This is a genomic window from Crocosphaera sp., from assembly GCF_030064895.1.
GTDB lineage: Bacteria > Cyanobacteriota > Cyanobacteriia > Cyanobacteriales > Microcystaceae > Crocosphaera.
The window spans coordinates 1-57,671 of sequence record NZ_JASJEB010000011.1; the positions used below are offsets into that span (position 1 = coordinate 1).

Sequence of the window (57,671 nt, forward strand, 5' to 3'; positions counted from 1 at the left end):
GTCACTCAAACCAAGTTTAATGAAACTTTTAGTAATCCTTGGCGACGTATCTCTTTAAGTTTAATTAGTGTTCTTCTAGGCTTTTTTGTCGGTCAGGCTGTTTCTATTACCGCAGGACAAGAAGCTTATTGGGATATTACTGTAGGTATTTTCCTGTTAATTTTCACCGAAGGAATTAGCAGAATTACCTATAGTAGAAATAAAAAAGAAGGGCGATCACTCAGTCTCGATATTCTCAATCTTTTTAAAATTGGGGTAACTTATAGTTTATATATTGAAGCCCTGAAATTGGGATCGTAAAATATAAGCTGTTAAGCATCTAAATTACTATAGTAGACTGACCAAACATTGAACATCTTTCATTTTGGTTTCAAGACTCTCCCTTTAGGGAGAAAGAAGTTTGGGAGAGGTTTCAACCCTACTTCCAAACGAATGATAAATGATAAATGTTAAATGATAAATGAAATGACAACTGATAACTGATTGCTATAGCATGGAATCTCTTAAGTTACTAGAAAAAATCAATCAATTTTCTGCTTTATCTTCCTCTGATATAAACACTCTATTAGAGGAAGACTTAGAAGATAAATATTTCTGTAATATATTTAATATAAATTCAGAAAATGGCAGAAAAAAAATAAATAATCGTCTTGATTTATGGAAAAAAAGTTATCCTTCGGTTGAGCAATACTGTCAAAAAATAGGCTTTAATACTCTTGACATAATGTTATTTCTGTGGAAACTATGGCTACCATTAGCTATTCAATTAAGTCAAGAAAAAAGTCAACAAAAAACACCGTTAATACAAGGAATTTCAGGAGGACAAGGAACAGGAAAAACAACTTTATCAAAAGTTCTTTGTTTAATTTTAAAACAATTAGGATATACAACTATTACCATTTCTATTGACGACTTCTACAAAACCTATAGTGAACGTCAAAAATTACAAGAAATTGATCCTCGTTTGATTTGGCGTGGACCTCCAGTAACCCATGATCTAGAATTAGCAATTAATATTTTAAACCAATTAAAAGACCCTAATTATTTGTCACCTATTTATCTTCCTCGTTTTGATAAATCATTATGGAATGGTCAAGGGGATAGAAAAGAATCAGAAATGATTAATAATAAACCTGATATTGTTCTATTTGAAGGCTGGTTTTTGGGAGTTCAACCCATCAATGAAACTAAATTTAATGACGCACCATTACCCATTAAGACAGAAGAAGATAGACAGTTTGCTAAAGATATTAATGAGAAGTTAAAAGCTTATTTACCCTTATGGGAAAAATTAGATCGCCTCATTATTCTCTACCCTAAAGATTATCGTTTTAGTAAACAATGGCGCAAAGAAGCAGAACAAAAAATGATCTTATCAGGTAAAACAGGGATGAATGAGCAAGAAATAGAAGAGTTTGTTAACTATTTTTGGAAAGCTTTACATCCTGAACTATTTATAACACCTTTAGCCCAAAATAAAAGTTTTGTTGATTTAGTTATTACCATTGATGATAACCACCGTCCTCAACAATTAGATAACTATTTAAAGAGATGAACCATTAAACCATTTCTCTAAATCATCTGTTGATTGAAAATCTAATAAAGCTTCTCCTAAATTTTCTAATTGTTCGATAGAAAGACTTTGAATTTTTTGGCACAATTGGGGAGAGACTTCGCCGATACGTCGTTTTAAAAGACGCAAGATTAAATTAGCTTCTCCTTGTTGTCTTCCTTCAGCATTAATTTCTTGGTAAATAACTGATTCTTTCATGATGTCATTCCTCAATAATCTACGTATGATGTCTTTATTTAATACTAATCCAGCTAAAATAGCAGTTGAAGCAGCAAGATTACTTTTTTCTGTTTTGTTACTTATTTTTTCAATTTCTTGGCTAATTTGTCTAAGTAAATTTTCCCTATTTTCTACTTGAGTAAGGATAGCAAAGGGAAATAGTCCAGGAAATTGTAATAAGCTTTCAGAAGGGGTTTCCCAAAGGCGAATTATATTAAATTCATGTCTTGTCTTACCTCGTTGATAATAATTTTGTCTGACTAAAAATGACTGAGTTGGCCTCAGATAAATTATCACTTGATGAATGTCTTTTTCTTGATAGCGTCGATAGAGTCTGACCGCATAATCTAACATTCGGTAAGGAAGATCATCTTTTGGATCAGTTTGGAACTCAATATGTAATACAATGTTCTCTGACTCTAAAAAGATTAAACTATCCGCCCTTATTGGTTCCAAGGATAACTCTGATGGCTTAATTTCCGTTAATTCCATTGGTTTTCCTAATAACCAAGTGGCTAAGTCTTTAGAATAATTAATTGCAATAAATTTGCAAGTTGAATCATACATAAATCTTAACACCATCACTTTTAAATTAAATTGTATGCAAAAACCCTCAGTCATTGGCCTTGATCTCGGTGGAACTGCCATTAAACTAGGACAGTTTCTCGCAGATGGTACCTGCATCAACTCCTTAATCGTTGCTACTCCCCAACCAGCAACCCCCGAAGCTGTGGTAAAAAGGATGGTGGAAGCGATCGCTCAACTTAACCCCACTGAAAACTGTCTTGCTTTAGGAATAGGAACCCCAGGACCGGCTGATAAAAGTGGTAGAATCGCCAAGGTAGCCATTAACTTGTCTGGATGGCAGGATGTCTCCCTAGCAGACTGGTTAGAAGCGCAAACAGGACTACCCACAACCATCGCTAATGATGCGAACTGTGCCGGTTTAGGGGAAGCTTGGTTAGGTGCAGGGAAAGACTATCAGAACCTGATTATGTTGACCTTGGGAACAGGGGTTGGTGGTGCCATTATCCTCAATGGTCATCTATTTACCGGTCATTTTGGGGCAGCAGGAGAATTAGGGTTAATTACCTTGAATTTTGATGGCCCTATGTGTAACAGTGGAAATAATGGCTCTCTAGAACAGTATGGTTCCATCCAAGCTATCCGCCGCATGACGGGAAAAGAACCAGCAGAATTAGGAAAATTAGCGGAAAAAGGCCATAAACAAAGCCTGGAATTTTGGAAAAGTTACGGTTGTTTATTGGGTGCCGGTTTAGCTAGTTTGATCTATGTTTTGACCCCAGAAGCGATCGTTATTGGGGGAGGTATTAGCGGTAGTACAAAGTTTTTCTTTCCAGCTACTATAGAAGAAATAGAAAGACGAGTTTTGCCTAGTTCTCGCGAAAATTTACAGCTATTAACGGCAAAATTAGGTAATCAAGCAGGAATGGTGGGTGCAGCTAAACTAGCTTGGGAATTACTAGAAAAGTAAAAATTCTGATGTATTGTTTTATTCTTGATTATTAACATTATTTTGTTAGTGAAAAATAATAGTTAACTTACTCAATCTAAGATAATATGTTAGGGTACTGACAACATTATAAGAAAAAAATAAATGCAACTGACATTAGACATACCAGATGAACTATAGGAACAATTGAGTTATTATTTAGAACAACATCCTCAAGAAAATGCGTCTAGTGTTGTCCAAGTTGCTCTAAAAGATAAATTACGTCCTCGTAATGGAACAAGATTGTTAAAATGTTAAATTTTTCTTCTCAATTAAATTAAGATGACTAAGAAATCTCAAAATAAGACCTTTTATTCTGATACACTACTATACCTATTACTATTCTTATTGATTTCTCTCCCTTTAATATACTCATTTTCAATTGAAAAACACTTATCAGCTGACGGTGTCTATTATTTAACAAGTATTCTCGATCAAGAAGATTTTACTTATATCAGTTGGTCACGTCAGTTTTCAAATTACATTACTCAATGGCCTTTAGTATTAGCTGTCAAAACGGGATTAAAGAATATTCCATTGCTGACACAGGTTTATGCCACTGGTCTTTATTTCCCTTACATTGTTTCATACTTACTTTGTATTTATGCAGTTCGTAAAGAAAATAGCTTTCCTTTAGTATTCCCCCTAGTCAGCATCATAGGAATAAATTTATCTGCTGACTATATTTTGATTGGTGAACACCATGTTATGGTTCTCCTGTCATGGCCTATTCTCTTACTCTTACTTCGGAAAGAACCGTTAAATTGGTTGGATGGGTGGCTTCTTTGGATCTTATTGGCCGTCTTTTCTCGTACTTATGAAACCTCAATAATTCCAGCAGTAATCTTCTCAGCTATTTCAGTTGTGAAGTTATATAAAGCTCGTCAAAACAAAAAGCAAGTAATCATATACAGTATATCCTTGTTTTTAAGTTTTTTAACTTTACCAATTAGTTTATATTTTATTCTTAACCCCGTATCTGAATCCAATAAATCAGGCTTTGTTTCAGGTATTTTGAGGATTAGACTATATAAAGCGGCTTTGGTAAGCGCAAGCTTTGCTTTTTTCTCGACTATTGGATTAATCTACCGCAAAAATTCTCTTATCTTAGTCTCATTGTTTCCTATGACCCTCTACGTTTATCTTCTGTTGTTCAGGACTCGCGGTCTTACAGCGGGGGAATCATTTGGCAGTAGAACATTATCTTTAACACTACTACCTTTACTGCTTATATGTACAATAGTTTCCTGCTATTATAATATCAAGTCGAATAAGACTAGCACTCGTATTCTTGTTCTATTTGTATTGCTTATGGCCATAGGAAACTTCCGCTTTGCAGGTAATTGGAAAGACTTTCGCCAGCAAGTTATAGATATAGTTAATACAAACAAAGGGTATATTCCAATCGAAGAAACAATTGTCAAGCAGAGCTACGAAAGCTGGGTATGGAATAATTCTAGCCTTGGTGTTGTTTGGTCATATCCTTGTGTGAGAAGTATTTTATTAAATATGCCTAATATAGGATGGGAACCATTTGATCCTCATAAAGAACTGATTTTGAAGAATTACGTTAGTTATGATGTTTTTTTTAGTGGTGTAGACGACAATATAACAACTTGTAATTAGATAATATAGCAGTCGCCAAAGCTATTAGGACATTTTTCTGTTCCCTGTTCCCTGTTCCCTGTTCCCTTAAAATATAATTTATGTGTCCTAACTAGCCTGTCTATTGCTATATTAACCCCGATGCAGTGAACTATAGAATATCTCCCCATTGGGTAACTGTATAACTTTTACCTGATAAAAAATATAGCTTACCGAAACCCAAGCATATGAAATGTGCGATCTCGATCTAGCAACCGTTATAGAAGGATTACTGGATCAACCCACCCCCATGATCTGGCATCAAGACACGGATATCAGCGATATTGATGTTATGGTTATCCCTGGAGGGTTTAGTTACGGTGACTATCTTCGCTGTGGTGTGATCGCTCGTTTTTCCCCTGTGATGCGATCGTTATTGGGGGAGGTATTAGCAGTAGTACAAAGTTTTTCTTTCCAGCTACTCTAGAAGAAATAGAAAGACGAGTTTTGCCTAGTTCTCGCCAAAACTTACAGCTATTAACGGCAAAATTAGGTAATCAAGCAGGAATGGTGGGTGCAGCTAAACTAGCTTGGGAATTACTAGAAAAGTAAAAATTCTCTTAATTCAAAAATATACCGTTAACGTTACCACGAAATCTCACCATCTCTTTACTGGTATTAAAGTGAACAGCAACTTGAGAGACATTCATCTGTTTCTGCTTTGCCCAAAGTAAACCCCGTTTAGGAATTTGTAAACATCCCCCCAAAAAAACGGCTTCATCTTCATCTTGTTGTCGACGTTGAGGAAGTCCAGTTTTAGGATCGTAACCAACCATTTTATGTTTTAAAATTATATGGGCAAATTCGTGCATTAAATTAGACTGTTTGCGTACTGGTGTATGACGGGAATTATGAACAATCCAAACTGGTTTTGTCCTAATAATTCCTGCCGACCAATTATCGCTATTACATAATATTTTGACTTGTTCTGGTTCTGTGTTGGGTACTGTTTCCGCAGTAAAAATTGTTGCTTGAAAATGTTTGGACAAAACTTCTGCTGGTAATCTTTCATAAGCTTTAAAGCTTAGAAGATTTCGCTTTTCACTGGCGATCGCTTCTAATCTTTGTCTATTTTCAGTAGTTAAACTTTCAATTAATCCCATTACTACTTTTACTATGATTAAGTTACAAACATCAAAGGTTTTAATTTAGCACAAATTTCATTGATAACTGAAACAGGTGCTTGCTCGATAAATTTTATGTTTCTGGCTCTCCAATCTACACTTCTCAAATGATGAATTAAAACCACTCCTCCTATTTTTGTTTCTGTTGTCAAAGGCACTTCAAAACTAAAACCTTTTACTTTACTGGTAATAGGACAGACAAAAACTAGAGAAGATAAACCATTAAATTCTTTTGGAGAAATGACGATCGCTGGTCTATGGCCCGATTGTTCCCTTCCCGTACGAGGATCAAAATCTAACCAAACAATATCACCGCGACTAGGAATATAAAGATTTTTTTCACTACCAGATTTCTTCACCTACAACTTCTCCCCAATCATATTCACCTGCAAAGTCTTCACTACTTGCTCCTGCCAATAATTCTTCTAAAGTATACTCTGGTTTAGAAAACAGAGGGTTTTCATTTTTGTCACTGTTAACCTCTTGCTTTTGAGATAGGTCTGGATATGCTGCTTTAACTAAAGATGCTAAAGCATTGGCGATCGCAGGATCAAGGTTTTTATCGGCGCGCAATTGAATTGCGATCGCTTCAGGAGTGTCTAAATCTTGTTCCTCCTCAGTATTTTGAATTAATTCCGCCGGAGAAACTTCCAGCCATTCACATAATGCTAAAAAAGTCTCCATATCTGGAGTTTTACCCTTCTCTATCCGTGAAATAGTAGAAGGACTAACATTACCAATGTCTTTAGCTGTCTCCCTTAGTCCGCGAGTTCCCCGCTTGCTACGCACCAAATTTGCTAACTTCTCTGCGTTCAAATGACTTTTCATGGTTCTGTTTCACTGAAAAATATTTTGTTTCATTGTTGACACAAAAAGAAAAGTTGTGTACGATATATGAAACGATTGTATCGTATATGAGAAAAAAAGCAAGCGTAACTTCAAGGCAAAAGCGAGTGTATAAAAATGATGTCCAGCAGTAAATTCGATTATTTATTAATTGGTGTAAAGGAATATTTACATTCCAAGAAAAAATATCCCTATCCCGATCTGCTACATCAGGGAATGAATAATTTGTCTCTGGAAATAACAAAAACTGTTTCTTTTCCTAAGACAATGCGAGGTTTTTTGAAATTACTAGAAGAACCAGTAAAAGATTATCTTCCTACTAATTGGATTCCCTCAGAATTTGATCGAGATTTTGGTTTATTAGATATGGGTAGTTTTAGTGAAGAAGCCAATGATTATTTGATGGAAATACTATTAACAAAAGATGGGATTTTGCAATCTTTTAGTACGATATTTAAGCAGTTAGAAATTGATAATCAAAAATTTATTCGTATATTAAACAGATTACGAAAAGCTTACACAGAAGATGAGCCTGAAAAAGCACAAGAAGTATATGTAAAAGTTCGTCGGTTTGTGATTGAAAATCAATACGCTACTATTGAAGATATTCGTAAAACTTTTCGACGTATTGAATATGTTTCTATTGAAGAGATAGGAGAATTATACGAAGACTGCGAAGAAAATCGAGACTATTGGTATTGCGATCGCTGTGGTATTTTGACAGAGAAAAATGGGCAATTAAAAGGATTAAAACCTAGATTGTGTGGTAATCATCATCAAGACCTAAACTATGTCCATAAAGTAACATCGAAAAACGGTTTAGTAAGAATAAAAGAAGGAATTCGCCAGCGAGTTTGCTTTCCTGGTATGCCGGAACTTAATTTGTATTCTGCTTTAGAAAAACTCAAAACAGAACATTCAGAATATTTAAAAGATATTCGGTTGTATCCAGGTTTAGATCGCTACGATATTCAGTTGCGTTTCACTGACGAAACAGTATGGGCAATTGATTTCAAAGATGTTCGTAATCCTTATAAGTTGGCAAAGGATCTGAATGGTTTATATGGCGAAGGAAATTTGCGGTATGACCAAAGTTTTTATGTAATTAGCGATCGCTGTGTAGATATTTATCCTGAATATACCAAAATTGTCAAAGAAGAAGCCAAAAAATTACCTAAACAAACTCAGGTAGTTAGTGACCAATTTTTTCAAGAACAAGTCATGGAAAAAATTACTCAATTACAAAAAGGAGGTAACGTTTAAATGACTGTTAAAACTAGAGATTCTAATACTCTGTTTGAACCTCCTGCTAGTTTTAGGAATCGAATTCAAGACTTAAAAGATCAAATTCCTGAATTAAAAGATAAGCCAGCAGAAAGAAGATTGCTTTTGCAAGTCGAATTAGGCTTTGCTTTGATGGAATATTTAGAACTCGATGACGAACCTGTTACGGTAGTTTGGGCAATTCTTAGTGGAATGTTTATTAAACATCCCAGGTTAGAAAATTTGAGTCAAGAAAAGAGAAGAGCGATCGCTAATTGTAGACAAATTGTACCTTTTTCTTCTCGTTTCAATTGGTTAAATGCCCTACGAGATTATATTCTTCATGTTCCCAAAAGTTGGCGCAACTATGACTTTGATATTCAAGATTTAGACAATCAAATTATCGATGCTTCAAGGAATATACAACAGAGAACAAATAGAAATATTTGTGAAAATTGTTTGAGTGCAGAATTAAAGTATAGAACAAGAGAATATAAATATGTATCAGAAAACGAACAATATATGTTTTTTCCATACAGTCAAAATGAAAAGATCCCATTAAAAATTAAATTTGAAGAAGATGATATTACTGGGTCAAATAATTCATCTTGGTTTGATGGAGTACAACCTAGAACTCCTGTTACTATCAATTTAGAAAATTTAAGAGATGAAGCAATTTTATTAGATGAAAGAGAAGAAGTTTTAGTACAACAATATGATAATGACGAATCTAAAATAAGTAGAGGAAATTGGGTAAAACGTTTTAAGCGACTTAACTATCACAAAGTTTTACAAGATAACGTTATTGAACAACAACCAGCCCAAACTTTGACCGTAGAAGACTTGACTCATGTTGCAGGGATGGTTGCATCGGGAAAGTCTACTTTATCTTTATTGTTAGCTAGTCATGTAATTAGAAATTTGAGCGATCGCCGTATAACGATAGTTGTAGGAGATACTCAGTCAGCGATTAAAATAGCCAATCAAATTAATTGGTGGTTTAACGATGATCCAGAAAATGACGAACCTGTAGCCGTTCCAGTTTTGGGTAGAAGTCAGCGACACAAACACTTGCAAGGATTTACTGATTCTGATGATTATCGATCGCATCTAACAAGAGAACAACCTCATTGGGGGGAACGTTGGTTAAGTACCGTGTGTCCTTTACAAGCTAAGATATCAAATAGCGATCGCCAAAATATTTTAAAAGGAAAACCCCTCAAACCAGGAACAGAACCCTGTCAGGGATTGAAAAGCATTGACGAGGATGATAAAAATATTTATTCATGTCCTTTCTTCTATAGTTGTCCATCACAACAAACTTATAGAGATATGCCTCAAGCGCGAGTTTGGATTACTACTCCTGGAGGAATGGCCTATGGAGGAATGCCAACTCATTGCGAAGTACGGCCAATTAAAATGGGCGAATTGGTTTATGAACAATCGGATATTGTAGTATTTGACGAAGCAGATACTATTATTGAATGGTTTGATAAAGTTTATGCAGAACAAGTTACCCTAACAGATGGCAGTAGAAACGGTGTTTTTGATCATATTGGAGTTAAAACTGAACAATCAACACGAGGTCAAGCTTTGCGATCGCCTTTAACATCTAGATGGAGTAAAGTGCAAAGAGATGCTCAAACAGCTATCAATATGACGCTTACGTTACTGGGTGAAGATTTAGGACAGAAGATTTTACAAGACTGGGTACAACAAGGTTATTTTACTCCTCACGTTCTTTTTTATAAGTTAGCGCGTCGTTTGGCAGGTTTGGAAGAGTACAACACCTATGAAAAATCAGAACACCAGTTAACAGAGGATGAAGGCAGAATCAGGCCAATGATGGAAATTGTAGATGATTTTCTTAAAGAAGATCCTTTACTAAGGCGCAGTAGTGATAATCTCGCCACTAGAAGACTATTAGAAATCGTGAAAGACATTAATAATAAAGGGGAAAGTCCTACTGATGAAGAGATCAAACAAGATTGTCGTAACTGGATAACAACTTTTTTTCCTAACACGCAAAGCAACTTAGATCGCCTGAAAAGTGAGTTAAAGAGTCTTAGAAACCAACCAAACTCAGAACAACTATATCCCTATCTCACGAAGGAAGAAGAGATCGATACCATTGAACACCTTGCTTATCGCTTGCAGTTTACCCTTACTATTACCCTGTTAGATCGCCATACTAAAATTGTTTTCTATGAATGGCAAAATAGACCAAACAATATTCGTGAACCGTCACCCCATCGCAGGATGCCGAGAGGAATGCTTAATATATTGCCCTTACCAGTGACAGGAAGACAATTCGGCACATATTATTCTAGTAAAGGGAGTGATACTCTTAGTTTGTTTGCTTATTCTAATATTGGGCGAGATTATGTACTCAATTTTCATCGCTTACTAACGGATTATGATGGTTTAAAAGGTCCCAATGTTCTCGCACTGTCAGGAACGTCTTATTTACCAGATTCTACTACTTTTCATGTTGGTGATCCTCAAGGTGTATTAATGCCGGAAGAAAAAGCACAACAAGCGATCTCTCAAAGCAAATTTGAATTTTTACCCCAGTTTAACGATAAAAACAAGCCAATTCGTGTTTCTGGGAACTTGAGTAATAAAGTAAAAGCTTCTGCCAAACTAAAACAGGTTGCTAAATCTTTAGTTGTTCAAAGCGGTAGCTATCAAATTATCACGGAATTACAAACCTTAAAACAATTAGGTGAAGATGAACCGGAACTTTGGGCAGATCGCGATCGCATTTTGATTTTAGTTAATTCTTATGAACAGTCTAAATGGGTAGCCGATGAGTTACGAACTTACTCACCCTATCCCCACGATGAGATAAAGAACCTGGAAAGGGATAATCTCGAACCAGACAAAAAGGGTAAAACTAACCCAGGAGAACTGAAAAGAGCAGATATCGAATCTTTTGCTAATACTGGAGGTAAGATACTGGTTGCCCCCACAAATTCCATCGGACGGGGTTTCAATATCCTCAACAATAAAGGTAAAGCAGCTTTTGGTGCCGTTTATTTCTTCACTCGTCCCTATCCTCATCCCAACGATACAGCAGCGATCGCACAGGAGTTAAATCGACGCGCTTACCAATGGTTAGAAAAAGAAGATTTTATTGCCTGGGAACAAGGAGACGGAATTGCCCAAAGTGCCGAAATATTGAGGAAAACGGCCAATAGTTACTGGCGATCTGTAGAACACCGTTCTTATTATCGAACTTTACGAGATAACCCAGATTTATGTGCTTTTCCTCGTTATGATTTAGCAGCGACAACATTAGGTCGAATTATTCAGGCTGTAGGGCGTTTAATTCGCGGTGGTGTACCCTTTAACGGCTATTTTGTTGATTCTGCTTGGGCAGATAATAGTGCGAAAAAACTAGCTGCTAAAAGAACAGGTGAGGATGTCAGTCAAATTAATGATGACAGCGAAGAAAGTAGCTTGCTGGTAGCAACAATATTAAGAGTTTGTGACTATGCTTGGGAAGATGATTCTGTTGGGAATGCTTTATATATACCCCTTGCTGATGCTTTAGAAAATATTGAAAATGTTTTCTTTTAAAAATATTCCTAAGGTGGGCAATGCCCACCCTACCATTCAACAAACACCACCCTACAGTTCAATTTTATTTAGAGAAATATTATGGCCAAAAAAAACAATTCTAATGTCGCTTTACCTGCCCGTATGAACTTAGCAGAAAACGCATTTACGGATTTAAAAATTGCTGTATTAATGTTTCCGTTTTCCAAGGAAGTTCAGGATTTTTGTAACGATATTCAGAAAGTATTACGTAATAATAAAAAAGTTTATGCACCGTATCGTCAATTAAATAATGGTTTACTTACTTGTAGTTCAACTCTAACTTATGGTTTTGAATATTTAGAAACCATTAATTCTGTTCCTAAATATCGGGCGTTAGCAGTTGGTAAAGCGGAAGAAATTTCAAATAAACTTCCAAAAGAAGAAAAAATACAGGATCTCATTTACACTTGGGCTATAACCTGGACACAGCAATATACAAATAATACAAAAGGTAATAAAGACGAGATTAAAACAGCGTGTGATCGCTTTTTAGATGCTATAGATAATATTCCTGAAGATTGGCAATGGGAATATATCGAACCAGAAAAATTAATTGAAGATATTAATTCAAATAACGGTTTAGGATATCAAGCTATTCCTAGTTTACTCGCCACTTTATTACACGAACAGATAATTACGATAAAGTTAAAAGATAGAGAACAAAAAATTACCTGGCGAAAAGTACAAGGTGGTGGTTCGAGTAAAACAGGATTACATTTAGTTAGTCAATCTTTCAAAGCAAACTATATAGACGACAGCGAAAAAGAAAAAGAAGGTTATTTTGCTTATCGTCTAGATTTTCATGTACAAACTCAAGCAGGGAGATTTAATAATACAGATCATTTAAAACCTTGGATATTTTTACACCTAAGTTGTCAAAGATATGCTCACGAACCTTTAGTAAATGCTAATCATGGACGAGATATTTCTATTTTAATGGCTGTAAAAAATGCACGTATAGATAACTATCCTGTTGATTCAACTTTAGTTAAATTAACTGTTCAAAATAATGACAAGAAACTGTGGCAAAAACAACTACCAGATTTATTGGCAGAATTTAAAGCGCGTCCCCTAATCGAACCACAGGATATATTAAATAATCCTGCTGAATATGGCAATTTAGATAATGTAGAAAATTGGAATAAAGACGAATATTATATAATTCATACTGAAGGATATAAATACAAAGAAAAAGAACAAAAAGGTAGGGGACACGGACATAATATTGATACAGGTTTTAGTTTAAAAGAACGGGCAGATATTACCAGTAAAGTTTTGGAAATTTTAGACGGTGTATTAATTCCAGATAAACCAATGGAATGTGATGATATTAAAGCACCAACTGGTCAAAAAATGCCTTTAGCAATGCGTGATTATGATTTTATAAGTAAGGATTTATATTTTTCACCTGACAAGCGCAAAAAATTAGGGGTAGAAGAAGTTGTCAAACAGAAACAAGAGGATTTAGAAAAGAGAAAAACTATTATCAATAATAGTTTTCTTCGTTCATTAAACAATAAACCAATATATCTATTTATAATTTATCAAGAAGAACATAATAAAATATTAGTTCGTCAACAGTTACGAGAATCATTATTATTAGAAGAAACGGATGAATTTCCAGAATACTTAATTATAGAAGATGTTTTAATAGACGATGAAACTCTTTTAGAGAGAATACCTGTAAATGGATTACCTTCTGTTAATAAAGATTTTGATGAAGAAATTAAAAAAGGACATAATAAAAAACGGAAATTATGGCAAAAATTTCTTCAAAAAAATATCTTATCGTTAGTAAATTATAAAAATAATGCTAATATTTTTGCTATCATAGAAATTGGAAAAACTCAAGTTAAAGGAATACATCCCAAACAAAATATTCGTGGTTCAGTTAGAGAAGCTTGTGTATTAGAAAATATCAATTCTCAAATGTTACAAACAATTAAACCGACTAAGAAAGATAATACAGTTTATAGTCCAGAAAATAGAGGCAAAACATTAAACGCAGTTTTAGATATAACCTTACGCCAAACAGGTACTTTATATGGTTTACCTTCAGAAATTTATCAAGCAGCAAAAATACCAGAAAATATTGTTTCAAAATTAGATATAATTGCTTTTTGTCGAATAAAGAGAAATAATTATATTGATAAGACTCCTTTTCAATATGCGATCGCAGTACGTCTCAGCGCAGCAGGAACAGTAGATGTTGTACTTCCTAACCATAAAAAATGGATTCCTTATTCTAAAGCAGGAATAGAAATAGGGGAATTATTTTATAAAGCTAGAAAAAAAGATTATAAGAGTATAGAAAAATTACAAATGAAAGGTGGAGATTTAGTAAAATTTGTCGCTGATACTTTAGTTAACTATTTAGAAAATCCTACTATTACTTTAATTGAAGCAGATGTTTGGCGTAACGAACGTAGTAAATACAACAGCAATAATCAAGCTTGGTTTCAATTAAAAAATGAATATTTATTAGAACAGCGAGATATTTTGAATTTTAGCGATGTTTCTGGTCATAATCTTAAATATAAAAGAGATGATGAAAGATTAAATAATTTATTGGGTGTTATTCGTCTTCGTAGTGGTAACGAAACACCTCAATATGTTACTAATAGACAGGGATGGGATGAAGATTCTGAAACTAAAGACTTCACTCAATTAAGTGGTTTTATAGACAAAACTATTCCAGAATTATTACATTATTTTTCCATCGGTAGAATACCAGAAACTCAAAAGAAAAAACAAAATACACCCACTGCGAGAAATATGAGTAAAATAGAAAATGAAGGTGTTACTTATGCAGCTAATATTGCTTACAAACATCAGAAAATGCTCGAGATGCTACCCTTTTTTATTCGCCATGATTTACAAATAGAAGAAAACATTACATCACTTTGTCGAGTCGTTCACTATTTAAGAACTTCCCCCGCATTTACCAAAGGTAATATCAGTCATCCGTATCCCATGCACATAGGAAACAAATTAATCGAAGATATGTTATGTATTCTGGGTTTTGATGATTAATTGAAATTAGAGATCAACCCTAAAAAATATGCTCTAATCACCCTCAATTATAGATTATTATAAAAAATATAGCTTAATCACTGACTGCCAATGTCTCAAGAATACCATTGTCGCATATATGTCACCCTCAGACCGTCGGTTTTAGATCCGGCTGGTGTTGCAGTACAATCAGGACTACATCAGCTAGGATACGAAGGTGTGGAAAAAGTAAGAATAGGGAAGTACATTGAGCTTACCATGACCGCAGAAGATCAAACCCAGGCCGAAACCCAAGCCGATGAAATGTGCGATCGCCTTCTGGCCAACCCTGTGATCGAAAATTATTGTTATGAAATCACTGCATTAGAAACCAGTGGGAGTCATTCATGAAGTTTGGAGTTATTGTTTTTCCTGGATCAAACTGCGATCGCGATCTAGCAACCGTTACAGAAGGATTACTGGATCAACCCACGCGCATGATCTGGCATCAAGACACGGATATCAGCGATATTGATGTTATGGTCATCCCTGGAGGGTTTAGTTACGGTGACTATCTCCGTTGTGGTGCGATCGCTCGTTTTTCCCCTGTGATGCGATCGCTTATCGAACACGCTAACCAAGGTAAATTAGTATTAGGTATATGTAACGGGTTTCAAGTATTGACGGAAGTGGGTTTATTACCAGGGGCCCTTATACGCAACCGAGATTTACATTTTATCTGCGATCGCATTCCTGTTAGGGTAGAAAATAATCAATTACCTTGGACAAAAAAATATACCCCTCAACAAGTCATTACACTCCCGGTTGCCCACGGAGAAGGACGTTATTATGGGGATGAAGAGACAATCAAAGGGTTAGAAGATAACCAACAAATTATTTTTCGCTACTGCAACCTATCGGGAGAAATAAGCGAGGATACCAACCCCAATGGTTCCCTTTCTAATATCGCAGGAATCAGCAATAAACAGGGCAATGTCTTGGGAATGATGCCTCACCCAGAAAGGGCTTCTGATCCCCTTACAAGGGCGACAGAAGGGCGGATCTTATTTGAAGGATTACTTGCGAGTTGAGTTCGGAGTTAGGAGTTCGGAGTTCGGAGTTCGACTTTTTTCCATGAGATAAATTTCCTTATATCGAACTCAGGTTTGTAAGTTGATCAAGTAGTAAGTAGTGTGGGCAATGCCCACCCTACTGAAAATTATGGGTTAATGTTAGGGGAAGGAATTTCTACTTGAGAAATACGAGTATTAACCACCGACGATTGCAAAATAGGGGTACTGGTGACAGAATTGTTAGCTAAAGTAAACAGAGGATTAGATAAAATACCTGCTAGAGTAGTAGCAATAACCGATAACACTAAGCCCACTTGTAAAGGACGCATTCCCTCTAAACTCCACTGAATCTCGGGATAGTTTTTCACAGCATCAGACATCTCATGGGGTTCTTTTACTACCATCATTTTCACCACACGTATGTAATAGTAAATAGAAACCACACTGGCCACTAACGCCAGTATCACTAGGCCATAAAGTCCAGCTTGCCAACCGGCCCAGAACAGATAAATCTTACCAAAAAATCCGGCCAGAGGAGGAATACCCCCTAAAGATAGTAGACAAAGACTTAACCCTAAAGTTAAGAGAGGATCTTTTTGATAAAGTCCTGCATATTCACTAATTTGATCCGTTCCTGTGCGTAGGGAGAACAAAATCACTCCACTAAAAGCCCCTAAATTCATGAACAGATACACCAATAAGTAAAACACCATGCTAGAGTATCCTGCATCGGTTCCGGCGGTTAAACCGATCATCACAAACCCTGCTTGGCCAATGGAAGAATAAGCTAACATCCGTTTCATGCTAGTTTGGGTCAAGGCTACCACATTCCCCAAAACCATACTGAGAATAGCTAAAGCAGTAAAAATTAAATGCCATTGATCCACAATGGAAGCAAAAGCAGTTACCAGTAAGCGAATAGCTAAGGCAAACCCGGCCGCTTTCGAGCCAACGGAGAGAAAGGCAACTACCGGAGTTGGGGAACCCTCATAGACATCGGGAGTCCATTGGTGAAAAGGAACAGCAGAAATTTTAAAGGCAATACCTGCAATAACAAATACTAAAGCGATGGCCAGTCCCAATGAAGAACTACTATCACTGAGGGAAATTTTTTCTGAGATGGCATTAAGGGTAGTTTCTCCCCCGGATAAGCCGTATAGTAAAGAACTACCGTAGAGGAAAATAGCTGAACTCGAAGCTCCGATCAACAGATATTTTAAGGCAGCTTCGTTAGAACGGGGATCACGCTTCATGTATCCTGTCATCAGATAAGAAGAGATACTCAACATCTCCAAAGAGATGAAAATCATCACCAACTCATTGGCCCCAGAGAGGAACATTCCTCCCAAAGTAGCCGTTAACATGATGGCGATGAATTCCGCCAAGGATGTTCCCGTCTGTTCTACGTAGCGAATAGACATGAGAATGGTGACAACAGTTGATAAGGCGATAATCCCACGAAAAACAATGCTTAAATTATCCCCATCAAACGCCCCGAGAAATCCCAAGGTATCAGGGCTATCCCAAGCCCGATAAAGGGCAAATACAGCGGTCAATAAACCTGCGATCGCGCCGTAGGGTAGCCACATTCTGGCATTACGACCCCCAATGAGATCGCCAATGAGAACCAGCATCAAGGTAATGATAACAATTCCTTCTGGTAGAATTGTCACCGCATTTAGTTGACTGGCAATGTTACTAGAAAAGTCCATAGGTTAGTTAATAACAAAGTTTTGGCAAGACACCATTAGATTAACAAAAATGTTGCAAGAAGTCCTATAATCCTAGGTTGGGGATCAATTTTTTAAGAACTAATCTTGATTTACATTAGATACTTGGCCTACGGAGGTTGGGAGAGCGTTTTTTTCAGCTTGTTCTGCCAAGACTTCTGCTTTGGCTTCGGCGATAATATCTCCCATAACTTCCCCTGCTTCTGCTAAAGTTCCCTTAGTTTTTTGGTAAAGAATGACCCCTGTTTTTACTGTTGCTTTGGCCACAGGTTTGAGTAAGGGGATCACAATAGGGGTTAATACTAAAGCTCCTATTCCGATAGCAAGGGTACGATTAGGATTTTCTTGATAAGCTTTTTTTAAGGTTTCTAACATCGATTTTTCCTCATGGATGGAGTATTTGAGTTTCTGTTTATTATTATATGGTTAAGACCTATAGTAATTGAGATGCTTAACAGCTTATCTAACTCCGAACTCCTAAAACTAGAAAACTGTTTACCTCACAAGTATGGGAACTACTAAAATTACTTCCTTTTGATCAGAAAAAACACGCTTTTGTGAGGACGAAAAGCGCGAAGAATTAACTAAACTATAAATGCTTTTTAAGCAGTATGTTACTAAGAAAAACTTCTCTGCTTATTAGGGAAACTACCACGGCCTGAGTTCTCGCGAGGTTTTGCTTTATTGACTCTCATCTGCCGTCCCATCCAGTCAGCCCCGTCTAGAACTTCGATCGCAGCCTCCTCTTGCTCATCGCTCTCCATTTCCACAAAACCAAAACCTCTGGGTCTTCCTGTTTCGCGATCTGTGGGTAAGGAAACCCGTTTAACTGTACCATATTCGCCGAAAACTTCTGTTAAATCATCTGAGGTTACATCATACGATATGTTGCCTACATAAATTGTCATGGGATATCTCCAAAATAGATTAGAAGGTTAGGAGAGAATCAACTAAAATTTCGGAAGTACACCAGGCGATATAGACAGGAACGAACCAATTACTAATCATAACCAATGCTGAAACCGAACTCGAAAAACTCTCAATCATTATATACCCTAACATAGCCTGGTCAGCTTGGGCAGTGTAAACCCCTATATTTTGTTACAAAATGAAATATTAATATTAAGTTAAGGATTTTTTTGTCCCATTAGAAAAGAACAACTCGATAATTTTTGCTGTTCGGGGGGATGGCTAATTAAATAATCTTTTAACCAGTGACATCCTTGCTCTAATAGTAAACTTAAGCGGGCAAATTCTGATTCTAAGGGCCACATTTTTACTGTGCCATCTCTGGCTACTGTCAGGATAGTTTGATTATCGGGGCTAAATTTTACACTTTCCAGGGATTCTTGATGACCTTTCATCTTTGTATGTAGCTTTCCTTGTTGATCCCATAATCTTACTGTTCCATCTTGAGAGGCTGTGATAAAATACTCTCCATTGGAACTAAAACTCACACGAGAAATGGGGAATAAATCGCTTTCTAAGGTCTTGATTAATTCTCCTTTTGTATCCCACAATTTGATTGTGCTATCTTCGGATACAGTTGCTAAATAGTGGTTATTTGGGCTAAAACTTAACCAGTTAACTGCTTTTTGATGTCCAGATAATGATTTTTGTAAGTTGCCTTTTAAGTCCCATGTTTTTACTGTTCTATCGGCGGATGCTGTGGCTATTTTTGCATCGTTTTCATTAAAAATAATATGGTTAATGGTATCTTCATGAGCTTGAAATTTTTTAATTAATTGGTATGGCTGTTTTTGTAGATCCCATAATTCCACTTCTCCTGAGCGATTGGCTAAGGCTAGGGTTTGGCTATCAGAACTAAAATCAAGGCTATAAATTCGTACATTATTGTCCCTTAATTTTCCTACTAAATTTCCTTGCAAATCCCATATTTTTACCACCCCATTATTAGCAGTTGTTGCTATTATTTGACCATTAGGAGAGATACGAATGGCATTAATTCCACTCCCATGTGCCTCAAATTTAGCTAGTTTGTTTCCCTGTAAATTCCAAACATAAACTTGACCGATTTCATTGGCGAGTGCTAATAATTTACCATCCTTAGAAAAGTCGGCACTGGTAACATACGTATCTAAGGTATTAAAGCCATTATTAAGGGTTGCTTTGATAGCCCATAATTTAACTTTTCCATCACTTGAAGCAGTGGCTAATTCTGTGCTTTGATTATTCAAAGCTACATCATAAATAGGATCTTGATGTCCTTTTAAAACTGTTATTTCTTGTCCCTGGTTACTCCAGAGTTTAGCGGTTCCATCACTAGAACCACTGGCTATCCAGTTGCCATCTTGACTAAAGACAACACTATTGACTAATTGTTGATGACCATTCAAATTTAAGCTCAAATTTCCTTGTTTATCCCAAATTTTAATGCTTCCATCTCTAGCCCCTGCTGCAATACGTTGACTATCGGGGCTAAAACTAATACTGAACAAAGGTGTTGCTTTTTCTTGTAAAGTTTTCCTTAAATTTCCTTGATTATCCCATAATTTTGCGGTTCCATCCCGTGAGGCCGTAGCAATGTGTTGACCATCGGGACTAAAAGCAACGTCATCCACCGATTTTGTATGACCTTTCAACACTATCAGAGTATTTCCTTGTTTATCCCAAATTCTAGCCGTATTATCCCGTGAGGTGGTGGCGAGACTTTGACCATCGGGACTAAAGGTAACGCTATAAACGGAGGCATCATGACCTTTAAGCAGGGCTAGTTGTTTTCCTTGTAAGTTCCAGATTCTAGCTGTGTTATCCTGTGCAGCAGTGGCTAGAGTTTGGCTATCGGGACTAAAGGCTACCCCATAAATATTGCCTTCATGGCCGGTTAAAACAGCTTTTTGTTGTCCTTGTTGGTTCCATAAACGAACGGTCCCATCACTGGAAGCTGTGGCTATCCATTGACCATCGGGACTAAAGGTAACACTATTGACGGCATCTTGATGGCCAATTAATTTATTTTTTTCTTGGATACGATTAAGAATTTGTTCTAGGGCAGAAATGGGGCTAGTTGCAGGATAATCTTCTAAGAGTCTTTCATCTTTGACAATATTTTTTAATTGTTGATTAGCTTCTATTGCTGATATTAATCCATCTAATTGTTGAAATTCAAATTGTCGCCAAGCACTCTCACCCATTTGTTCCAATTGAGTTCCTATTTGGGCTTCTTTTTGTTTCTGAAATGCTATTCTAGCTTGGGTAAAGGCAATGGTTGCACCTACTAGAGACACACCTAAAATTGCTATTCCTAGGCGAATCATTCGTTGAGCTTTTTGGTTAGCTCTGGTCAAAATATCATTGGCTTGTTGTTGAGCTTTGAGATTAATTTCTGCTTGCCGTTTATCTAAGTTTTGACTCTCGGTTAAAAATCTATAATCAAGATCACTCAAACTTTTATCCACTGCCCAACTTAGAGCATCTTTGAGTGCTTTTCCCCTTAATAAGCGAGAATCATCTTCATAGTGAGAATTCATCCAACCTGTTAACATTTCAGAATAAGGTCTAATTTTTTCTAATTCCTTTTTAACCCATTCTTGATTAAAAACAGATTGATATATTTTATTATAAGCTACTAATTTACCATCTTTTTTAACTACTAAACCAGATAGTCTTAATTCTGTTTGTTCGGGACTTTCATCACTTTTCAAAAACCCTCTTTGCAAAATTTGTTGATACATTCCCAATAGTCTTCCTGCTTTTCTTTCCTGCCTAAAAATTCGCTCTCTAATGGTTTTTAGGTGAACAGGTTCGTCATGGGATTCCCAATTTTCAATAATAAATTCTCTGACAAGTTTATTGACCCATTCTTTTTCTTGACCAGGACCAATAATCTTAGTTTGAGTTAATAGTAAATCACAAACTTTTTGGGTTAAAAAAGGTTGGCCTCCTGTCCAGTCTAAAATTGTCTTAAGAACCTCTTGGGGATTGTTCGTAATAGGCATTAAACCCCGGGCTAAGGGTTCCATTTCTTCTGGAGTAAAACCAGTTAATTCAATGGGAAAACCGATATTAAAAGGGGTTTGGGTTTTATCTTTAATTAAATCTGTTGGGGTGGCAACTCCAAATAAAGAAAATACTAATCTGTCAAATTTTGGGTTTTCTGCTCTTTGATTATAAAAGAAACGAATTACGGAAAAAAAATCATCTAGAGAAAAATTTAAACTAAGAATCTTATCAATTTCATCGATAAAAATATAAACCTTTTCTCCCCGACAATGAACCAGTAAAACCTCTTCTAAAAATTCACTAAATTTTTGAATTCCTGATAATTCTTCTCGTTCTCTCAGCCAAACTTTTAAGTTAACTTTGCCAATTAAATTAAAGCCTAAAAATAACTGTGTTATAATCCCGCTATACCATTGTTTTTGACTAATATCACTGCCTAAACTGGTAATATCCACAGAAGCACAACTCATTCCTTGTGCTTGTAGTTGGTGCATTGCACGCACTCTTAAACTTGATTTTCCCATTTGACGACAGTTAAAAACATAACAAAATTTACCTGCTGTTAACGCCTTTAATAGAGTTTTATCTGCTTGTCTTTCTACATAAGTGGGATGGTCAAAACCTAGACTTCCACCCACTTTATAGCTATAGGATTTTTCAATATTGGCAGTCATTATTAATAATAATTAGTTGTCCGGTGTGAGAATTTTAAAAAATAGCTAATCTCTAATCCTAGTATAAGATATAAAAGTTTAGACTTCCTAGACAAATAAGAAAGTTCCTTTATAATAAGTTTAGTAAAATTTTTACAGGTGGTGTGATTCTTCTATGACAATAACAAAAGTGTCTTCGGTTTCTCAAAAACAATTTTTGCGTCCTCGTCTCTGGTTTGATAAAATCATGGCTTTGATAGTCTTAGCCAACTATACATTAGTAATTTTTGATTTAAGTTACGTTCCTTTACGAGATTTTTTAGTACAGGAGAGAATTACTTGGTCTATAAAAATTGGTACATTTGAAAGACAAATTAACCTATTACCTATACCTCCTCGTTTGTCAAACTTCATTACTCAGTATGATATTATCAAAGGGATTGAGCCTTATCGAGATACTGCTCAATATTTACGAAGAGTAGAAGATTTGAATGAAGCAGTTAATCAACTTATCAGTCAACAAGCATTTGCAGATTCTGACTTAATAGAAACTGAAAAGTTACAACAGAATATTGAGACAATATTAGCTGATATTAGGCAAAGAAGTGTGGCAATGGTGGAACAAAATCCTTTTCAAATAGCCAATAAAACAGGGACATTAGAACGCATTAAAAATAAGATGCGAAGACACGTTTTTGATAACGAAGAAAGTTCTGCCAAAGAGTCTTTTAGGAAGTTTTGGAGTGCTGAAAATTTTCAACAAAATGGTTGGCGAAACGAGCTTAATTTTTTCGACCAAGAGATTGCTCCTTTAATTGCAACCAATTATTTTCGTCCTGTGGGAGAAAGTGGTGAACCTTTTGATAATTTTGGCTTAATTGATACCCCTTTCTTTATACTATTTTTAATGGAATTTTTAGCAAGAACATGGTTCATTAGTCGTCGTCATACAGGGGTTAGTTGGTTCGATGCTACCTTATGGCGTTGGTACGATATTTTCTTGCTTATCCCTATCTTTCGTTTCCTGAGAATTATTCCTTTAACTATTCGTTTAGACGAAGCAAACTTAATTGATTTTAAAGCAATTAAAAAACAAGCTAGTCAAGGATTTGTAGCTGGAATTGCTCAAGATATTACAGAAGTTGTTATCATTCAAGTTGTAGATCAAGTTCAAGGAACTATTAATAATGGAACCATTCGTGAAGTTCTAATTCAACAAAATACCACTCAATATATTGACATTAATGATGTCAACGAGACCTCGGAATTAGTGAAACTTATGGCCAACTTAATCATTAATAAAGTTCTTCCTGAAATTCGTCCCGAGGCCGAGCAATTTTTACGCTATAATGTGGAGAAAGCTTTAATTCAAACCCCTGCCTATCGAGGTTTAGAAAACCTGCCAGGGATTAAAACGATGCAAAGCCAACTAACAGAAAGATTAGTGTCTCAACTCTATCAAGGTTTATCCGTTGGACTGCAAGGACTATTAATAGAAGATGCAGAATTCGATCGACTATTAGAAAAGTTAGTCGAGAAGTTTAGTACATCTTTAGGCGACGAATTACAAGCAGAACAGAGTATCGAGCAAATCGAATCTTTACTCAATGATTTATTAGAAGAAATCAAAATTAACTATATTCAAAATCTCTCCCAAGAAAACATTGAGAATATTCTAGAACAAACTCGCTCTCTTCGCCAACAAACACCAGTGACTCGCTATAAATAATTGAAGTTTAATGTAACTGGTAATAACCCAGTAATCCTAAAGCAAACCCACCTAAACATATAAGGATTAATAGCAACATCACTAACCACTGAGCATACCCTAGTTTTTGTAACTCCAATTTAGCTAAAATAGCAGCAGAAAGTAACAAAAGAATGCGGGAAAAATATCCAATCCAACGAATCATGACAACCGCAACAAAAGACCATAATAAAACTGCGACAATAGCTTTAGTATCTGATTTAAAGCTACTACCAAAAACAATAGTTATAATAGCAACAGGAGCAGCCAAACTAGCGGTTATTAGTAAGACCACTCCTGCTGCTAGAACATGAAGTAGCAAGAAGATGGCATCTTCTCTTAAAACCCATCCCCAAGCTTCTCCTTGATTCGTGAACCAATGACTCCAGGTGATAGCAGAACTCCCTACATACCAACCAAAAGTACCATAAGTCACGATAACAATGGCTAAACACAAGAAGGGAAAACTAATCAACTTTCCCATCCCGTCTTTGTTATCAAGATAGCGTTCAGGTGAAAAACCCATAAATAGACTTACCGTGTCTCTTTACTGCTATTCTATTCTAGACATTTAAGAGCGAAGTCTTCCGTATAATTCGGTCATCTTATACAAATGTTCTGTTAATTTGGGGGTCAACATTTCCTGACGATATCGCCACTCCCAGTTACCAGCAGCTAAACCTGGGGTATTCATACGACAATCACTTTCTGAACCTAAAATATCCTGTAAGGGGAACACTGCTTGATTCGCTACTGAACCCATAGCGCAAGCAACTAAACCCCAATGTATCCCTTGAGGAGAAATACCCCCTAAATAATCTGTCACCTTAGTCCGTTGTTCAAAATTTCGGGCAGAAAACCAGCCCAGGGTTGTATCATTGTCATGGGTTCCTGTATAAACCACACAATTGCGATTGTAATAATTGTAGGGTAAGAAAGGATTAGACTGATCCGAGTCAAAAGCGAACTGTAATATCTTCATCCCTGGAAACTGATACTTGTCCCGCAAAGCTTCTACTTCGGGGGTTATTACCCCTAAATCTTCAGCAACCACGGGTAAGGTTCCTAATGTGTCCTTGAGACGAGCAAAAAGGGCATCTCCAGGGGCTTGTAACCATTGGCCATTGATTGCAGTCTTTTCTCCTTTCGGAACCGCCCAGTAGCCTTCAAAACCTCGGAAATGGTCAACCCTGACCACGTCATAATATTCTAAAGTACCTTTAAACCTTTCAATCCACCAACTAAAACCAGTTTCTTGAAGTTTTTGCCAATTATAAACGGGATTACCCCATAATTGACCGGTCTCGCTGAAATAATCCGGGGGAACCCCTGCCATTAAGTTTACTTCTAAGGTTTCTGGGTCAACACAGAAAATATCAGCATGGGACCAAACATCTGCGCCATCGTAGGCTACATAGATGGGAATATCGCCAAAAATGCCAATATTTCTGTCGTTAGCGTATTGTTTTACCCGTTTCCACTCACGCACAAACTCAAACTGGAGAAACTTATGATAGAAAATTGCCTCTGCATACTTAGCGCGATAAGCGTCTAAAGCGTGGTTTTCCCTTGTAGCAATGTCTCGATCCCATTCAGACCATGCTTTTTCGGGGTTATCGTCATGGATAGCCATGAATAAGGCATAATCATCTAACCAGTAGGTATTAGCATGACAAAATTGCTCAAATTGTCCTCTTAGTTCGTGAAAATTGCCATTTTTAAAGGTATCACTCGCTTTTTTGAGTAAAGGAAACTTATGCTTAATGACTAAATCATAATCGACTCGATCGTCCGGAAGAGTTGGATAAGTATCTAAGTCAGCTTGATTCAGTAACCCATCTCCACAGAGAATATCAGGACTAATTAATAGAGGGTTGCCGGCAAAAGCAGAATAGGATAGGTAAGGAGAATTGCCAAATCCTGTTGGTCCCAAGGGTAATACTTGCCATAAATTTTGCCCACTAGCTGCTAAAAAGTCAATGAAGCGGTAGGAACTTTCACCTAAGTCACCAATACCAAAGCGACTGGGTAAAGAGGTTGGGTGCAACAAAATCCCACTAGCTCTTTGATAAAATGTCATGAATATTTATGCCTTACGTGAGGTGTAACGATACTCTGCACACTGTATTATAGGGCATTGTTGAATGCTGAATAGTTGGGGGGTTGAGCCTTTGTAATACTTCTTAATAGAGAAAATTAGTTAAGGAACAGATTTTGCATGACATTGATGACATCGGCCAAAAAATTCTAATGTATGGTAGTAGACTTGGAAGTTATAAGTCTTCTCTAATCGCTCTTCTAAATTTTGGATAGGACACTCATTGATCGCGAAAGATTGACCACAACTAACACAATTTATGTAGTGTTGATCGTGAGAAACTAAACTGTAAAGTGCCTCTCCACTGCTTAAAGTTCTTGATTTCACAATTCCTTGAGCTTTTAAGGCTTCCAAGCCACGGTAAACTGTTGCTAGTCCTAAAGGGTGATCTCTATTTTTGAGTTCTATATATAAGTCCTGGGCAGAAATAGCATCATTTAATGACTTTAGTACCCGAATAATTTTTGTTTGGGAACGAGTATATTGAGCTTTCATGATATTTTAACAGACATTTTATTTTTTGTTTTAGATATCGTGATATGCCTATTTTAGCATAAAAGATAAAATGCCCAAAAATACCTCTTAATTCACTTAAAATCAAGGAGTAATTTCATTGTTTCTGTTTCTTTTTCTAAAGAGCAGTTTAGTCTATTTTTGTTATTGGTTTTTCTGCTTCTAATTTGGGAATTAAATAAAGATTTTGTAATAATACTCCTGCCCCAGCAACCCAAGGAGGCAAAATTAATGCTCCTAAAATTCCTAATAGTTGAACCCCACTTAAAACAGCTAATAATTGATACAAGGGAGGGACATTAACGGAGGAACCAACTAATAAAGGATCAAGGACATAAGTTTCTACATTTTGGATAATTAAAAATAATAAAAGTACCCAAAGAAATAACCATCCTCCTTGAGCAACCGCTACAATTAAAGCAGGAATAGAACCTAAAACGGGACCAAAGAAAGGGATTAAATTAGTAATTCCAGCAATGGTTCCCAAACCCAAAGCGAACTCACCAATTCCTAAAAATTTTAAGCCCAAACTAACTGCTAAACCGAGAATAAAAGAAACTAATAATCTTCCTTGAATATATCCACCCATTCTTTGACTAACTGGTATTACCTGCGCTTTTAATTTCTCATTCCAAGGGGTAGGAAATAAACTGACAATACCATTAATTAATTTTTGGGAACCTGATAACATATAACCCGATAAGAGGATTGCTAAAAACACATTTAAAATTCCTCCGACAATACCCCGCGTTAGATCACTAACCCCGATTAATAATTTTTGACTTGATTTGAATGTCCAAGATACAACAGATTGTAAATTAAATTGTTGATTAATAAATTCTAGTATTTCTGGTTCTGTAAACCCTTTATTTGTCATGAACAATTCAATTTGTTTGTTTAATGTTTCTATGTATCCTGGTAGTTTTTCTAATAAAAGTTGAAGCTGTGCAATTATAGTTGGACCCAATAATAAGCCTATTCCTGTTAATAATAATATCAACATTAAATAAACAGAAATAACAGAAAACCAGCGAGGAGTTCCAACATTTTCAACACTTTTCACTAAAGGACTTAAGGTAGATGCAATGACAATAGCAATCATCAAAATAATAATTAATCCTTTTAGTTGCCACAATAATAATAATAAAAATGCAGCACTACCAATGATTAATAAATTAGATAAAGAGAGGGCTATTTTTTGTTTAGTAATCATAATTTAAAATAGTAATAGGTTGTAAAGTTTCAGCAGTAGTAAACTTAAAAATACGAGAATAAAAATAAAATTCGCTATCTAAAGCATACTTGATATTATCGGCTTGCCGAAACCCGTGTTGTTCCCCTTCAAAGGGAACATACGCCACTGGAATTCCTTTTTTTGTAAGAGATTCTAACATCATTTCTGCTTGATTTGGAGGCACTACTTTATCCTCTAATCCTTGGAAAAATATTACAGGACAATTTAATTTATTTGTAAAATTAATGGGCGATCGCTGTTCATAAATTTCTTTTTCTTCGGGGTATTTACCTATTAACCTATCTAGGTAACGAGATTCAAATTTATGGGTATCTTTAGCCAATGATTCTAAATCACTCACCCCATAATAACTGGCTCCTGCTTTAAAAGTATCATCAAAAGTTAAGGCTGCTAAAGTAGTATAACCGCCGGCACTTCCCCCCGAAATAGCCAAGCGATCGCCGTCTACTTTACCTTGATTAACTAAATATTTTGCTCCATTAATACAATCATTTACATCAACAACACCCCAATTTTTATCTAACCGTTGACGATAAGCTTTTCCGAACCCTATACTTCCCCCATAGTTAACATCAAGATAACCAAATCCTCGACTTGTCCAATATTGAATTTTCAAACTGAAACTAGGGTTTGCTGCTGCTGTGGGACCGCCATGACTTTTTACTAATAAAGGCGGTAATTCTCCATCAGGAAAACTATAATCTTTATTCTGGGGAGGATAATACCAAGCATAAGCATTTAATCCATTTTCTGTGGGAAATTCAATCAATTCTGGTTCAGAAAAATAACCATAATCAAGATCAATATTGCTAGAAGTCTTTAATATTTTAGTTTGACTTAAATTCAAATCCAAATAAATAACAGATGTAGGGTCTATTGTCGATGAACCAATGAATACAACCTTATTTCCATGACTATGAAGAGAAGCAATATTACTATAAGGAAGTTCTAAAATACTCAGTTGTCTATCAGGAATATTTAAAGTTCCTAAATACCAACGTCCATCCTGAGTATAAGTACAGATAATTTCCTCTTCCGATATAAACGTATAAGTGGATAATCCAAACACCCAATGAGGATAAGAAAATTCAGCAGTTAAAGGAAAAATAGGGACGTTATTAACCTGATTTTTGTAACAATAAAGATTAGACCAGCCAGATTTATCACTGACATAATATAATTGACAATCTGGCGACCACTTAGGTTCATTAATAGACTCATCTATGTCCCCTGCAATCCATTTTATATCCTTTAATGAGCCATCACTTTCTATATTACCTAACCATAATTTTGTTCCATCCCAAGGCATATTAGGATGATTCCAACTAATCCAAGCAAGTTGTTTGCCATCTGGACTTAAACGGGGAGAGGAATAAAAATCATCCCCTTCTATTAGTGTATTTATTTCTCCAGTAGTGAGATCAATAGCAACAATTTTATTTTCACATTCCCTATCAATAAAACTATGATCTTCACAGACACTAATTAAGCGATTATGAGCATTATCTAATATAAAATCAGCGTAACGAAATTGATTATCAGGGGTTAAAGGTTTAGCTTCTTCATTAGGTAACTTTTGATAGAGACGTTGATCTTGAAAATTAACAAAATAAACAACCCCATTACTCACTAAAAAAGAACCACCGCCATATTCATGGACACGAGTACGAACATTAAAAGGTTGGGTCGTAATCTCTGTAATTTGACCATCAGAACTATATTTAACCAAAACATTTCGTCCCTTTTCTTGGGGTCTTCCTTCTAACCAATAAACATCATTATTATCGAAAAAAACACCGCCTAATCCAATACTTTTGGCAACAATTAAATCAGAAGTGATCGGCGATTTCCAAGAACCAAACGGAGCTATTGTAGGTGATGACATAATAAGAGTTTCAAGGATTTAAAATTTACAATACTTGTAAGTATTTAGCAGTCAGTATTCATCTTTCAGCTAGTACATGAAAATGCTAAGCATTCGTTTAATTCTCTAAATTCCTTCCAATACTTTACCTTATTTTAAGCTAAATTAAGTTTAGGGAACGTCAAACCCATAACAAGGGTCAATTATAACGATAATTAAGCAGAAAAGCATGGGAGTAGTGGCAATGGCTAAAATACGGGTAGGATTATTATTCGGTGGAAGATCAGGAGAACACGAGGTTTCCATCAATTCGGCACAAGCTATTGCTCAAGCGTTGCAAACAGGAGATAATAGCAATAAATACGATATTATACCCGTATATATCCAAAAAAATGGTGTTTGGATCGCAGGAGACACAGCAAATCAAGTTCTAGAAAGCAAAACCCCTCTCCCTCCAGAAGACACAAACCCCTCTCAATTATGGCAGTTTCCCTCGCAACTTCAAGATGTAGAGGTCTGGTTTCCCGTTTTACACGGTCCCAATGGAGAAGATGGCACCATTCAAGGGTTATTAACCTTAATGCAGGTTCCTTTCGTGGGCAGTGGAGTGTTAGGATCAGCCGTGGGTATGGATAAAATTGCTATGAAAATGGCCTTTGCTCAAGCTGGACTGCCTCAAGTTAAATATCAGGCCGTTGAGCGATCGCAAATTTGGTCTAACCCCTGTATTTTTCCTAAACTCTGTGACGATATCGAAGCAGCGTTGGGCTATCCTTGCTTTGTTAAACCAGCTAATCTGGGGTCATCGGTGGGTATTGCTAAAGTGCGATCGCATTCCGAGTTAGAAGCAGCTTTAGATAGTGCAGCAAGTTACGATCGACGCATTGTTATCGAAGCAGGAGTTAACGCCAGAGAGTTAGAATGTGCTGTGTTAGGGAATGATAACCCCAAAGCTTCTGTGGTGGGAGAAATTACTTTTGATAGTGATTTTTATGACTACGAAACTAAGTATACAGAAGGTCGTTCTCAGGTACATATTCCTGCTAATTTACCAGAAAAAATTGTTGCTCAAATCCAAGAAATGGCCGTCCAAGCGTTTAAAACTGTTGACGCTGCTGGTTTAAGTAGAGTGGACTTTTTCTATGTACAAGAAACCGAAGCCATTTATATCAATGAAATCAATACTTTGCCAGGATTTACTAAATTTAGTATGTATCCTCAACTATGGCAAGCAACAGGTATCAGTTTTGAAGAATTAGTTGATCAATTACTACAATTAGCCTTAGAAAAATAATTAATATTGGTTCTAATCTTCCCACACTCCCCATACTCCCCATAATCCCCATAATCCCCATTTCATTAATTTTTCCAGCTTAACCGAGTAGTTATTAAGTTATGACTTCATTCACCCTGCCCAAGTTTTTAATAGCCATCCGACAACAACTCCTAAGCCACCAAAGCGAATAATTTGCCAAAATACTTCACCTAATAATCCCTGACGAATTCCCTGCCAGAATAGAGTATTGAGGTCTTGATCGCTTAATAAAGTAGTTTCTAGATCAATGATTAACTCTTGCAATTTTTCATTTATCTTCTCTACTTCTGCGGTATCTTCTGGAGAAACAGTGTTTAATCTTTCTTCTAAGTCTAATTTTTGCTTTTGTGACTGTTGAACCTGTTTATGACGTTCTTTGAGTTTGAGCAGCGATCGCTCCACTTCCATCAAAGTTGTTTCAAATTCTTCGTCAGGGTTTGGGGACTGATTCGATTCCATAGAAAGACAGTTATTCGGTAAACTTAAGGTAGAGCAGTGTTTAAATTGCTCTCTTATTATTTTAAACTTAACCATGTCTTCTATGTCTCAAGTTTCTCAAAGCGAGTCACTACAATCCGCTTCTTCCCTAGAATTAGCTCAAACTATAGCGCAACAGTTAAGTATTACCCCCAAAGATTGGCACCGTCTTAAAGGCGATCGCCAAGCACAAGCGAAACAACAACTGGCCACAGCTTTAGTATTTTTACTCAACAATGAACCTGATGAGGCTTTAGCCCACATTAATCAGGCCGCTGGATGGTTAGATCGTTCCGTTTCTCCCCTTCCTTGTCCTGGCCATGGACCCAAAAGTTAGTCGAGAATTCAAGTAGGGTGGGCAAGTTAGAAACTTATAGCAGTTCCCATACTTGTGATCTACTGAGTTTTCTAGTTTTAGGAGTTAGGAGTTCGGAGTTCGGAAGCGCGATATTAAGTGTACATATTGAGTCCAACAAACGCTATATCTGGACTACTTAATATGTAGAAAATTTTGCCCACCTTCCCAAACTGGTTTTTAATACTCCTTGATAAAACAGTCTTTCAGGGAGAATGTAAGCAGAAATGTTTAATATTGAAGCAAAATTTTGAAATATGTTCTGATAAAGGGTATGATCCAGATGGATTAACAACTTGTACAAACTAAGGTGAACAAATGAAAAAGCTCATTTCTTCTCCATTAAATTTTAGCCAGTGATTCTATCAAGTTCACTGGTTTCGTTTTTTCTTATAATATTTCTGCATAAGCTTTAATTAAATTAAAAAACCTCAATAAAGCTGTTCATTTCCAAAGGAATATCAGGATCAATATCAAACCATACTGTTGCGCCACAGTTTTTCTGGTGTTCTGGATCATAAATCAGGCGGCCAACCCCTGGAATTTTCACCTCATTACACAAGAAACTATGTCCCCCCATTTTCACGGTAATAACAGGGTGATCGGTCTTATTCATGTTATTCGACCTGATTATCGTCTGATTAACATGAATAAAGGTGTTGATTGTTTGTTTTTGTACTCGCCAGCGACCTTTTGGCCCTTTATTTTTACGGCTTATTTTCGGCATTCCATTAGAAGATACAGGGATTTGCCAGCGACCATTTTTTTTATAGGCTCCTTCAATACGACCGTCCATAGCTAGTTTTCGGACACGCTGAATGGATAAGTGAAGTCGACAAGCAGCTTTAGTTGTTCCAATATAAGTTATTGTCATTTTACTATTGCGCAACAGTTAAAATCATTATATAGCAGTTCCCATACTTGTGAGGTACACAGTTTTCTAGTTTTAGGAGTTCGGAGTTCGGAGTTCGGAGTTATATATGAGGTGTACCTCATGACTGTGGGAAATGCTATATATCACCACGAGTGACGAATAGATTGACACTCCACACCTTAAAAGTGCGTGGATTCTTAAGAGACAAAAATCATGATTAGGGTTAGCCAAAAACCCCCTAGACACTCGCTCAAAACTGAGTCTGTGCTTACTTTTAAGCAAAATATTGGCACTTCCGTTAATATCGCTAGAAACTAAATGTTTATCTTTTGTTCGATACAAACCCCGTTTAATTCTTTTGCCAGAAAACTTATGTTTACCGGGGTTATCGGCATTGTAAACTTAGAGGGAGTGGGAAGGCCCTAAATGCCGGACTAAACATGACCGTGACATTAACGCATCTCAAAATACTTTAGCCGCAAAGTAAACCTTAACAATCATGGGAACTAAAATGATAAATTTCTACAAAGAAATTAAAAGAATACTACTATTGAGTATTATGTCTTTGTTAACCATATCAATGGTTAATTGTTTTTCAAATTCGGCCTTAGCCGATAATTTATCCATTCAAGATCGTCGGGGATTTTGGCTAGAAGAGTCAATAATTGCGTGGAATAATGACAATGCTGCAACCTATGAACTCTTGTATGATCCTGATAGTAATCTAACCATTCCTAATCGTTCGGGGTCAGGAATTTCTCTAAACAGAGAGGGCAGATTATCGGGGAACAATTACCCAAAATTTCCTAATTTGGATAACTATTTAGCCTTGCGTATTCCTAACGATCAATTATCACAAGTCAAAGACATCCTCAAAAGTCAAATAGCCATCGCAGCTTATGATAATTCGGGAAACTTAATCGATAGTACAGGTCTACAAATCCAAGGGGTTCTCGATGACTTATACGCCTATTCTGGGGAACTTGGGGTCATTTATAACGATGGCATACCAGAATTGAAAGTATGGGCCCCCACAGCGCGATCAGTTATTCTCCATCGCTTTAATGATAGTAACTCGGCCACCACTTCCGAAGACACTGCCATGAACTTTGATGAGAATACCGGTGTTTGGAGTCTGACAGGCGATCGCAGTTGGGATAAACAATATTATCTTTACGAAATAGCAGTTTATACTCCCAATACTAACCGCATCGAAACCAATTTAGTCACCGATCCCTACTCCATTAGCTTGTCCCAAAACAGTCAACGTAGTCAAATTTTAGATATCTACAACGATCCTACCCTCAAACCGGATGGTTGGGATAGCTTTAGCAAACCTGCCTTTACCGTACCCGAAGATATGGCTATTTATGAAGTTCATGTCAGGGACTTTAGCAGAGACGATCAAACCGTAGTCCCCAAGGATCGGGGAAAATTTACCGCTTTCACCTACGATGGACGTAATGGCAACGCCCCTTTATCAAAAGGAATGGAACATATTATTAACCTTGGCCAATCAGGGTTAACCCATATTCATCTCCTACCGGCCTTTGATATTGGTTCGGTGAATGAAGATCCGAGTCAAGTTCAAGATCCTGACTATAAAGAACTCAACCAATATAGTGCCAACTCCGATCAACAACAAGGGAAGGTTGTCCAAACCCAGAACCAAGATAGCTTTAACTGGGGTTACGATCCCTATCATTATGGGGTTCCCGAAGGCAGTTACGCCACCAATGCTGATGATACCACTCGCATTATAGAATTCCGCAAAATGGTACAAACCCTCAACGAAAATGGGTTACGGGTGGTGATGGATGTGGTGTATAACCATACTTTTGCCAGTGGGTTAGATCAGACTTCTGTTTTTGATAAAGTGGTTCCTGGTTATTACTATCGCTACGATAATAATGGGAATTTACGCAATTCTAGCTGTTGTTCCGATACGGCCGCTGAATTTTCCATGATGGACAAATTAATGGAAGATACCCTAGTTACCTGGGCCAAAGCTTACAAAGTTGACGGGTTTCGCTTTGATTTAATGAACCTTCATCCCGTGGAAACCATGACTGCGATCAACGATCGCATTCATAAATTAACCCTAGATGATGATGGAATTAACGGTCAAGATATTTATTTATATGGGGAAGGTTGGGATTTTGGTTCGGCCAAAGAAAAAGGAATCCATTACGCTGCTCAATTTAACATGGCAGGAACTGGAATAGGAACCTTTAACGACAGAATTCGTGATTCTCTTCATGGTGGATATGACCAAGATCCCCTACAAATTCGTCATCAAGGGTTTATTAATGGTCTATCCTACGATTGGAATGGCTATGAATATAACAACCGTTATCAAGGAGATTTACGCTATTTCATGGACCGTTTAAGAATTACCTTAGCTGGTAGTTTACAGGATTACGAAATTATTGATCAAAATAATGATCGGGTCAAAGGACGAGATTTAAACGGAACCGGATACACAAAAGATCCTCAAGAAAGTATCAATTATGTCTCGAAACACGATAATGAAACCCTCTATGATTTGAATGTTTTTAAACTCCCCTTTGGAGAAAGAGGTGTTCCTTTCACCAGTATGGATGAAAGAGTGCGAGCGCAAAATATGGCCTTAGATGTAATTGGGTTTGCCCAAGGAATTCCCTTTTTCCAGATGGCCAGTGATATGTTACGCTCTAAGTCATTAGATCGGGATAGTTTTAATTCGGGAGACTGGTTCAACCGAGTGGATTTTAATTATCAAAACAATAATTTTGGCGTAGGTTTACCCATTGAACAAAATAATGGAATTCGTTGGAATATTATGAGACCATTGTTAGGCAATAATGATCTTCAACCTGGTTTTGATGATATTAACAAAAGTGTTCAACACCTAAAAGAAGTTCTCGCCATTCGCAAAAGTTCTCCTTTATTTCGCTTAGAAACTTCTGAGGAAATTAAAAATCGTGTTCACTTTCATAATATGGGTTCCAATCAAAAAGATGGACTGATTGCTTTATCTATTGTGGATAATACGGGTGAAGATTTAGATCCCAATTACGAGTATATTGTTGTCTTATTTAATGCCAACAAAATGACTCAAAATATTACCATTTCTGAGACTCAAGGAATGGACTTATCTTTACATTCTGTACAACTTAATTCTGAAGATAATGTGGTTAAAAATGCTAATTTTAACGGCAATAATGGGGAGTTTAGTATTCCGGCAAGAACCACAGCCGTTTTTGTTAGTGTAAATTAACTAATATCAACTTTGAATTTTGGTTAAATCAGAGATGCCAAAATAACAAAGAAGTCCACCCAAACAAGCCAGGAGCATCCCATTTTTACAAAAAACTTATCTTGGAGTTTGACCAAACATTGAACATTGAACATTGAACATTGAACATCTTTCATTTTGGTTTCAAGCCTCTCCCTTCAGGGAGAAAGAAGTTTGGGAGAGGTTTCAAGCCTACTTCCAAACGAATGATAAATGATAAATGAAATGACTTTTACAACCAATTTCCCACTAAAGTATAAGCTGACCAATAAAAAGGATGTCGATACCAACGATTTTTTAACATTGTTAATTGTGCTTTTCTTAACGCTTCAGCTTTGGAAAATTTATTAGTGGATAATTGTTTATAAAATTGTCCCATAATCACCGCAGCAGCTTGATCATTAACAGACCATAATGTGGCTAAGGTACTCCTGGCCCCGGCACGGACAGCAAACCCTGCTAACCCCAAGGCAGCCCTAGTATCTCCTGATGCTGTTTCGCAAGCACTTAAGATTAATAGTTCAATGGGGTTGCTTCCTCTCGGGTCATTTTCTTTGAGTAATTTTTCTAATTCTAAGACATTAATATAACTATCCCACGCAACGATAAATGTTTGTTCAAAGTCAGAACTAAATTGACCATGAGTAGCAAAATGAACAATGGGAAAGGAGTTATTTTTAAAGACACTTTTTAAATTATCTAGGGTAAATTCTTCATTAAGTAAAGCAATATTAGGTACTTTTTTCTGAATGGATTTTAATTCCTGTTCTACATAAAATAAAGGAACAAAATCATCTTGTTCAAAGGCTTCTGTTAGTCCCCCAAATAGTGTCTTTAATCCTCGATTTTGTAGGGGCTTTGGGGATAATAAAGTTAGTCCAGGACTCACTGCAACTTGATAGTTTTCAATCAGATATTTTTTACCATCGTATAAAGCACCAATTGGAGCATTTCTAAAGACTCCATCGGGAACAAATACTAAGGTCTCAATTTGCAATTTTTGTAGAGTTTCTTGGAAAGGTTTAATTAACCATTCAAAGAGAATTTTTCCCTCGTTAAAAAATTCTCTTTGACTTCGTATGACAATATTATAGCGAAATTGTTTAACTTGTTTTTCTAATTCTTGTTGATTAATTTTAGTGATATGAATTGCTAACGATTGATCGGGTAAACTGACTAAAACAGCCAAGCGATCGCTTAAAATAATTGGATAAATAATAGCAGCCTTAGGATCGATTTCTGAGACATCTATTTCTTTATTTTCTACACAAATATCATTAAAAAAGTTGTTGATTTGTGCTACTTGTAAGGCTTCGATTTGTTGGCGAGCTTGTTCTAAGTTTTTTTCTTCAACAATTTGTTGATTATTTCTAGGTAATAATATATTTAGTAATTCTCGATAAACTGGCTCAACTTTTTCCTGAAAAGAAAATTGATTATTTCTATTATTAGTTAAATCAACTGTGAGAGTTTGCAAATTTCTTACCGCCTCTAAATAAGCTGCGATCGCTTCTTCTTTCAAATTTAAGCGATACAAAATCCTTCCTAGTTGCCACTGCAACATATAGGTAGTATTAGGAATTTGTTTTGACTGAGCTTTTATTAATGCTTGTTCAGTAAACTCTTTAGCTTTTTTATTTAATAAATTACTGCTGAAATTGATTTGATAACTATCAGAAAAAAAATAATTATTGCTACACTTATATACATCAGCAATTGAACTGTTATTATTTTGACAAGTTTGATTGATAGCTAATTTTTCATAGAGTTTACCTAGATCACCAACAGCATAAATAAGTCCTTTTTCATAGTTAAGCATTTCAGCATTTTTTTGAGCATTATTTAATAACTTTTCAATATTTTTCCAGGAAGGCAACAAATCATAAATATTAGCTAGATTACTCCATTTTAGTAAAAGATTAGCTAAAAAAATTTGACTATCAACTTTAGTTTGATTCAAAGGTAATTGTAATAAAATCTTCTCTATATCAGTGAATAATTGTTGAGATTCAGTCCAGGATTTTTCTGTGATAAATAAATTGAGTTGAGTTAATTGACCTTTTAACCTACCCTCAAGATTAGGCGCAGTAATAATAGCCTGCTGATAACTATCTTTTGCGCCTTCAATGTTATTTTGTAACTCTAAAACTTGTCCTATATTTAAGAAAATAGATGATTTTTTTTTCTGAGAAGAAACTTGAGCTAAAATGTTATCTAGTATTACTTGAGAACTTTCCAAACTACCCTTTTTACGTAAAATTTGCGCTAAACTCAACCATCCTGCTTGTTGTAAAGAAGTTAAATTATTTGACAAATAATAGGTTATATCATCAACAGTTAAATCATCACATTCTAATCTGTTATTAATTAAATTATCCGCTAATTTTTTACAAGCTTGTGTATATAATCCTAAAGCTTGTAAAGCCCTAGCTTGATTAATATTAGTGCGTAAAATACCAGAATTATGCTTAACCTTTTCATAACTAGCTGTAGCCTGTTCCCAACTCGAAAGAGCAGCCAAAGGGTTGCCCTTACCTAAAAATAAAGTACCTTGAATATTAAAAGCTTCAGCCAAAATAGGAGTAATTTTATTGTCCTGTGGTTGAGACTGTAATAACTCCAAACTTTTATTAATAGAACTATCTGCTTGTTGCCACTTTCCCAAATAACTATAAGCTAAAGCCAGATAACTTAAAACTCGACCCTGACCAAGAATATAACCTTGTTTTTCATAATCTTCAATAATGGTTAACCAAGTATCAATAGCGCGGTCGACTTCTCCTTGTTGATACCATTCCCTTCCCTGTTGTTCCTGCTGTAGCAAAACGGGAGAAACAGCCATAACTTTATTCCAAGAAATATTAGACCAAGAAAAAGTTAAAATAAAGCTCAACAATAATAACAACAAAAAACGAAATAATGAACCAATAATCAACAGCATTTTAACCGTGCCACTCCTCTTCCCCTCTAAAATAGCACGCCTTAAAATCTAGAGATTTTCTATAAAATTTTCAGATCCTCAACAGCAGCAAGTTAGTTTAAGATTAAGAGAGGGTAAATATATATTTTTTAGTCCGTCCTCTGCGCTCAAAACCACTCTCTACCCGAAATAATTGTCAAAGATTGAAACAAAAACAATGAAACATACCCTTTCTGTCCTAGTTGAAGATGAAGCAGGTGTTTTAACCCGTATTGCCGGTTTATTTGCCCGTCGTGGGTTTAATATTGAGAGTCTAGCCGTCGGACCGGCCGAACAAACAGGAGTCTCCCGCATTACCATGGTGGTACCTGGAGACGATAGCTCCATTGAACAGTTAACCAAACAACTCTACAAATTGATTAACGTTCTCAAGGTTAACGATATAACCCAAACCCCTTGCGTAGAAAGGGAATTGATGTTACTAAAAGTCAATGTGAGTGCGGCTAACCGTGCCGAAGTGATAGAAGTCGCTCAGGTTTTCCGTGCCAGAATTGTCGATATTTCCGATGATACCGTTACCATAGAAGTTGTGGGTGATCCTGGGAAAATGGTGGCCATTGTGCAAATGTTAAACAAGTTTGGCATTAAAGAAGTTGCCCGCACAGGAAAAATTGCCCTAACCCGTGAATCTGGGGTTAATACAGAATATCTCAAGTCCCTAAAAGAGAAAGTCAGCTAATAATTTATCAGAGAAGAGGTTAACTCATCCTGATGAACTATAATCAATAGGAGTGTTTAAAAGATTAGCCATTATGACAGACATTAAGCAAGAAATTCAAAAAGAAACAGAAAACGCTAGAACCGTTTGTAGCACCGAAGGATCAAGCTCCGGAGACTGTGCTGCTGCTTGGGATGCAGTAGAGGAACTTCAAGCAGAAGCTTCTCACCAACGGGAAAAAGAAGTCCCCAAAACCGGTTTTGAAAAATATTGTGATGAGAATCCTGATGCTGTTGAATGTCGAGTTTACGACGATTAGGGAAAATGAGGCTTTTAGTAGCCCATTATCCCTTAAAGTCCTCTAAAATTCCTAGCAGTGGAGATTAACCATAATTTTCACTGCTTTTTTACCAAAAAACTTGTTAAATATTTGATAATCCCTTAGTTTATTATGTCAGTTTTGGCGGCGATCGCAGTTTTAGTCATATTAATTTTTGTGCATGAGTTGGGCCATTTTTCAGCAGCTAGGTTACAGGGAATCCATGTAACTCGTTTTTCCATCGGTTTTGGCCCTGTTTTGGCTCGATACGAAGGCAAGGAAACCGAATACACCCTTTGCGCTATCCCGTTAGGAGGATTTGTCGCTTTTCCTGATGACGATCCCGAAAGCGATATTGCCCCTGATGACCCCGATTTACTGCGAAATCGACCCATTTTTGATCGGGCGATCGTTATCAGTGCTGGAGTCATTGCTAATCTTATTTTCGCTTATTTCCTGTTAGTTGGACAAACTGCTACTGTTGGTATCCAAGATTTACAACCCGGTTTAATGATCCCTCAAGTGGATGAAAATTCCGCAGCTATGGTGGCAGGAATGGAATCAGGGGACATAGTAGTCTCAGTAGATAATCAATCTTTAGGCAACTTTCCTGAAGCGACGACAGTTTTTATTGATAAGGTTAAAAACGCTGCTGAGCAACCTTTAAAGTTACAAGTTGAGCGGGAAGAACAGATTTTAAACTTAACTGTAATTCCCCAAAGTAATGAACAAGGAGAAGGAAAAATTGGGGTTGGATTATTACCCAATGTTCAATTAAACCGCGCTCAAAATTTACTCCAAGCTTTCAGTTACGGAGCAGAAGCTTACCAAAATGTAACCGTATTAACTCTACAAGGATTTTGGCAATTAGTTAGTAATTTTCAAGAAAATGCTCAACAAGTTGCAGGCCCTGTTAAAATCGTTGAGTATGGTGCTAGTATTGCTCAAAATAATTTGGGTAATTTGTTTCAGTTTGGTGCTTTGATTAGTATAAATTTAGCTGTTATTAATACTCTCCCTTTACCAGCTTTAGATGGAGGACAATTAGTCTTTCTGTTAATCGAAGGATTATTCGGTAAACCTTTACCCTTAAAACTTCAAGAAGGAATCATGCAAACTGGCTTAGTTTTGTTACTTAGTTTGGGAATCTTCATTATCATTCGTGACACAGTTAATTTAGCAATTGTTCAAGAGTTAATTCAACAAATTGGACTGTAAATAATGATAATGGACAATGGACAATGGATAATTAATTAGTAAAGACGGGTTAAGGGTTTGGAAAAGAGAAAGAGATTAAAACAAGAACTACTGGAAAAAATTGGCGAGCTAAAAACATCTACAGATGTTAAATTTGGCTCTCCAATTACTGATGTGAACTTAGAAGCTACAACCGTTCAAGAAATTGAGAGGTTAACCGGAAAACTAGAAGCCCAAAACCCTAATTTATTTCCCTTACGTTATGCGGTTGAGCTTCTAGATGGAGTTTGGCACTTGCAATATTCAACCTCTAGGGAAATTCGTTCCTTAAGCAAGTTAAAATATGGCTTAAAAGTTGGAGGAGTTTATCAAGTTATCGATCTGAAAACTCAATCCTTTTTTAATCAAGCTTTTGTTAAACATCGTTTAGGATTAATATCAGGATATGTTCTCATAACCGCAACTTTTGAAGTAGCCAAACAAAATAACGCCCCACTCCCCGACAAACGATTGAATATCGACTTCAAAAAACGTTATTTAGCCATCGATAAAATTAGTGGTGTTACAACCCCTAAGTTAAATCCTCTTAAAATTGTACCAGCCCAAAATCCTAAAGGAAGAGTCCCAGTTTTTGATATTACCTATCTAGATGAAACCTTACGCATTGGTAGAGGAGGAGATGGAGGAGTCTATATCCTATCCAAATCAGATAATACAAATTTACCTGCTGTTGTCAGTGATCAGTTAGCAGTTACCAATGAATAATCAATAATTGTCATTCCTAGGTAACGAGGAATCTCTTGAACAATGGATAATGGACAATGAAAAAAATTAATTCTAAATTTGCGCATTCCTAAACTTTCATTCCGAGATGAGCAGGAGTCTCCCTAAAATTAATTTTTCTTTAATATTAAGTTTTGTTAAGTTACAATAAGAAATAAGAAGTGCGGACAGTAAGTCCGTAATACCTTAATGAAATTAATAAACCAGTTATGATAAAAAAAGTTATTGCACCAATCCTTGTACTTGCCTTTGCTATTACAAATTTAACCATTTTGGGTTTAAATTTAAAAAACTTAGCCCAATCTCGTATTGAAGATCAAGATTACTTCGTTAAGGTGGATCGTCAAGCTAATATAGCCATTGTTGAACCCAACTATGGTTACTTCTTCCATCCCGATCCAGACATCACAGGAGATCCTACAGGAGAAGTTTTATATGAAGCTTTGAGCAACATTGAGCAAGAATATGGGGTTAAAGAAACTAAAATGATTAGTTTTGAAAGAAAAGGCTATATCGTACCTAATTTATACGTTATTCTCAAGTCTAATCAACCTCAAGAAACCATCGCCAATAGTCAGTCTCTTGATCAATTGTCCATGTAAATATTCTTCCATAGCACTACGCATTATGGTTAGGAAGTTAAAGAGATTCCTCGTACCTTGGAATGACAGCTAAGGATATAAAAAATGTGCTAACTATAATAGCAAGCGATCGCCAAAAGTAAATTTTCGGCGATCGCTTTTTTAGGGTCTGTCTGCAAACTATTAGAATATTAAAAATAAACTATTTTCCCCCTCTGCTTCCTCTACCTCCCTCTACTAAGATTTTTGAACTTTGCAGACACATTCTAGGCATCAATAACGACTTTTCCTTCAGGATGAGCGATACAAGCTAAAATATAGCCATCTTCTGCATCACTCTGATCTAAACCATCGGGTTCACCTTCATAACGAATATTGCCTTCTAGTTTCTTAACTTTACAACTCCCACATCCTCCACTACGACAACTAGAGTCAACCTCGATCATTTCTTCCTCAGCTAAGTCTAATAAGGACATTTCTTCATTACAAAGAACCTCCTTTCCTGACTGTGCAAAAACCACTGGATAAGACGTATTATTACTCGAAACCTGAGCAGGTTTTGGTGTAGTATTATGACTATTGTTGGTGATATTGTTCTGGGGTGCGACAAAAGATGAATTATCATTTTTCTTTTGAGAAGATGGAGAACGTTTTTTCTTAGAACTTCCAAAACTTTCTTGATAATAGTTTTCCATCGGGAAACCTAATCCTTCTACTAAGTTTTTGACCCCTTTCATGAAACCATCAGGACCACAAACATAGATAACTCTTTCTTTATAATCAGGACAAATAGCCGGTAATAAAACCTCATTTAACCGTCCTTGAAAACCCCACCAAGGGTCTCCTTTTGTCTGACGAGTAATGGTTAAACCCAGATGAAAATTAGTATGATTTGCTGCCATCGCTTCGAGTTCTTTTCGATAGATAATATCTCTCGGACTTCTAGCACTATGGACAAAAGTAATATCTCTCTCTGCTACTGTATCTAAGGCCCAACGGGACATAGACATCATTGGTGTTATTCCACTTCCTGCCGAAATAAATAACAATTTAGTTGCATTATGATCAACACAGGTAAACTTTCCTGATGGCCCTGTAAGGGTTATTTCATCACCTACTTGAAGATTATCATGTAACCAATTAGAAACTAACCCAGGAGGTGCCTCTGGAACGTCTGCCGGGGGTGGTACTCGCTTAACGGTAATTTCTAAGGTATGGGGACGAGAAGGAGTAGAAGAAATTGAATAAGATCTCTTTACTATCTTATCATTAATATTTAGATTTAGGGTAACAAATTGACCTGGTTTATAATTAAATAGGGTGGGGGAAGTGCCGATGAAACGAAAGGTTTTAACATCCTGGGTGTCTTCAATGATATTAAGACAGCGAACGGTTATTTTTCCCTTATTCCACCAGTTGATTCCTTCTAGCTTGGGAGGTTTATATTCACCGATAGTCTGGGTATTTTTTTGAGGGTTTGGGGAAGTTTTATTTTCTTTTTTTGCTCTGGGTGAAGGAGGAGAAATAATGGTGCCATTAGCTCCATTTACACTAGAAGAAGCTGATTCTAGTTGATAGTTATTCAGTGTTGTTTTTGGGTCAATAATAATTGGATTTGATGGCTCTAATCTTTCGGTTTTTTTCTCAGTCGAATGGCGTTTTTTTCTAGTTAATGCTTTAATATTTTGCAAACTTCTTTTGTTGGATGACTTATTATTCTTTCTATTTTTACTTTTTCTAGATTTCATTTTTTTCTTAATCGGTAATCCATCGACAATTAAAACAAATTCACCGATACGAATAATATCATCTGTTTCTAAGGGATAGGTTTTGTTTTTTTTGACTGTTTCATCATTATATTGAGTAAGGTTTTTTTCTGTTAAATCTTGAAAGTAATACTTACCTTTATCGGTAAATAATTTGCCATGAATTTCCTGAACTTTAACACTAGGAAGCATTAACCCACAACTGGGAGAATTACCAATTAAACAACCCTCATCTTTCAGACGATGATCGCTTAATTCTAGTTCTTGATGTTCTAGGGGATGTTGCGGATTAAATAACTTAATTTTTAGCATGGCATTAACTAAAATCAAAAAGGAGGTAGAGGCTGAATCCTTCTGATTTTAGAATTCCCAAAAAATTGCTAAACTCAACATACTTAAGATATCTTTAGATTAATTCAGGAAAATTAGTGCAAATTATGCTCTTTCGTCAACTGTTTGATGAAGAATCATCTACTTATACTTATCTAATCGCTGATCGCAGTCTCAAACAAGCTTTATTGGTTGATCCTGTCTTAGAACAAGTTGAACGGGATCACCAACTGCTAGATGAGCTAGAATTAACCTTGAAATACTGTTTAGAAACCCATATCCACGCCGATCATATTACAGGAACAGGAAAATTACGCGCAATGACAGGATGTTTAGGAATTGTACCTGAAAATGCTCCAGTTAACTGTGCTGATGGTTTTCTTAAGCATAGAGAAATCTTACAGTTGGGGGATGTTATCATAGAAGCGATCGCTACCCCTGGCCACACCGATAGCCATGCTGCTTATTTAGTGAATCAGAAGGCTGTTTTAACGGGAGATGCGTTATTTATTAGAGGGTGTGGACGGACAGACTTTCAAAGCGGTGATCCAGGAACATTGTACGACTCAGTGACACAACAACTATTTACTTTACCTGATGAAACCTTAGTCTATCCTGGTCATGACTATAAGGGTAACAGCGTTTCTAGCATTGGGGAAGAAAAACAATATAATCCTCGTTTTGTTGGACGCGATCGCCTTCAGTTTATCACTTTTATGAATAATCTGAATTTACCTGATCCAAAAAAGATGAGCGAAGCAGTTCCTGCTAATCAAAAATGTGGCAATATTTAAACAGTTATGAGTGATCAGTGATCAGTGATCAGTTATCGGTTATATACAAAAATGAGTAAGAAAGTTTTTAAGTTAATTTTTGTCTTGGGGTTGATGTTTTTATTATTCATACAACCTGCTTCTGCTGTCATTAGAGAAAGTAAAATCCCTCCTGACATTCTCCTTTATAAATCAATACAAACATGGCGAGATCAATCTAAAAATCCTTGGCAATTAATTTTTTATAAAGAAATAAGAGGGGATAATCAACCAACAATAAATCTTCGTTTAGTGGGATTTCCTGACTTGTTTGAATTTAAACATCCTCAACCTTTAATAATAAAACTTAATGACAATTTTACTGTTAAAGTTCCTGATATTTTTGCCAGTGACAAAGAAGCATTTTCGCCAAACACGGGACAATATGATTTTAAACCTATTTTAGAAAGCTTAGAAACTAATAGTTTTTGGTTGTTAGAATTACCTTTAAAAGATGGTGAATCTAGTACAATCAAAGTTCCTTATTTTATTTTAGAAGAATGGAAAGAAATCATCTTAATGGATAATGAACAATGAACAATGTGATTATTATTTAGATTAATTCTATTAGTATAATGATATTAGCAAGAAGAAAATTACTCAAACAAATCGAAAGCTTTAGTATAGGGTATATAACCCTACTTTTAGCAGGAACAAAGCAAATATCTGATTTAACACCACAACAAATAGAAGGGCCTTTTTATCCCATAAATTTTCCCATAGATGATGATAATGATTTAACCTGGATAGCTGACAAGAAAAACCAAGCATTAGGAGAAAAAATTATTATTATGGGTAAAGTTTTAACTAGGGAATATCAACCCATTACCTCGGCAAAAGTAGAAATTTGGCAAGCTTGTTCTTCAGGACGTTATAATCACGAATATGATCCTAATAATGCGCCAATTGATCCTAACTTTCAAGGTTGGGGTTGGACAAATACCAGTGGAGACGGTTCCTATGTTTTTAAGACTGTTAAACCGGGGGGATACTCAGTTACCAGGTCTTGGAAAAGACCTCCTCATATTCATTTTAAAGTAACACTTCCTAGTCAGCAAGAATTGATAACTCAATTGTATTTCTCAGAAGAAAAAACTTTAAATGAAAGAGATAAAATCTTACAAAGAATTCCTCAAAATCAACAGCCTTTGGTGATAACAAAATTAATGATAAGTGAAAAATTTAAGATGAGAATCGGTCAATTCAATATTATAATCTAGTAACAATTAATTGAGATCAAGAAACTGTTAATAAAGGACTTGATTTAACCTTTTCTAAATTTAGAGTAAGATTATCATCTTGACGATAAGCTTCCCATTTTCCTTGGTTAAAAACACCTTCTTGCCATTGTCCTTTAATCAATTTTTCATCAGAAGAAACCGTCCCAACATAATCAATACAATGACGAGAACCACTAAGATAACATTTACGGAAAGTAACCGTACGGCCACTAATATTTCCCGTAACATTAGCTTCTCCGAGAGAACTATCATCTAAGATGTTACCACTAAGAGTATTTTTCCCCTGCACTAAAGTCATTTCAAAACGAGTAGGACAATCATATTGCCAATAGGTTCCAAGCCATACCCCATTAATATCAGCCATAACTTACTAACTTAGATTATATTTGTTTTTTCAATTATAAATCCAATCTTGATCCCAAGGAGATCCTCCAATTTCTAAACCACCTAAACAACTGTTAGCTTTTAATAGTATTTTTCCCTCATTATTAGCCAATTCTAGGGTTAAGTTTCCTTGAACAGTATCCCGACAAAGAAACTGTAAACCATCAGCCGTAGGAACCCTAACATAAGTCCCCAATGCCTTAGTTTTTCCCTCTACTTTAACCACAAAATCGGCATTTTTTCCCTGCATAATCCAACTTCCCCAAGGTTTAATCTGCCAAGATAAATGACTATTTTCTCTAGTAAATTGATAAAACTTTCCTTGATAATGTAACCCAATAATTCCCACAGACTCCTGCCAATTTAAAACTTGTCTTATGCCACCAGCAGCCGTTAAAGCTAAATCAGATTCTTGTTCAAAACTATTACAATTGATCCAAAACCATTTACTCGGAAAAGAATGCCCCCAGTTCTTTTCACTATATGCCGGAACATCACTAAACTCATACTTTTTTCCATTCCAATCAATATAACCAGTTGCCAATCCATGCGCCATTAAAACTTGCCATCCTGGGTCAAAAATAGGTAAAAAAGATAACCATCCTGCCGTTGCTTCTTGAGGATAAAAACGATTTCCCCAACCATCAATCGGTTTTATTTCATAACACCAACGACAATAATTTTTAGTAACAGGATCTTCAAGATAACCTTGATTTAAAGTAGCAGTTGCTTGATAACCTTGATCAACAGTTTCTGCAAAAATATTTGGTTGAATAATTTGCGGTTTTAAAGTCAAATGCCTTTGTTTCCAATGACATAAAGCCAATTCTTTATCACTAGCCCAAAATGTTTTAACATTAGGAAAAATTCGATATAAATAATCTTCATTTTGCCCTAAAACTTGTGCTGCACCTCCACTATGAGGTTTTCCAGCGATGGGATCATCAATAGAATACATAAAAGCAAAACTTTGCCCCCATTGAGGCAAAGTAACTCGATAATACCAACCTTCAAAAAAACGCCTTGAACTACCATCCCAATGATAGCCAGAATGAGGCGTTTCCCAGGATTTTTCAGTGTTTGATATATTTCCGAAACAATGTTTTTTCAATTTCAAACTTTTAATTCTAAATGATTAAGATTCTTGCCTTAAAAGCAAGAAATTAAGTCAATAACTTTCCCAGAAAAACCTTCGAGATAGTATCCACTTAACCCATCCAAGTTTAGGCAGTTTAATGGTATTATTGTATCAGTAATAATAACTGTCAACAATCTAATTAACCCGATGATTATTATCAAAATGAATTCTGGTTCCAGCCCATTGTAACTTTTCTCGTAGGGTTTGATAGAAAGAATAATTTTCTCGTAAAACAATAAACCTAGCCATACGATCCGCCATTTTGACCGATATCCATTGACCTGGCCAAATAGAAGTAGCTAAAGAACTATCAGTCCATAACTTAGTATTTAACTCATAATCTCCCAAGGACCAAATATTAACAATAGACCCCGGAGGAATAACAATAGGACGACTCGAGAGACTTAAAGGACAAATAGGCGTAACAGCGATCGCATCCATTCCTGGGTGAATAATTGGCCCATTAGCTGAGGCAGTGTAACAAGTCGAACCGGTAGGAGTAGCAACCAATAAGCCATCTCCCTGATATTGATCCACAATTTCTCCATCCACTTCTAGTTCTAAAATAGCGGTGGGCATTCGGTCAATACTGGCCGGTTTGATACACATTTCATTGAGACAGTAGTAGCGATCGCTAGTCGTTTCAGGAGAACAGCGATCGCCTTCACATACCCGCGCCTCTAACATCATCCTTTGTGACATAGCGTAACGATCGCTTTGCAAACGATGCCATACTTGTGCAGTATCCTTAAATAATTCAAACGGTTCGGTTAAAAAGCCGAGATGTCCCCCCACATTCACCGCTAAAATTGGAATACCTTCGGGAGCCAGTTGTCTTGCAGAAGCTAAAATAGTGCCATCTCCCCCTAAAACGATGGCTAAATCGATTTTTTCTGAAGCAGAGGAAAGAAATACAGGATAAGGATTATCTTTGTAACCACTTGGCCCCATTAATACTTTACAGTCAAGGGCTTCTAGTTCTTTCGCGCAGCGTTGCGCCCATTTTTGACTGTCTGGGTCTCCTGCTTTATAGGCGATGATAACTTGTTTGAGTTCCACTTTGATCTACTAGATAGGGATCTTCTTTTCATTTTGCACCCTAATGCTCTAGCATTGGAGAAACTTTAGCTACATTTTACCAGGGCTGGTTAGTGAGCAGTTACCAGTTATCGGTTACTTTTGATACATTGCATATTTTTGAGTTTTGATTATCTTAATAAGAAGGGCTAATTAGCCTAGTCCTGATTTGGATTGACTTACTAGATAACTATAACTTATGAACCCTTTACGATTTGTGAATTATGTTTGGCCTGCTTTTATCAGTATGGTGATTTTAAGTGCGATCGTGGCTTCTTTGCCCGATGTACTAGCCAATGAACCCTCAGTGACGAAAGTGGAAAACGTTGAACCCCTAGAAACCCCTACAGGAAACTGGCAAGATTTACAGGGACTAGAAAGCCAAGATGATCAACAATGGTCTTGGGATATTGAAGAAAGTGACGGCATCATTTCTGAAAATCTTGAGTATGAAATCTCCCCCGACCTTTCTAATGACTCTCCTGTTGTTGATGTTGAAAAAGAAGACCAAGACTGGGAAAATAGTAATCGAGGTGATCCTAAACAAAGTGGGGGTTTAATCCCTGTTGCTGAATTTTAGTCATGTTTTAACCCTTGTTAATCATTAACTACTATACTTGAGCTTAAGATCCTGAGCCTCTTTTAAAATTCTTTTTGACTTACTTTTTCACACATTTCCACTAATAATTATGTATAAAAAAATCCTCTCATTCATGCTTTTTTCAGCAGCCATTGTAGCAAGTAACTTACCTGTCATAGCACAAAATAACATCCTAAAATCTTATCGCTGGAAAAATCGACTTTTATTAGTATTTGTTCCCCAAGTTCAAGACCAACGCTTAACAACCATAAAACAAACATTACAAGCAGTAGAATGCGAGTTTGAAGATCGAGACTTGTTATTAGGTGTGTTGACACGGAATGCACCCAGTCGCATTGGAAATGATCTTATTTCCTCCTACGATGAAGCAGAATTGAGACAAAAATATGACATTAAATCTAATCAGTTTGCTGTTATTTTAATTGGTAAAGATGGAAAACCCAAAAATCAGTTATCTGACGTACCACAAATAGAGAAAATTTTTGCACAAATTGATACTATGCCTATGCGTCAACAAGAAATGTCTGAAACTTCTAATCAGTGTAATTAGTCCAGCTCTAATTTCTTTACTGATATGATTACCTATTGACAAAATGAGTCCTAATTATCTACAATAATAGATTGTGTGAACTCTAGCTACTTTTTAGAATTTTGGCTAACGTAATTGTAATCGGCGCTCAATGGGGTGACGAAGGAAAAGGGAAAATCACGGACTTATTGAGTCGTTCGGCGGATGTAGTGGTACGCCCCCAAGGAGGGGTAAATGCAGGCCATACAATCGTTGTACAGGGACAAACCTTTAAGCTACACCTGATCCCCTCAGGCATTTTATATCCCGAAACAGAATGTATTATTGGTTCGGGGACGGTAATTGATCCGAAAGTGTTACTGGAAGAATTACAACAACTTAAAAACCTGAATGTGGCAACGGATAACCTGTTTATTTCCCAAACAGCCCATGTTACCATGCCCTATCATCGTCTCTTGGATCAAGCATCAGAACAAAGACGAGGGGAAAAGAAAATTGGCACAACTGGCCGGGGTATTGGCCCAACCTACGCCGATAAATCAGAAAGGACAGGTATTCGTGTGGTTGATTTGATTAACCCCGATGAACTCAAAGAGAAATTAGAATGGACAATTAATTATAAAAACGTTATTTTAGAAAAGCTTTATAATCTCGATCCCCTAGATCCACAAGTTGTTATTGAAGAATATATTGATTATGCAGAACAACTAAAACCTTATGTGGTAGATAGTTCCCTGAAAATTTATGAAGCTATTCAACAAAAAAAGAACATTTTGTTTGAAGGGGCCCAAGGAACTTTATTAGACCTGGATCACGGGACTTATCCCTATGTTACCTCTTCCAATCCTATTGCAGGAGGAGCTTGTGTGGGATCAGGAATTGGCCCAACGGTGGTAGATAGAGTGATTGGTGTAGCTAAAGCCTACACTACTCGGGTGGGAGAAGGACCCTTTCCCACGGAATTACACGGGGAAATAGGGGAACAATTATGCGATCGCGGGGCAGAATTTGGTACAACTACCGGCCGTCGTCGTCGCTGTGGTTGGTTTGATGGGGTGATTGGTCGCTATGCAGTACGAGTCAACGGGTTAGACTGTTTAGCTATCACTAAATTGGATGTCCTCGATGAGTTGGCAGAGATTAAAGTCTGTGTCGCTTACGATTTAGACGGTAAACGTTGTGATCATTTCCCTAGCAACGCCAGTGAATTTGCCCGTTGTACCCCCATCTACGAAACCTTACCGGGATGGCAACAATCTACGGAAAACTGTCGTAAATTAGAAGATTTACCCAAGGAGGCCCTAGATTATCTCAAATTCTTAGCGGAATTGATGGACGTACCCATTGCGATCGTTTCCTTGGGGGCGAGTCGGGATCAAACTATTATCGTTGAAGATCCTATTCATGGGCCAAAACGCGCCCTGCTTACGAGCAATCAATAAAGTTAATTAACACAAAAAAAGTGAGTAGTTCTTATGTCTTTATCTATTGAATGTCAAAAACGTCCCGAAAATGCTAAAGGTAATGCCTTACGTCGTGAAGGCTTAATTCCTGCTACCTTATACGGTCATAAGGGTACAGAATCTATGCAATTAGTTGTCAATCAAAAGGAAGCAGCTTTAATGCTTAGAGGAGTAACGGTTGATGAAACAGTGATCGATGTTAATATTCCTGATTTATCTTGGAACGGTCAAGCAGTTATCAAGGAAATACAGGCGCATCCTTGGAAACGGAATCTTATTCATCTTAGCTTCTGTTCCGTTAAACCTGATGCTTAATCATTAATAATTATAGGATTAGAGGTTAACTGCGGTTAACCTCTTTTTTTGTTGATGGATAATCTTATTTGTGACTTAATTTCAAGTGTTTAGTGATTTAACTCACATTGTTTAAAGAAAAAGTCTGTTTTCCTAGATAAAGAAATATCTCTGTTAACTCATCCTACTAACGTATGTCAGCTAAATTCTCTCAAGAAATGATTGCCGAATGTCAAAAGAGTAGCGGATGGATTTATCTAATACAGGCAGAAGGAACAGAAAAATATAAAATCGGGCGATCGCAAAATCCTCATCAACGACTTCAATACCTACAAACGAGTTCTCCAATTCTCCTAAAATTAGTGTTTACTCAATGGACAATAAACTGTTTTGCTTTGGAGAAGGCGTTACATGAAATATATAAAGAAAAACGACTACATGGAGAGTGGTTTCATCTTTCAGAACATATTCGATACTTCATTACTACAGAGATAAAAACTATGCTTTACTTTCATGAAGACGTTAGTTTTTTCCCAGGCGAATTAATAAACGAATTTTATACAACAAAACTGGCTGAAAAATGGGAAGATTCTCACATCATACTAAACGAAGAGAGTAATCATCCACAATTTAGCTGGATTCGTTTTCTTTACGAAGAGGTAATGGAGTGTTTCTGCTTGTTATTTACGGAGTATTTGTTTGGATCAAATATACAATTAGTAGAAACCTATGCGTTACAATTTAATTTTCTAGCTTCTTATGCAGTTCACGAACTTGCAACAGATATTATTGCTGATAAGCTTAATTCAAATAAATTACCAGATATTGACTTTAGAAGAACAAGTATGGATATTATTGATAAGCATTGGTCTAGGAAACTTCTTGAGGAAACATATTCTAAGATATACAAAATATATATAACTGGTACAAATTTTTAAGAAATATTATTTCCATCAAATTAGATTACAAAAAGTAATAAAATTTTGTTAATTAATTTAATTAGACCCAAAACGCAAAAGCCGCTAAACCCATAAATACCATAGGCACTACCCATTTTAAAATATCATCTAAATATAAGGCTAAATCACGATAGCCCCCGGCAACTAAGTTAATACTGGTAACAGATTCTACTAAAGCAATAAATACTAATAACATTGACCCCACAATCACTTTATCTTCTGCGGTGAGATAATTCATTTTAGGCAGTTCTTGTCGTAAAATAAACTGATAAGTAATTAAACTGACCATTGTGGCAGTAGCTAGGGTAATTTGTGGAATAATTTGTGTGGGTTCTAACCAAAAAACTAAGTCCGACATAAATACAATTAAAGCTACAGGAAACAGCACTCGCCAAGCATAAAAACTGGAGTGTCTTTTCACTTTTATTTGATAGTCAAATCTAGCATAATCTTGTTGTTCTGGTTGTAAATAATGGGCATGACTATGGGTACTCAGTCCGACAATAGACCAATTAACCAAAGAAATTTCAGGACTAATACCATTGAGTTCTTCTGCTTCGATAAAATGGATTTCTTCGGGAGAATAACTAAAAGATATTAGTTCAATTTTAATGGTTTGTTCGTCAAAAGGAAATCGCCTTAAGTTTAGGCTGGTAGATAATTTACCATAAAATCGTTGTCTATAAGTAACAATTCCCTGGGAATTTACATGGACAATTTCCTCTAACTCTTTGTTTAAATTACGTTGATTAATAATGTGCAGATTAGGATGCCAAACCTCCTCTAGTTTGCACTGATAAGGAGCAAGATTAGTGTTAGATAAAGCAGAATCTAAACGAGAATCATACCACTGTAATCCTAGATAAAAATCAATATAAACTGTTTGCTCTACTTCATTAATTTTTGCTAAATCTAACGTATAAATTCCCACTAATATTTGTGTAATTTCTGGATCATCATTGGGTCTAGGAATAGCTTGGTCGTGGGGGATAAACCAATGCTTTTTTTTATCCTTAGTAACAGCCATTTGTATTCTTGCAGGGAAGCGAATTGTCATGAATTCGTAACAAGTAAGCTGACTCAGTATTCGCGCTCAAGACTGAGTAAATATTACTTCTAATTAATATGATAAAGGTTAATTTTAATCAAAGCTAAAAATTTTATATTTAATTTTTAACCTGAAATTCTTAGGTTATTGTTTCGAGAAACAGTGTATTATCTTACAGCAATTTTCATTGATATATATTATGACTCTACCTATAGCAATCACCGAATTATTCATAAGAACTTCGAGATTCCGCCTTTAGTTCCCCTTTCAGCTTGCCGTAAAATTTTGATAGGATAAGAGTATTATTTTCTCTCTCACCGTAAATCTATGCCTAGAACCCAACGTAATGATAATTTTATCGACAAAAGCTTTACGGTAATGGCAGATATCATCCTCAAAATTCTGCCGGCCAACAAAAAGGCTAAAGAAGCTTTTGTCTATTATCGAGATGGTATGTCAGCCCAAGCAGACGGGGAATATGCCGAAGCTTTAGATAATTATTATGAAGCACTGAAATTAGAAGAGGATGGCAACGATCGCAGTTTCATCCTCTACAATATCGGCATTATCCACGCTAGTAATGGGGAACACGAAAAAGCCCTCAATTATTATGAAGAAGCGGTTGACTTAAACCCCCAAATGCCTTCAGCTTTAAATAATATTGCTGTTATCTACCATTATCAAGGGGAACAAGCTAAGTCAGAAGGCAAGAAAAACGAAGCGGAGGCTTTGTTTGATAAAGCAGGGGAATACTGGAAACAGGCTATCCGTCTTGCCCCCAATAATTACATTGAAGCCCAAAATTGGCTGAAAATTACAGGACGCTCGGAAATGGATGTCTTTTTCTAAAGCAAACCACAGGAAACTTTTATGTTAGATACTGAACAAGTCCAAAAGATCGCCCATTTAGCTCGTTTAGAGATTACCAACGCAGAAGAAGAGGAATTTGCAGGTCAATTAAGCAGCATTTTAGACTATTTTGAACAGTTAAGCGAGTTGGATACGGAAAATGTTGCCCCCACCACTCGCGCTATTGAGTTAAGCAATATCACCCGTCAGGATAGTTCTGAGGTTTATGGGGATTGCTCTGCTTTATTAGAACAGGCCCCAAACCCAGAAGGAGAGTTTTTTAGAGTTCCCCAAATTCTCAACACCGATGAAGAATAATTAAAGACCCCGTTGTTAATTACGGGGTCTAATTGGAATATTTTTATGTTATAATAGTTAATGACTTGGACCTACGCAATTACAACGCCCAAACCTTGTCAGGACCTGACGGTAGCAGCAATACGGGATGCTTGTGATAGGCGTGGACTCCGAGTCTTTTTAGTTGGTGAAAGTTTTTATAAAGTTTTTTATTATAGAATTTACTTAGCATATTAAGAGATATTTGTCAAGTAGGTCAAGCAATGACCCATGAGGAAATAGACCACTAGCATGGCAGCAGCAGCTAAAGCGACTAAAGTGCCTGCTAACATCAGGGAAAACTCTTGGTTATCGACGGCCTCCTGCATCAAATGCAGTGACCAAGCAACTAGGGCAACGTCAAATATTAAAATAGGTATCAACATATTTTAAAAAATGTTAATTTTCATTTCTATTTTAATACAGATTTCTGAGGTAACAATCACAAATCCTAAAAAATTAAGGTTTTCTAAAGATGTGATCAGGACTACTACGGACGGGAATTTGCCGATTTTTGAGATAATTTTTGACCTCAGCAATGGTTAATTGCCCGTAATGGAGCAAAGAAGCGAGTAAAGCTGCTTCTGCTTTGCCTTCTGTTAATGCTTCGTAGATATGCTGACATTTTCCTGCTCCTCCGGAGGCAATAACCGGAATTTCTACCTTTTCAGCAATAGTACGGGTTAACTCTAAATCGTAACCGGCCTGGGTTCCATCACCGTCCATACTGGTGAGCAAAATTTCTCCTGCACCTCTTTTATCCATTTCTAAAGCCCATTTTACGGCATCAATGCCTGTATTTTCGCGTCCTCCCCGAACATATACATCCCAACCGGGGTTATTCTGGTCTTGACGGCGTTTAGCATCAATTGCCACCACAATACACTGTTTACCAAAGCGATCACTAGCCTGATTAATAAAGTTAGGATCTCTGACAGCAGATGAGTTTACGCTCACTTTATCTGCACCTGCTCTTAACAAAAGTTTAATTTGTTCTAAGGTTGAGATCCCTCCCCCTACTGTCAAGGGGATAAATACTACTTCTGCGGTCCGATAAACCACATCAATGATGGTGTCTCGTTGTTCGTGGGTTGCGGTGATATCGAGAAATACTAATTCATCGGCTCCTGCATCATTATATACTTTTGCTAGTTCTACGGGGTCTCCTGCGTCTTGCAGGTCAACAAAGTTGATTCCTTTAACAACACGGCCTGCATTAACATCTAAACAGGGTAAGATTCTTTTGGCTAACATTGATTAGGTTTTTTGGTTTATTGATGTCACTGTAGTGTATGTTGACATAATTTTGTGACATTCCTGAGAAAATTTTTGATTAATTTTAAGTTTAATACTTTAAGATAATAAACATTGATTTACTGTTTTTTCTTCTTAGCATAATTATAAAATTTTTCCTAGGGTTCAATAGTTGTTGACTCCTACAATATAAATTTCTGTAGTCTAAGTTGATGAAAATTGTATTACTTTCTTATCTTGGTGTAAACAATGATGAAAATTTTTGATTCTTTGAAAGAAACTAAAGTGTTACGAGTAAGTGATGGTAAGACAATTCCTTTTTTTAATGATTGTAAATTAGATTCTCGTTTATTGGTCTTACTTTGGTCACAATTAGGTGATTTTGATACCCTAGAATATGCTTGGTGGTTGAATAAAAACTATTCAGAAATTATCGTTAATAATGTCACAGTTAAAGCTATTGGAATAGGCGATCGCGACTCAGGGTTAAAGTTTTGTGACTATACTAATTTTCCTCAAGAAAACTTATTTGTTGATCCTGATGCAACTATTCATGAAAAATTAGGTTTATATGAAGGGTTAACCTGGAATATTCCAGCACTTAATCAGAGTCAAAATGCTTGGGTAAATTTAATGTTAATGTGTGCAGGTATTGGTAGTAAAGGAACGTTAAAAGAAGTTTTGAGGGGATATACTGGGGATAAAAAAGCACCTCAATTAATTGATAATGAAGAGGTGGTTGATACAAATCTTTTGCCACCCTTAAAGGGTTCATTTTTTAACGTAGCAGGGGGTGAAAAATTTCAGCGTCCTTTTGAGTTAGCAACTTTGAGATTACGGAATATGACAGAAGTATTGAGTAACTGGAAAACTTATGTTCCTAATGCTGCTTATTTAACCCAAAGAGGAGCAACATTTTTATTTGATGAAAATGGAGAGTTATTATATGAATATCGAGATCAAGGAATACTTGGATTTTCTGAAAATATGAGTAATCCTTTGTCATTTTTATCCGTTAATTTGTAAGATAGAAAAATCGTAGGGTGGGCAAAATATAAAGTTATGTTAACTCTTATGATCCAGAAAACTTTGCTCATCCTAG

General features: G+C 36.3%; 52 protein-coding genes, 1 other RNA gene and 2 pseudogenes. 32 read left to right on the forward strand and 23 right to left on the reverse strand.

The features are described 5' to 3' along the window. Both QNJ66_RS04820 and QNJ66_RS04825 read left to right on the forward strand, forming a co-directional pair. The coding region (locus QNJ66_RS04820) for a DUF565 domain-containing protein (protein ID WP_300503557.1) at nucleotides 1-300 on the forward strand (300 nt) is incomplete at its 5' end. A 193-nt stretch (nucleotides 301-493) separates the two neighbouring features. Next, complete coding sequence (locus QNJ66_RS04825; RefSeq protein ID WP_300503559.1) at nucleotides 494-1,555, forward strand: glycerate kinase; 1,062 nt, start codon at nucleotides 494-496, stop codon at nucleotides 1,553-1,555. Here QNJ66_RS04825 and QNJ66_RS04830 read toward each other — a convergent pair. Beyond that, complete coding sequence (locus tag QNJ66_RS04830) at nucleotides 1,544-2,359, reverse strand: Rpn family recombination-promoting nuclease/putative transposase (RefSeq protein ID WP_300503561.1); 816 nt, start codon at nucleotides 2,357-2,359, stop codon at nucleotides 1,544-1,546. The genes QNJ66_RS04825 and QNJ66_RS04830 overlap by 12 nt on opposite strands. Before the next feature lie 34 nt (nucleotides 2,360-2,393). Here QNJ66_RS04830 and QNJ66_RS04835 point away from each other — a divergent pair, with 34 nt between their 5' ends. The 4 genes and pseudogenes from QNJ66_RS04835 to QNJ66_RS04850 form a co-directional block, all read left to right on the forward strand. Further along, nucleotides 2,394-3,287: an ROK family protein gene (locus QNJ66_RS04835; protein ID WP_300503563.1), complete on the forward strand. Its 894-nt coding sequence runs from the start codon at nucleotides 2,394-2,396 to the stop codon at nucleotides 3,285-3,287. Between the two features lie 300 nt (nucleotides 3,288-3,587). Further along, complete coding sequence (locus QNJ66_RS04840; RefSeq protein WP_300503565.1) at nucleotides 3,588-4,931, forward strand: hypothetical protein; 1,344 nt, start codon at nucleotides 3,588-3,590, stop codon at nucleotides 4,929-4,931. 211 nt (nucleotides 4,932-5,142) lie between these two features. Then, a pseudogene (locus tag QNJ66_RS04845) lies at nucleotides 5,143-5,373 on the forward strand (hypothetical protein); the annotation flags it as partial. After that, nucleotides 5,313-5,501, forward strand: a pseudogene (locus QNJ66_RS04850) (ROK family protein); the annotation flags it as partial. The pseudogenes QNJ66_RS04845 and QNJ66_RS04850, both read left to right, overlap by 61 nt. An 8-nt stretch (nucleotides 5,502-5,509) precedes the next feature. On the opposite strand, the gene QNJ66_RS04855 reads toward QNJ66_RS04850, so the two are convergent. Genes QNJ66_RS04855 through QNJ66_RS04865 form a run of 3 tightly spaced genes read right to left on the reverse strand, consistent with a single transcriptional unit; the run spans nucleotide 5,510 to nucleotide 6,901 of the window. Next, a complete protein-coding gene (locus QNJ66_RS04855) occupies nucleotides 5,510-6,052 on the reverse strand; it encodes an ImmA/IrrE family metallo-endopeptidase (protein ID WP_300503567.1) in 543 nt (180 codons plus the stop codon). Nucleotides 6,053-6,069: 17 nt separating this feature from the next. Then, nucleotides 6,070-6,432, reverse strand: coding sequence for a type II toxin-antitoxin system PemK/MazF family toxin (locus QNJ66_RS04860; protein ID WP_300503569.1), 363 nt, complete (start codon nucleotides 6,430-6,432; stop codon nucleotides 6,070-6,072). Beyond that, nucleotides 6,416-6,901, reverse strand: a complete 486-nt coding sequence (locus tag QNJ66_RS04865; RefSeq protein ID WP_300503571.1) for a helix-turn-helix domain-containing protein — start codon at nucleotides 6,899-6,901, stop codon at nucleotides 6,416-6,418. The genes QNJ66_RS04860 and QNJ66_RS04865 overlap by 17 nt, the downstream gene beginning before the upstream one ends. A gap of 135 nt (nucleotides 6,902-7,036) precedes the next feature. On the opposite strand from QNJ66_RS04865, the gene QNJ66_RS04870 reads away from it, so the two are divergent. The 5 genes from QNJ66_RS04870 to purQ all read left to right on the forward strand — a co-directional run bounded on the left by QNJ66_RS04870 (nucleotide 7,037) and on the right by purQ (nucleotide 15,867). Further along, nucleotides 7,037-8,182, forward strand: a complete 1,146-nt coding sequence (locus QNJ66_RS04870) for a hypothetical protein (protein ID WP_300503573.1) — start codon at nucleotides 7,037-7,039, stop codon at nucleotides 8,180-8,182. Further along, the gene (locus tag QNJ66_RS04875) at nucleotides 8,183-11,764 is read left to right on the forward strand and encodes a hypothetical protein (protein WP_300503574.1); all 3,582 of its coding nucleotides are present in this window, start codon (nucleotides 8,183-8,185) and stop codon (nucleotides 11,762-11,764) included. Between the two features lie 81 nt (nucleotides 11,765-11,845). Continuing rightward, nucleotides 11,846-14,818 carry a DUF3962 domain-containing protein gene (locus QNJ66_RS04880; protein WP_300503576.1) on the forward strand — a complete coding sequence of 991 codons (2,973 nt, stop codon included), beginning with the start codon at nucleotides 11,846-11,848 and terminating at the stop codon, nucleotides 14,816-14,818. A 90-nt stretch (nucleotides 14,819-14,908) separates the two neighbouring features. Then, complete coding sequence (gene purS, locus QNJ66_RS04885; protein ID WP_300503578.1) at nucleotides 14,909-15,187, forward strand: phosphoribosylformylglycinamidine synthase subunit PurS; 279 nt, start codon at nucleotides 14,909-14,911, stop codon at nucleotides 15,185-15,187. Continuing rightward, nucleotides 15,184-15,867, forward strand: coding sequence for a phosphoribosylformylglycinamidine synthase subunit PurQ (purQ, locus tag QNJ66_RS04890; RefSeq protein WP_300503579.1), 684 nt, complete (start codon nucleotides 15,184-15,186; stop codon nucleotides 15,865-15,867). The genes purS and purQ overlap by 4 nt, the downstream gene beginning before the upstream one ends. 128 nt (nucleotides 15,868-15,995) lie before the next feature. Here the strand turns inward: purQ and QNJ66_RS04895 are convergent, their stop codons facing one another. The 4 genes from QNJ66_RS04895 to QNJ66_RS04910 all read right to left on the reverse strand — a co-directional run bounded on the left by QNJ66_RS04895 (nucleotide 15,996) and on the right by QNJ66_RS04910 (nucleotide 22,216). Then, on the reverse strand, nucleotides 15,996-17,561 hold the full coding sequence (locus QNJ66_RS04895) for an NAD(P)H-quinone oxidoreductase subunit N (protein ID WP_300503580.1): 1,566 nt from the start codon (nucleotides 17,559-17,561) through the stop codon (nucleotides 15,996-15,998). Nucleotides 17,562-17,660: 99 nt separating this feature from the next. Continuing rightward, nucleotides 17,661-17,954 carry a DUF5132 domain-containing protein gene (locus QNJ66_RS04900; RefSeq protein WP_300503581.1) on the reverse strand — a complete coding sequence of 98 codons (294 nt, stop codon included), beginning with the start codon at nucleotides 17,952-17,954 and terminating at the stop codon, nucleotides 17,661-17,663. A 242-nt stretch (nucleotides 17,955-18,196) separates the two neighbouring features. Then, nucleotides 18,197-18,487 (reverse strand): RNA-binding protein, encoded by a 291-nt coding sequence (locus tag QNJ66_RS04905; protein WP_300503583.1) that lies wholly within the window; start codon nucleotides 18,485-18,487, stop codon nucleotides 18,197-18,199. A gap of 219 nt (nucleotides 18,488-18,706) precedes the next feature. Further along, on the reverse strand, nucleotides 18,707-22,216 hold the full coding sequence (locus QNJ66_RS04910; RefSeq protein ID WP_300503585.1) for an AAA-like domain-containing protein: 3,510 nt from the start codon (nucleotides 22,214-22,216) through the stop codon (nucleotides 18,707-18,709). A 154-nt stretch (nucleotides 22,217-22,370) separates the two neighbouring features. Between QNJ66_RS04910 and QNJ66_RS04915 the strand changes: the two genes are divergently transcribed. Continuing rightward, entirely contained in the window at nucleotides 22,371-23,924 is a 1,554-nt protein-coding gene (locus QNJ66_RS04915; RefSeq protein WP_300503587.1) for a hypothetical protein, read from the forward strand. A 7-nt stretch (nucleotides 23,925-23,931) separates the two neighbouring features. Here QNJ66_RS04915 and QNJ66_RS04920 read toward each other — a convergent pair whose 3' ends face one another. From QNJ66_RS04920 to QNJ66_RS04940, 5 genes are all read right to left on the reverse strand, one after another. Then, a complete protein-coding gene (locus tag QNJ66_RS04920) occupies nucleotides 23,932-24,468 on the reverse strand; it encodes a hypothetical protein (protein WP_300503589.1) in 537 nt (178 codons plus the stop codon). Nucleotides 24,469-24,513: 45 nt separating this feature from the next. Then, complete coding sequence (gene malQ / locus QNJ66_RS04925) at nucleotides 24,514-26,022, reverse strand: 4-alpha-glucanotransferase (RefSeq protein WP_300503591.1); 1,509 nt, start codon at nucleotides 26,020-26,022, stop codon at nucleotides 24,514-24,516. Nucleotides 26,023-26,142: 120 nt separating this feature from the next. Next, on the reverse strand, nucleotides 26,143-26,535 hold the full coding sequence (locus tag QNJ66_RS04930) for a Fur family transcriptional regulator (RefSeq protein ID WP_300503593.1): 393 nt from the start codon (nucleotides 26,533-26,535) through the stop codon (nucleotides 26,143-26,145). Between the two features lie 148 nt (nucleotides 26,536-26,683). Further along, complete coding sequence (locus QNJ66_RS04935) at nucleotides 26,684-27,766, reverse strand: AI-2E family transporter (RefSeq protein ID WP_300503595.1); 1,083 nt, start codon at nucleotides 27,764-27,766, stop codon at nucleotides 26,684-26,686. Further along, nucleotides 27,756-29,693 carry a S9 family peptidase gene (locus tag QNJ66_RS04940; protein WP_300503597.1) on the reverse strand — a complete coding sequence of 646 codons (1,938 nt, stop codon included), beginning with the start codon at nucleotides 29,691-29,693 and terminating at the stop codon, nucleotides 27,756-27,758. Before QNJ66_RS04940 ends, QNJ66_RS04935 begins: the two co-directional genes overlap by 11 nt. A 223-nt stretch (nucleotides 29,694-29,916) precedes the next feature. Here QNJ66_RS04940 and QNJ66_RS04945 point away from each other — a divergent pair, with 223 nt between their 5' ends. After that, entirely contained in the window at nucleotides 29,917-30,966 is a 1,050-nt protein-coding gene (locus QNJ66_RS04945) for a D-alanine--D-alanine ligase family protein (RefSeq protein WP_300503684.1), read from the forward strand. 111 nt (nucleotides 30,967-31,077) lie between these two features. On the opposite strand, the gene QNJ66_RS04950 is transcribed toward QNJ66_RS04945, so the two are convergent. After that, the gene (locus QNJ66_RS04950) at nucleotides 31,078-31,446 is read right to left on the reverse strand and encodes a hypothetical protein (protein ID WP_300503599.1); all 369 of its coding nucleotides are present in this window, start codon (nucleotides 31,444-31,446) and stop codon (nucleotides 31,078-31,080) included. A 73-nt stretch (nucleotides 31,447-31,519) separates the two neighbouring features. Between QNJ66_RS04950 and QNJ66_RS04955 the strand changes: the two genes are divergently transcribed. Continuing rightward, a complete protein-coding gene (locus tag QNJ66_RS04955; protein ID WP_300503601.1) occupies nucleotides 31,520-31,801 on the forward strand; it encodes a DUF6439 family protein in 282 nt (93 codons plus the stop codon). A gap of 439 nt (nucleotides 31,802-32,240) precedes the next feature. Here QNJ66_RS04955 and QNJ66_RS04960 read toward each other — a convergent pair whose 3' ends face one another. Continuing rightward, nucleotides 32,241-32,693, reverse strand: coding sequence for a DNA-binding protein (locus tag QNJ66_RS04960; RefSeq protein ID WP_300503603.1), 453 nt, complete (start codon nucleotides 32,691-32,693; stop codon nucleotides 32,241-32,243). A 559-nt stretch (nucleotides 32,694-33,252) separates the two neighbouring features. On the opposite strand from QNJ66_RS04960, the gene pulA reads away from it, so the two are divergent. Next, complete coding sequence (gene pulA, locus QNJ66_RS04965) at nucleotides 33,253-35,952, forward strand: pullulanase-type alpha-1,6-glucosidase (protein ID WP_300503605.1); 2,700 nt, start codon at nucleotides 33,253-33,255, stop codon at nucleotides 35,950-35,952. 250 nt (nucleotides 35,953-36,202) lie between these two features. Here pulA and QNJ66_RS04970 read toward each other — a convergent pair whose 3' ends face one another. After that, nucleotides 36,203-38,911, reverse strand: coding sequence for a CHAT domain-containing protein (locus QNJ66_RS04970; RefSeq protein ID WP_300503607.1), 2,709 nt, complete (start codon nucleotides 38,909-38,911; stop codon nucleotides 36,203-36,205). Nucleotides 38,912-39,107: 196 nt separating this feature from the next. Here QNJ66_RS04970 and ilvN point away from each other — a divergent pair, with 196 nt between their 5' ends. The 5 genes from ilvN (at nucleotide 39,108) to QNJ66_RS04995 (ending at nucleotide 42,509) form a co-directional block, all read left to right on the forward strand. After that, nucleotides 39,108-39,629 (forward strand): acetolactate synthase small subunit, encoded by a 522-nt coding sequence (ilvN, locus tag QNJ66_RS04975; protein ID WP_300503609.1) that lies wholly within the window; start codon nucleotides 39,108-39,110, stop codon nucleotides 39,627-39,629. Nucleotides 39,630-39,702: 73 nt separating this feature from the next. Further along, nucleotides 39,703-39,927, forward strand: a complete 225-nt coding sequence (locus QNJ66_RS04980) for a Calvin cycle protein CP12 (protein WP_300503610.1) — start codon at nucleotides 39,703-39,705, stop codon at nucleotides 39,925-39,927. A gap of 132 nt (nucleotides 39,928-40,059) precedes the next feature. After that, nucleotides 40,060-41,145: an RIP metalloprotease RseP gene (gene rseP, locus QNJ66_RS04985; protein ID WP_300503612.1), complete on the forward strand. Its 1,086-nt coding sequence runs from the start codon at nucleotides 40,060-40,062 to the stop codon at nucleotides 41,143-41,145. Between the two features lie 57 nt (nucleotides 41,146-41,202). Further along, nucleotides 41,203-41,889, forward strand: a complete 687-nt coding sequence (locus QNJ66_RS04990) for a PAP/fibrillin family protein (protein ID WP_300503614.1) — start codon at nucleotides 41,203-41,205, stop codon at nucleotides 41,887-41,889. A 227-nt stretch (nucleotides 41,890-42,116) separates the two neighbouring features. Then, nucleotides 42,117-42,509 (forward strand): hypothetical protein, encoded by a 393-nt coding sequence (locus tag QNJ66_RS04995; RefSeq protein ID WP_300503616.1) that lies wholly within the window; start codon nucleotides 42,117-42,119, stop codon nucleotides 42,507-42,509. A gap of 245 nt (nucleotides 42,510-42,754) precedes the next feature. Here the strand turns inward: QNJ66_RS04995 and QNJ66_RS05000 are convergent, their stop codons facing one another. After that, entirely contained in the window at nucleotides 42,755-44,566 is a 1,812-nt protein-coding gene (locus tag QNJ66_RS05000) for a 2Fe-2S iron-sulfur cluster-binding protein (protein WP_300503618.1), read from the reverse strand. A gap of 125 nt (nucleotides 44,567-44,691) precedes the next feature. On the opposite strand from QNJ66_RS05000, the gene QNJ66_RS05005 reads away from it, so the two are divergent. Genes QNJ66_RS05005 through QNJ66_RS05015 form a run of 3 tightly spaced genes read left to right on the forward strand, consistent with a single transcriptional unit; the run spans nucleotide 44,692 to nucleotide 46,616 of the window. Then, nucleotides 44,692-45,378, forward strand: coding sequence for an MBL fold metallo-hydrolase (locus QNJ66_RS05005; RefSeq protein ID WP_300503620.1), 687 nt, complete (start codon nucleotides 44,692-44,694; stop codon nucleotides 45,376-45,378). A 51-nt stretch (nucleotides 45,379-45,429) separates the two neighbouring features. Next, nucleotides 45,430-45,933: a DUF3122 domain-containing protein gene (locus QNJ66_RS05010; RefSeq protein WP_300503622.1), complete on the forward strand. Its 504-nt coding sequence runs from the start codon at nucleotides 45,430-45,432 to the stop codon at nucleotides 45,931-45,933. Nucleotides 45,934-45,971: 38 nt separating this feature from the next. After that, the gene (locus QNJ66_RS05015; protein ID WP_300503624.1) at nucleotides 45,972-46,616 is read left to right on the forward strand and encodes a protocatechuate 3,4-dioxygenase; all 645 of its coding nucleotides are present in this window, start codon (nucleotides 45,972-45,974) and stop codon (nucleotides 46,614-46,616) included. A gap of 16 nt (nucleotides 46,617-46,632) precedes the next feature. Here QNJ66_RS05015 and QNJ66_RS05020 read toward each other — a convergent pair whose 3' ends face one another. The 3 genes from QNJ66_RS05020 to QNJ66_RS05030 all read right to left on the reverse strand — a co-directional run bounded on the left by QNJ66_RS05020 (nucleotide 46,633) and on the right by QNJ66_RS05030 (nucleotide 49,218). After that, on the reverse strand, nucleotides 46,633-47,001 hold the full coding sequence (locus QNJ66_RS05020; RefSeq protein WP_300503626.1) for a hypothetical protein: 369 nt from the start codon (nucleotides 46,999-47,001) through the stop codon (nucleotides 46,633-46,635). Between the two features lie 30 nt (nucleotides 47,002-47,031). Beyond that, nucleotides 47,032-48,138: a tocopherol cyclase family protein gene (locus QNJ66_RS05025; RefSeq protein WP_300503628.1), complete on the reverse strand. Its 1,107-nt coding sequence runs from the start codon at nucleotides 48,136-48,138 to the stop codon at nucleotides 47,032-47,034. Nucleotides 48,139-48,294: 156 nt separating this feature from the next. Then, nucleotides 48,295-49,218 carry an NAD(+) kinase gene (locus QNJ66_RS05030; protein ID WP_300503630.1) on the reverse strand — a complete coding sequence of 308 codons (924 nt, stop codon included), beginning with the start codon at nucleotides 49,216-49,218 and terminating at the stop codon, nucleotides 48,295-48,297. Between the two features lie 217 nt (nucleotides 49,219-49,435). On the opposite strand from QNJ66_RS05030, the gene QNJ66_RS05035 reads away from it, so the two are divergent. From QNJ66_RS05035 to QNJ66_RS05055, 5 genes are all read left to right on the forward strand, one after another. Next, the gene (locus QNJ66_RS05035; protein ID WP_300503632.1) at nucleotides 49,436-49,816 is read left to right on the forward strand and encodes a hypothetical protein; all 381 of its coding nucleotides are present in this window, start codon (nucleotides 49,436-49,438) and stop codon (nucleotides 49,814-49,816) included. Between the two features lie 133 nt (nucleotides 49,817-49,949). Next, complete coding sequence (locus QNJ66_RS05040) at nucleotides 49,950-50,387, forward strand: DUF4174 domain-containing protein (protein WP_300503634.1); 438 nt, start codon at nucleotides 49,950-49,952, stop codon at nucleotides 50,385-50,387. Between the two features lie 101 nt (nucleotides 50,388-50,488). Further along, nucleotides 50,489-51,808: an adenylosuccinate synthase gene (locus tag QNJ66_RS05045; protein WP_300503636.1), complete on the forward strand. Its 1,320-nt coding sequence runs from the start codon at nucleotides 50,489-50,491 to the stop codon at nucleotides 51,806-51,808. 33 nt (nucleotides 51,809-51,841) lie between these two features. Beyond that, nucleotides 51,842-52,144 (forward strand): 50S ribosomal protein L25, encoded by a 303-nt coding sequence (gene rplY / locus QNJ66_RS05050; RefSeq protein ID WP_300503638.1) that lies wholly within the window; start codon nucleotides 51,842-51,844, stop codon nucleotides 52,142-52,144. 173 nt (nucleotides 52,145-52,317) lie between these two features. Continuing rightward, a complete protein-coding gene (locus QNJ66_RS05055; protein WP_300503640.1) occupies nucleotides 52,318-53,061 on the forward strand; it encodes a GIY-YIG nuclease family protein in 744 nt (247 codons plus the stop codon). Nucleotides 53,062-53,122: 61 nt separating this feature from the next. Here QNJ66_RS05055 and QNJ66_RS05060 read toward each other — a convergent pair whose 3' ends face one another. Further along, nucleotides 53,123-54,139 carry a flagellar biosynthesis protein FlgM gene (locus tag QNJ66_RS05060; protein ID WP_300503642.1) on the reverse strand — a complete coding sequence of 339 codons (1,017 nt, stop codon included), beginning with the start codon at nucleotides 54,137-54,139 and terminating at the stop codon, nucleotides 53,123-53,125. Nucleotides 54,140-54,457: 318 nt separating this feature from the next. Here QNJ66_RS05060 and QNJ66_RS05065 point away from each other — a divergent pair, with 318 nt between their 5' ends. The 3 genes from QNJ66_RS05065 (at nucleotide 54,458) to ffs (ending at nucleotide 55,456) form a co-directional block, all read left to right on the forward strand. Beyond that, a complete protein-coding gene (locus tag QNJ66_RS05065) occupies nucleotides 54,458-54,979 on the forward strand; it encodes a photosystem I assembly protein Ycf3 (protein WP_300503644.1) in 522 nt (173 codons plus the stop codon). A gap of 21 nt (nucleotides 54,980-55,000) precedes the next feature. After that, the gene (gatC, locus tag QNJ66_RS05070; protein WP_300503646.1) at nucleotides 55,001-55,297 is read left to right on the forward strand and encodes an Asp-tRNA(Asn)/Glu-tRNA(Gln) amidotransferase subunit GatC; all 297 of its coding nucleotides are present in this window, start codon (nucleotides 55,001-55,003) and stop codon (nucleotides 55,295-55,297) included. Between the two features lie 62 nt (nucleotides 55,298-55,359). Further along, nucleotides 55,360-55,456, forward strand: an RNA gene (ffs, locus tag QNJ66_RS05075) — signal recognition particle sRNA small type. 53 nt (nucleotides 55,457-55,509) lie between these two features. Here ffs and QNJ66_RS05080 read toward each other — a convergent pair. Further along, nucleotides 55,510-55,701 (reverse strand): hypothetical protein, encoded by a 192-nt coding sequence (locus QNJ66_RS05080; protein WP_300503648.1) that lies wholly within the window; start codon nucleotides 55,699-55,701, stop codon nucleotides 55,510-55,512. Nucleotides 55,702-55,774: 73 nt separating this feature from the next. Next, nucleotides 55,775-56,569, reverse strand: a complete 795-nt coding sequence (gene hisF / locus QNJ66_RS05085; protein ID WP_300503650.1) for an imidazole glycerol phosphate synthase subunit HisF — start codon at nucleotides 56,567-56,569, stop codon at nucleotides 55,775-55,777. A 252-nt stretch (nucleotides 56,570-56,821) separates the two neighbouring features. Here hisF and QNJ66_RS05090 point away from each other — a divergent pair, with 252 nt between their 5' ends. Then, entirely contained in the window at nucleotides 56,822-57,595 is a 774-nt protein-coding gene (locus tag QNJ66_RS05090; RefSeq protein ID WP_300503685.1) for a peroxiredoxin-like family protein, read from the forward strand. Nucleotides 57,596-57,671 lie beyond the last annotated feature (76 nt).

Coding starts and splice junctions, on each gene's coding strand:
- QNJ66_RS04825 (WP_300503559.1), top strand. CDS start 494: ATGGAATCTCTTAAGTTACTAGAAAAAATCAATCAATTTTCTGCTTTA.
- QNJ66_RS04830 (WP_300503561.1), bottom strand. CDS start 2,359: ATGTATGATTCAACTTGCAAATTTATTGCAATTAATTATTCTAAAGAC.
- QNJ66_RS04835 (WP_300503563.1), top strand. CDS start 2,394: ATGCAAAAACCCTCAGTCATTGGCCTTGATCTCGGTGGAACTGCCATT.
- QNJ66_RS04840 (WP_300503565.1), top strand. CDS start 3,588: ATGACTAAGAAATCTCAAAATAAGACCTTTTATTCTGATACACTACTA.
- QNJ66_RS04855 (WP_300503567.1), bottom strand. CDS start 6,052: ATGGGATTAATTGAAAGTTTAACTACTGAAAATAGACAAAGATTAGAA.
- QNJ66_RS04865 (WP_300503571.1), bottom strand. CDS start 6,901: ATGAAAAGTCATTTGAACGCAGAGAAGTTAGCAAATTTGGTGCGTAGC.
- QNJ66_RS04870 (WP_300503573.1), top strand. CDS start 7,037: ATGATGTCCAGCAGTAAATTCGATTATTTATTAATTGGTGTAAAGGAA.
- QNJ66_RS04875 (WP_300503574.1), top strand. CDS start 8,183: ATGACTGTTAAAACTAGAGATTCTAATACTCTGTTTGAACCTCCTGCT.
- QNJ66_RS04880 (WP_300503576.1), top strand. CDS start 11,846: ATGGCCAAAAAAAACAATTCTAATGTCGCTTTACCTGCCCGTATGAAC.
- purS (WP_300503578.1), top strand. CDS start 14,909: ATGTCTCAAGAATACCATTGTCGCATATATGTCACCCTCAGACCGTCG.
- purQ (WP_300503579.1), top strand. CDS start 15,184: ATGAAGTTTGGAGTTATTGTTTTTCCTGGATCAAACTGCGATCGCGAT.
- QNJ66_RS04895 (WP_300503580.1), bottom strand. CDS start 17,561: ATGGACTTTTCTAGTAACATTGCCAGTCAACTAAATGCGGTGACAATT.
- QNJ66_RS04900 (WP_300503581.1), bottom strand. CDS start 17,954: ATGTTAGAAACCTTAAAAAAAGCTTATCAAGAAAATCCTAATCGTACC.
- QNJ66_RS04905 (WP_300503583.1), bottom strand. CDS start 18,487: ATGACAATTTATGTAGGCAACATATCGTATGATGTAACCTCAGATGAT.
- QNJ66_RS04910 (WP_300503585.1), bottom strand. CDS start 22,216: ATGACTGCCAATATTGAAAAATCCTATAGCTATAAAGTGGGTGGAAGT.
- QNJ66_RS04915 (WP_300503587.1), top strand. CDS start 22,371: ATGACAATAACAAAAGTGTCTTCGGTTTCTCAAAAACAATTTTTGCGT.
- QNJ66_RS04920 (WP_300503589.1), bottom strand. CDS start 24,468: ATGGGTTTTTCACCTGAACGCTATCTTGATAACAAAGACGGGATGGGA.
- malQ (WP_300503591.1), bottom strand. CDS start 26,022: ATGACATTTTATCAAAGAGCTAGTGGGATTTTGTTGCACCCAACCTCT.
- QNJ66_RS04930 (WP_300503593.1), bottom strand. CDS start 26,535: ATGAAAGCTCAATATACTCGTTCCCAAACAAAAATTATTCGGGTACTA.
- QNJ66_RS04935 (WP_300503595.1), bottom strand. CDS start 27,766: ATGATTACTAAACAAAAAATAGCCCTCTCTTTATCTAATTTATTAATC.
- QNJ66_RS04940 (WP_300503597.1), bottom strand. CDS start 29,693: ATGTCATCACCTACAATAGCTCCGTTTGGTTCTTGGAAATCGCCGATC.
- QNJ66_RS04945 (WP_300503684.1), top strand. CDS start 29,917: ATGGCTAAAATACGGGTAGGATTATTATTCGGTGGAAGATCAGGAGAA.
- QNJ66_RS04950 (WP_300503599.1), bottom strand. CDS start 31,446: ATGGAATCGAATCAGTCCCCAAACCCTGACGAAGAATTTGAAACAACT.
- QNJ66_RS04955 (WP_300503601.1), top strand. CDS start 31,520: ATGTCTTCTATGTCTCAAGTTTCTCAAAGCGAGTCACTACAATCCGCT.
- QNJ66_RS04960 (WP_300503603.1), bottom strand. CDS start 32,693: ATGACAATAACTTATATTGGAACAACTAAAGCTGCTTGTCGACTTCAC.
- pulA (WP_300503605.1), top strand. CDS start 33,253: ATGTCTTTGTTAACCATATCAATGGTTAATTGTTTTTCAAATTCGGCC.
- QNJ66_RS04970 (WP_300503607.1), bottom strand. CDS start 38,911: ATGCTGTTGATTATTGGTTCATTATTTCGTTTTTTGTTGTTATTATTG.
- ilvN (WP_300503609.1), top strand. CDS start 39,108: ATGAAACATACCCTTTCTGTCCTAGTTGAAGATGAAGCAGGTGTTTTA.
- QNJ66_RS04980 (WP_300503610.1), top strand. CDS start 39,703: ATGACAGACATTAAGCAAGAAATTCAAAAAGAAACAGAAAACGCTAGA.
- rseP (WP_300503612.1), top strand. CDS start 40,060: ATGTCAGTTTTGGCGGCGATCGCAGTTTTAGTCATATTAATTTTTGTG.
- QNJ66_RS04995 (WP_300503616.1), top strand. CDS start 42,117: ATGATAAAAAAAGTTATTGCACCAATCCTTGTACTTGCCTTTGCTATT.
- QNJ66_RS05000 (WP_300503618.1), bottom strand. CDS start 44,566: ATGCTAAAAATTAAGTTATTTAATCCGCAACATCCCCTAGAACATCAA.
- QNJ66_RS05005 (WP_300503620.1), top strand. CDS start 44,692: ATGCTCTTTCGTCAACTGTTTGATGAAGAATCATCTACTTATACTTAT.
- QNJ66_RS05010 (WP_300503622.1), top strand. CDS start 45,430: ATGAGTAAGAAAGTTTTTAAGTTAATTTTTGTCTTGGGGTTGATGTTT.
- QNJ66_RS05015 (WP_300503624.1), top strand. CDS start 45,972: ATGATATTAGCAAGAAGAAAATTACTCAAACAAATCGAAAGCTTTAGT.
- QNJ66_RS05020 (WP_300503626.1), bottom strand. CDS start 47,001: ATGGCTGATATTAATGGGGTATGGCTTGGAACCTATTGGCAATATGAT.
- QNJ66_RS05035 (WP_300503632.1), top strand. CDS start 49,436: ATGAACCCTTTACGATTTGTGAATTATGTTTGGCCTGCTTTTATCAGT.
- QNJ66_RS05040 (WP_300503634.1), top strand. CDS start 49,950: ATGCTTTTTTCAGCAGCCATTGTAGCAAGTAACTTACCTGTCATAGCA.
- rplY (WP_300503638.1), top strand. CDS start 51,842: ATGTCTTTATCTATTGAATGTCAAAAACGTCCCGAAAATGCTAAAGGT.
- QNJ66_RS05055 (WP_300503640.1), top strand. CDS start 52,318: ATGTCAGCTAAATTCTCTCAAGAAATGATTGCCGAATGTCAAAAGAGT.
- QNJ66_RS05060 (WP_300503642.1), bottom strand. CDS start 54,139: ATGACAATTCGCTTCCCTGCAAGAATACAAATGGCTGTTACTAAGGAT.
- QNJ66_RS05065 (WP_300503644.1), top strand. CDS start 54,458: ATGCCTAGAACCCAACGTAATGATAATTTTATCGACAAAAGCTTTACG.
- gatC (WP_300503646.1), top strand. CDS start 55,001: ATGTTAGATACTGAACAAGTCCAAAAGATCGCCCATTTAGCTCGTTTA.
- QNJ66_RS05080 (WP_300503648.1), bottom strand. CDS start 55,701: ATGTTGATACCTATTTTAATATTTGACGTTGCCCTAGTTGCTTGGTCA.
- hisF (WP_300503650.1), bottom strand. CDS start 56,569: ATGTTAGCCAAAAGAATCTTACCCTGTTTAGATGTTAATGCAGGCCGT.
- QNJ66_RS05090 (WP_300503685.1), top strand. CDS start 56,822: ATGAAAATTTTTGATTCTTTGAAAGAAACTAAAGTGTTACGAGTAAGT.